Here is a 57,671-nt window from a genome sequence, read left to right on the forward strand (position 1 = left end):
CTCCAGCGAGCCGTCGGCGCGCCGGCGCGCCAGGTCCCCGCTGCGGAACATGCGCGAGCCGGGCGGTCCGAACGGGTCGGCCACGAATCGTTCGGCCGTCAGCTCCGGCCGTCCCCAGTACCCGGTGGCCAGGCCGGTGCCGCCGATGTACAGCTCGCAGGTGACGTTGGCCGGTACCGGGCGCAGCGCGTCGTCGAGAAGGGACAACCGGGTGCCGGCCGTCGTCTCCCCCAGCGGCAGCACGTCCGGCACGGCTTCACCGGCGGTGAGCTGGTGATGGGTGGCCGCGGTCGTCGTCTCCGTCGGGCCGTAGACGTGCCCGACCGTCAGGCGCGGGCAGTGCGCCAACGCTCGCCGCACCACCGAGCCCGGCACCACCTCGCCTCCGGTCCACACCACGCGCACGGCGGTGAGGCAGCGCGGGTTCTCCTCGACCACCATGCCGAACACGGCGGCCGTCAACCACAGGTGGCTGATCCGGTGTTCGGTGATCAGCCGCTCGAGCGTCGGCAGTTCGAGTTCTCCCGCGGGGGCGACGACGATGGTCCCGCCCGAGGCCAGCGGGAGCCACAGTTCGAGGGTGGACGCGTCGAAGGACACCGAGCTGTGGCACAGCACGGTGCCGGGCTCGCCGCCGAGCCAGCGGGGATCCTCGATCAGCGCCACGATGCTCCGGTGGCTGACCCCGATGCCCTTCGGGACTCCGGTCGATCCGGAGGTGTACATGACGTAGGCGGGCTGTTCCGCCTCGACGCGCACGTCCGGCGGATCGGCGGGTCCGGCGAGCCAGGACCTGTCCTCGTCGACGGCGAGGACAGGTGCGGCCAACCCGGCCGCGTCGGCGGCGCGATCGGTCAGCACGAGTGCGCATCCCGTCTCGGCCACCATGTACGCCCGGCGGGCAGGCGGGTTGCGCTCGTCGATGGGCACGTAGGTGCCGCCTGCCTTGAGGATGGCGAGCAGGGACACCACCAGCTCGGCGGATCGCCGCATGAGCACCGCGATCCGGGTGCCCGGCGTCACGCCGTAGGCCCGGACCAGGTGGTGGGCCAGCTGGTCGGCCCGCGTGTCGAGGTCCCCGTAGGACAGTTCGGCGTCGTCGGACACGACCGCGGTGGCGTGCGGGGTGGCGGTCGCGCGTGCCTCGACCAGTTCGTGCACACACGGCCGGACCGGCTCCTCGGCCGCCCGGTGCGGGTCGCGTAGCCACGCCCGGTCCGACCGGGTCAGCACGTCGATGTCGCGCAGTGGGCGGCCGGGGTCGGCGACCACGTCGCGCAGCAGCTGGACGAACCGGGCGGCCAGCTCTTCGACGGTGCCCCGGTCGAACAGGTCGACGGCGTACTCGATCGCGCCTTCCGTGCCCGACACCACCACGGAGAGGTCGAACTTGGCGGTGTCGCCGGCCATCGGCACGGCCGCCACCGCGACGCCGGGCAGGTCAGGCGTCGTCGCCTGGACGTTCTCCACTCCCAGCGTCACCTGGAACAAGGGGTGCCGGGCCAGCGAGCGCGGCGGGTTGAGCAGCTCGACCACGCGCTCGAAGGGCAGGTCCGGATGGCTGAACGCGGCGAGATCGACCTGGCGGACGCGAGCCAGCAGGTCCTGGAACGTCGGGTCACCCGCGGTGTCGACGCGAAGCACCAGCATGTTGACGAAGTAGCCGACCAGGTCGCGCAGCGCGTCGTCGGTGCGCCGGGCCACCGCGGTGCCGATCGGCACGTCGGTGCCGGCGCCCATGCGGGTGAGCAGTGCGACCAGCCCGGCGTGGAGGACCATGAACCGCGTCGTCCCGGTGTCCCGTGCCAACCGCGCCAGGCCGTCGGTCAGCTCCTGGCCCAGCGGGAACCGCACCACGTCGCCGCGATGGCTCGCCGCCGGCGGCCGCCGCCGGTCCGCGGGCAGGGGTGGTTCGTCGGGCAGTCCCGCGAGCGTCTCCCGCCAGTACCGCGCCTGGCGGCCGAGCACACTGTCCGGGTCGTCCTCGCTGCCGAGCACCTCTCGTTGCCACAGGCTGTAGTCCGCGTACTGCACCGGCAGCGGGGCCCATCGCGGCCGGCCGCCCGCCTTCCGCGCCGCGTAGGCCGCCGACAGGTCGCGGGTCAGGCAGCCCATGGACCACTCGTCTCCCGCGATGTGGTGCATCACCAGCGACAACACGTGCTCGCGCGGGCCGAGTTCGAACAGCTTCGCCCGCAGCGGCAGGTCGGCGCCGAGGCCGAACTCGCGCCTGGCTTCCTCGGTGAGCAACCGGTCCAGGACGCCTTCCTCAGCCTGCCGCACGACCAGCACGCCCGATACGTCGGTAATGGACTGATACGGCGCCCCGTCGTACTCGCCGATCATCGTCCGTAGACTTTCGTGCCGGCCGATGACGTCGTCGATCGCCGCACGCAACGCGTCCCGGTCCAGCTCGCCGGAGAGCCGCAGTGCCAGGGGGATGTGGTACGAGACGCTCGACTCGGCCAGCCGGTCGGTGACCCAGAGCCCGCGTTGGGCGAGCGACAGCGGCACCCGGCCGGGCCGCGTGTCACGGCGTGGCGACGGGGCGGCGGGCGGTGCGCCCGGGAGCCGCCGGGCCAGTGCCGTCACCGTGCGGGTCGCGAAGATGGTCCGCTGCTCGACGTCGACGCCGAACACCACGCGGATCCGCGCGGCCAGCCGGATGGCCAGCAGTGAGTGTCCGCCCATCGCGAAGAAGTCGTCGTCGACGCCGACGTCCGGACAGTCGAGGACCTCGGCGAACAGCTCGCGCAGCAGTTCCTCGTGCGGTGTCCGCGCGGTGGCGCCGGAGCCGGTCGGGCGCGGGTCGGGGAGCTTCGTCCGGTCGACCTTGCCGTTGGGGCGCAACGGGAGCTCCGTCAGCGGTACGATCGTCGCCGGCATGAGGTGGGCTGGCAGGTGCTCGGCCGCCCAGGCCGTGACGCGTGCGACGTCGACGGTGTCCGGCACCAGGTACGCCACCAGTTCCGGCTCGTCTCGCTGGTTCGTCCGCACCACCGCGACGGCCTGCGTCACCTCGGGGTGCCGGCTCAGCGTGGCCGCGACCTCGCCCGGCTCGACGCGGAACCCACGGATCTGTATCTGGTCGTCGACGCGGCCGAGGAATCGCAGTTGCCCGTCGCCGTCCCACCGGCCCAGATCGCCGGTGCGGTACATACGGGTGCCGGGCGGACCGAACGGGTCGGCGACGAACCGCTCCCCGGTCAGCCCCGGCTGGTCGAGGTAACCACGTGCCACGCCGTGACCGGCGATGTACACCTCGCCCGGCGTTCCCGACGGCACCGGCCGTAAGCCGCCGTCGAGCACGTACACCCTGGCGCCCGGCAGCGGCCGGCCGACCGGCGGTTCGGCGCCCGGCGCCAGCGGACCGCTCACGGTCGCGCAGACGGTGGTCTCCGTCGGGCCGTAAGCGTTCCACATCCGGTGTCCGGCCCAGCGAGCCGGCAGCTCCGGCGGGCAGGGTTCACCGCCGACGGTGAGCGTGACGCCCGGCGGCACCTCGTCCGGCGACATCACGGCGAGCGCGGTCGGCGGCAGCAACGCGTGGGTGACACCGGCTTCGTCCAGCAGCCGGGCCAGCGGCGGACCGGGGACCAGCCGGTCCTCGGGAGCCAGCACGAGGGTGGCGCCCGTCAGCAGCGCGACGGTCAGCTCGAGGACCGAGGCGTCGAAGCTCCACGACCCGAACTGCAGCCACCGGCGCCCGGGTCCCGCTCCGTCCAATGCGGTCAGACCGAAGACGCCGGCATGGGGGACGACCACTCCTTTCGGGCGGCCCGTGGAACCGGAGGTGTAGATGACGTAGGCGGCGTGCCGCGCGCTGAGCGGTTCGACGCGTTCGGCCTGTGTGAGGTTCTTGCCGGGGTAGTGGTCGAGCGGGCCCAGCTCGTCCAGCCGGGTGAGCAGCAGGCGCGGGCGCGCGTCGTCGAGCATGAGGTCGACCCGGGCGGCCGGATAGCGGGGGTCAACCGCCAGGTACGCGCCACCGGCCTTGAGCACCCCGAGTACCGCGACGACCAGGTCCGGCGACCGTGGCATCGCCAGCGCCACCAGGTGTTCGGGGCCGACGCCCTTGCCGACCAGTGCGCGGGCCACCTGGTTCGCCCGCTCGTTGAGGTCCGCATAGGACAGGTGGGTGTGCTCGTACGCCAGTGCCACGGCGTCGGGTGTGCGGCCGACCTGCCGCTCGAACGCGTCGGTCACCGTGCCGCCGGAGGCCGGCCGGTCGGTGCCCGCCCACTCCCGGAGGATCCGTCGCCGTTCGTCCGGCATGAGCACGTCGAGCCGGCGCACCGGGAGGTCGGCGCCGGTGGCCATGGTCGCGAGCAACCGGTGCAGCCGGGCCGTCAGCAGGCCGACGGCGTCCGCCGTGAACACGTCGCTGTGGTAGTTCCAGCGCAGCAGCAGGCACCGGCCGGGAACGGCCATCATGGACAGCGGATAGTGCGTGGCGTCGTGGAAACCGACGCGGGAGATCCCGGCGCCGCGCTCCTCGAACAAGCCGCCCGGCTGGTTCTCAAAAGCAGTCAGCACGTCGAACAGCTCACCGACGCCGGCCAGCCGCTGAATCTCGGCGAGGCCGAGATGGTGGTGCGGCAGCAGCCTCGCCTGTTCCTCCTGCGTCCGGACCAGCAGGTCGCCCACGGTCTCATCGGACCGGAGCCGGACACGGACCGGCACGGTGTTGATGAACAGGCCCACCATCCGTTCGACGCCGGGCAGCTCGGCCGGGCGCCCGGAGACCACGGCGCCGAACACCGCCTCCTCCCGCCCGGTGAGCCTGGCGAGCAGGATCGCGACGGCGCACTGAAGGACGGTGTTGAGGGTCGACCCGTGGTGCCGGGCCAGCTCGGTGAGCGCGGTGGTGAGGTCCTCGGGCAGCGAGTACACCGACCGGGCGTGCGATGAGGCGGTCGCACCGCGCGGTGCGAGCCGGGTCGGTCCGGCCAGTCCGGCCAACGCCGCCCGCCACGCGGCCTCGGCCGGTCTCCGTTCCTGCCGGTGCAGCCAGCCGAGGTACGTCCGGTACGGCGTGACCTCCGGCAGCGGCCGGGACGCGTACAGCTCGCGCATCTCGTCGAGCAACACACCCATCGACCACGCGTCCAGCAGGATGTGGTGCACGGTGAGCACGAAGCGGTGCCGCTCCGGGCCGAGGCGGATCAGCATGGCACGCATGAGCGGCGGCGATCCGAGGTCGAACCCGAGCGCGCGGTCCTCGACCAGGGCCTGTTCCAGCTCGGCCTCGGTCATCGCGGCCGCCCGCCACGGCAGGTCGGCCTCGCCCGATTCCACCTGTCGCGGACCGTCCGGGGTGAGGTGGAAACCCGCGCGGAGGTTGGGATGGCGGCGCACCGCGGCCGTCACGCACCGCCGCCAGGCTTCCTGGTCGAGCGGGCCGTCGAGGTCGAGGAGCAACTGCGTGAGGTACGCGTCGGCCGAGCGGCCGTCGTGGAGCGCCTGGAACAGCAGGCCCTCCTGCAGCGGTGACAGGGGCAGCGGCCGGTCCTCTGGCCAGTCCGGCGCCGCCTCGGCGTCGGGGACGCGCGTCGCCACCGCGGCCATGCCGGCCACCGTCCGGCACCGGAACACCTCGCCCGGGGGGAGAGCCAGCCCCGCGGCACGGGCGCGGCTGCCCAGCTGGATCGCCGTGATGCTGTCGCCGCCGGAAGCGAAGAAGTCGTCGTCGACCCCGACCTCGGGGAGGTCGAGCAGCTCGGCGACCAGGCCGCACAGCACCCGCTCGGTGGCGTCGGCGGGCACCCGCCGCGGGGCCGGCACTCGGGCCGCCGGATCCGGCAGCCCGCTCCGGTCGAGCTTTCCGTTGCCGGTCAACGGCAGTCGGTCGAGCGGGACCAGCGCGGCCGGCACCATGTGCTCGGGCAACCGCGCGGCCAGGTAGTCGCGGAGCATGCCGGGCTCGGGACCCGCTGCGGGGCCGGCACTCGGGCCGCTGGATCCGGCAGCCTGCTCCGGTCGGGTGTCAGGGACCGGCACGAAGTACCCGACGAGGCGGCGCCGGCCGCGCCGGTCCGGCCGCGCCACCACGACGCCCTGCGCGATCTCGGGATGGCCGGTCAGCGCGGCGGCGATCTCCGCGGGCTCGATCCGGAACCCGCGGATCTTCACCTGGTCGTCGGCCCGGCCGGCGAAGTGGAGCGTGCCGTCGGCATCCTGGCGTGCGAGGTCGCCCGTGCGGTACAGCCGCGAGCCCGGCGGGCCGTACGGATCGGCGACGAAGCGCTGCGCGGTGAGACCGGGGCTCCCCAGGTAGCCCCTGGCCAGGCCGGCGCCCCCGACGTACAGTTCGCCGGCGATACCGGCCGGCAGCGGCCGCAGCGCCGGGTCGAGCACGAGCACCCGCATGTCGTCGATGGGCTCGCCGATGTGGCTGCCGGTCTCCGGTCCGAGATCGGCGTGGGTGACGTGCACGGTCGTCTCGGTGATGCCGTACATGTTGACCAGCGCCGGCCGGTTTTCCTGATTCATCTGGAAAAAGCCGGCGAGGTGGCTGTCGTCGAGCCGCTCACCGCCGCAGATCACCAGCCGCAGGTCGGTGTCCTCGACGCGGGACAGTTGCGCGAACGCGGTGGGCGTCTGGTTGAGCACCGTGACGCGTTCCCGTTGGAGCAGGCGCGAGAGGTCGGCGGGTGACCTCGTCACCGCGTGGGGCACGACCACGAGCCGGCCGCCGTGCAGCAGCGCGCCCCACATCTCCCACACCGAGAAGTCGAACGCGTAGGAGTGGCACATCGCCCACACGTCCCGCGGGCCGGCGTCGAGCCATCGCCGGGTCGTGTCGAACAGCCGGACCACGTTGCGGTGGGACACCATGACGCCCTTGGGCGTGCCGGTGGAGCCGGACGTGTGGATCACGTACGCCGTGTTGTCCGGTCCCGCCCGGCACACCGGATCCGTACTGTCCGCGTCTGTACTGTCTGCGACGTGGTCCGAGGTGAGCACCAATACCGGCGCCGTGTCGGCGAGCAGGAACTCGACCCGCTCGGCCGGGTAGTCGGGGTCGACCGGCACGTAGGCTCCGCCGGCCTTGAGCACCGCGAGCAGCGCGACGATCAACTCCGCCGACCGAGGCATGGAGACCGCGACGAGTTTCTCCGGACCGACTCCCCCGTCGATGAGCCGGTGGGCGAGCCGGTTGGCCCGCGCGTTGAGCTCGCGGTAACTCAGCGAGCGGCCCTCGAAGGTCACCGCGGTCGCGCCCGGGGTCCGCCGAACCTGCTCGGTGAACAGCTCAGGCAGCGTGGCCACCGGCGCGGGCACCTCGGCGGCAGGTGGCGGCAGTGCCCGCTCCCCCAGCGGATCCACCCTGCCGACGGGAAGCGCGGGATCGGTCACGGCGAGTTCGCCGAGCAGCCGCAGGAAGCGGTCCCGGTGCGCGGCCAGTTCGTCCCGGCCGAAGTCGGCCGTGTCGGCGTCGAGGTTGACCGACAGCGTGTCGTGGTCCGGCCGGTCGTAGCAGACCATCGACAGGTGGTCGACCGGCCCGTGTGACAGGTTGCGCACGATCCCGGCGTGACCGGCGAAACGTGGGCCGTAGTCGAAGGACATGACGTTCACCAGCGGGCCGAACAGCGGCTCGCGTCCACCCGCGAGCCCGAGCTCCGCGCGGATGTCCTCGTAGCGGAAGCGCTGGTGCCGCGACACGTCCACGATCTCCGCGGTCACCTGGTGGACCAGCTCGCCCCACGTGCCGGCGGGGCGGACCGACAGACGCAACGGCAGCGTCGTGGACATCATGCCGGGCACCCGGCGGGCGACCGGGTCGCCACGGCCGGAGACGACCAGACCGAGTACGAGGTCGGTGGCGCCGGTCAGCCCGCTCACGTACAGCGCCGACGCCGCGACGGCGACGCCGGCCAGGCCGAGCAGCGTCCCCGTGGCCCGCAGTGCCGCGAGCCGATCGGGTGGCAGCAGACCGCCGGCCCTGATGAACTCGCCGGACGGCTCGGCCAGGTGCGGGGAGAGCCCTGCCGGGTGTGGCCGGTCGACCATCCTCGCGGACCAGTACGCGCGGTCCTGCTCGAACTCGGGTGCGGCCCGGTACGCCCGCTCCTCCTCGATCAAGGAGGCAAGCGACCCGACGGCGCCGTCCGGCACGGGCCCGCCGGCCACTGTGGCGGTGTAGACCGCCGCCACCCGGCGAACCAGGAACGCGAAGCTGAACCCGTCCGCGACGAGGTGATGCGCCCGGTAGTACCAGCGATAGCGGTCGTTCGCCAGCCGCAGCAACGCGTGGCCGAACAGCGGTCCGGACGCGAGATCGAAGGGCCGGAAGAGATCCGCACGCATCCAGTCCTCGGCGGCCGCCGCAGGGTCGGGATCCAGGCTCACATCGATCAGCGGGAACGGCCACGACATCGCGGGCACGACGTGCTGCCAGGCTCGCGTGCCGTCGAACGCGAAGCGCACCCGCAGACACTCCATCTCGTCGACGGTGCGCCGCAGGGCGTGCTCGAACGTGCCCAGGTCGACCGGGCCATGGATCTCGACGTACTCGCCGATGTGATAGCGCGTGGTGTCCGGGTGGAGCTGCTGCGCGAGCCACACTCCTTGCTGGGCTGCGGTAAGCGGTAGCCCGGTCATGGTCTCACCACGCCTGCCCGTGCCAGCCGCGCGGCGACGACCGGTCCGATGCGGTCGAGCGCCTGGGAGCCGGTCATCTCCTGGTGTCCGCACGGGATGTCGTGCACCGTCATCGCGGCCACGTACGGCGCCCAGCCGTCCGGGGTCGGGAAGCCCGCGTCCTTGCCTTCTGTCGCGTGGAAGAACAGCACGTCGCCGTCGAACCGGGACGGGGCGAAGCCGGCGGCGAGTTCGCCGTTGTGCGTCATGATCCGCCCGATCATGGCGACCTCGTGATCGTCGAGCGCGAAGGCGTGCTCCGCCAGCGCGGCTCGCAGGTCCCGTTCGTCGAGCGGCGGCTCCCGGTGGTCCGCGCCGGCGAGGTAGCTGTCGAGCATGGCCAGCAGGCCGACCTCCGCACCGTCCCGCCGGAGCTGCGTGGCGATCTCGTGTGCCACCACACCGCCGAAGGACCAGCCGAGCAGGTGATAAGGGCCGTGGGGCTGGACCATGCGGATGTGCCCGCGATAGTCGGCCGCCATCTCGGTCACCGTGCGCGGCATCGGCTGCCCAGGGTCGAGCCCGCGGGACTGCAACGCGTAGACCGGATGGCCGTCGGCCACATGACGTACCAGTCCTGAGTAGACCCAGCCGATCCCGCCGCCCGGGTGCACGCAGAACAGCGGCGGCCGGTCGCCCCGCGCCCGCAAGGGCAGCAGCACGGGGAACGCGCTGCCGCCGGCCCGGCCGGCGAGGGCGGCGGCGAGCTTTTCCGGTGTCGGCGCCGCGAACACGCCGGCGACCGTGACGCCGTCGTCGAGGCGGCGCCGGATCCGGCCGACCAACCGGGTGGCGAGCAGGGAATGACCGCCGAGCTCGAAGAAGTCGCCGTCCGCCGGCACCGATGGCAGGCCGAGCGCCTCGGCGAAGAGTCCGCACAGGACGTCGACCGGTGAGCCGTCACCGGGTACCACCGCGTCCGGCGCCGACAGCCGTTCGGTGGACGTGATCACGGTGGGGATCATGTGCCGCGGCAGGAGCTCCGACAGGTGCCGCCGCAGTTCGCCGGGGGTCGCGTCACCGGCGACGTGGGCGACCAGCCGCGGCCCGTTCTCCTCGTCCAGCACCACGGTGGCCCGTTCGACCGACTCGTGCCGCTCCAGCGCCGCCACGATCTCGCCGGGCTCGATCCGGAAACCCCGTAGCTGCACCTGGTCATCGGCACGGCCGAGGAAGACCAGGTCCCCGTCCGGTGTTCGCCGGACCAGGTCGCCTGTCCGGTACATACGCGCACCCGGTGGGCCGAACGGGTCGGCGACGAAGGTCGCCGCGGTCAGCCCCGGCCGGTTCAGGTAGCCTCGCGCCACCGCCTCCCCCGCGACGTACAGCTCGCCCTCGTCGGCCGGCAGCAGGTCCGGGCCGAGCACATGGGCCCGCACGCCGTCGATCGGCCGGCCGATGCTGGGCACCGACCCGTCCCGCACCCGCTTGAACAGGCTGTCCACCGTGCACTCGGTGGGACCGTAGAAGTTGTAGCTCTCGGTACCGGTGGCCGCGCGCAACGTGTGCCACAGTGACTCCGGCACGTCCTCGCCGGCCAGCACCAGCAGCCGCGGCCGGCCCTCGGCCGGCAACCCGGCCGCCAGCAGCTCGGCACAGTGCGACGGGGTGGTGTCCAGGTAGTCGATGTCGTTGGCGGACACATACTCGGCGAGTGCGTGGACGTCGCGTCGTACCTGATCGGGGACCAGGTGTGTCTCGTGGCCCGCGATCATCCACAGGAGGCCGTCCCACGAGCCGTCGAAGGACAGCGAGGCGGTGGTCGCCGCCTTCCGCCGTTCGCCGGTCGGGAACAGCGACTTCCGGCGGAACCGGAACAGGTTGGCCAGCGCCTGGTGCGGCACGACCACTCCCTTGGGTGTTCCGGTCGACCCGGACGTGTACATGACGTAGGCCGCATTCGCTGGCGAGAGTGGCGAGACGGGGTCGGTGGCCGGGCTCCGTTCGAGCGCGGCCATGGTGCCGGGGGCGTCGAGGACCAGCCTCGGTGTGCCGTCGCCGGGTGCGTCCCCGGTCGTGATCACCAGCTTCGGAGCGGCGTCGGACAGGATGGCGGCGATGCGGGCGGCTGGATCCTGTGGGTCAACGGGCACGTGGACGGCGCCTGCCTTGAGCGTGGCGAGCAACGCGGCGACGAAGTCCGGCGAGCGGGGCAGCGCGAGCGCGACCCGGTCCTCCGGTCCGATCCCCTGCCGGATCAGCAGGTGCGCCAACCGGTTAGCCCGCTCGTTCAGGTCCGCGTAGTCCACCGCGCGCCCGTCGCACACCAGCGCCGGTTCCCGTGGCGTGCGGGCGACCTGTTTCTCGAACACCTCGGTGATCCGCCGGACGTCCGGCTCGACGCGGCGATCGGGATCGGCCAGCAGTTCCCGCAGCAGCTCGACGAACGCGCCCGCCGCGGCGGCGATCGTGGGCCGGTAGAACAACTGGGTGCTGTACTCGATGACGGCCTCGATCTCCTCGTCACCGGGACGCTCCAGCATGGCGACGGCCAGGTCGCAGAGCGCGGTCCCTTCCGGCAGGCCGGGATAGCCCAGCTCGCCGCCGTACTCGAGGGAGATGCTGGGCGGCCCGTGCTCCAGTTCGTCGAGCGGCGGCAGGACCTGGTGGGTGTACATGACGTCGAACAGGGTGTTCCGGCTCGGATCCCGTGGCGGCGCCACCGCCTGCACCACCGCGTCGAACGGCAGGTCCTCGTTGGCCATGCCGTCCAGCACGACCTGGCGCACTCTGTGCACGAGCTCCCGGAAGCTCGGCCGCCCGGACAGGTCGGTCCGGAACAGGACGGTGTTGTTGAACAGGCCGAGCAGCCGCCACAGCTCGGGGCGGCCACGCCCGGACGTCGGCGTGGCCACCACGATGTCCTGCCGGCCCGACATGCGGGACAGCAGGACGTTGAGCGCGGCGAGCAGGACGACGAACGGGGTGGCCGATTCCGTGTGGCCCAACGCCCGCAACCGGCGCGCCACGTCGGCCGGGATCACGAACTCGTGGCGGTCGCCCAGGTAGTTCAGCCTGGCCGGCCGCGGCAGGTCGGTCGGGAGGTCGAGTGGCGGTGCGTCCCGCAGTGTCCGCTGCCAGAACGCCTCCTGGTCGCGCAGCTTGGCGCCGGCGACCAGTTCGCGCTGCCACCTGGCGTAGTCGTGGTACTGGATGGGCAGCGGCGGCAACCGGTGCGGCCGGCCCGCCACCCGCGCGGCGTACAGCTCGGTGAGCTCGTTCCGGATGATCGTGGGCGCGTGTCCGTCGTTGACCGCGTGGTGCATGGTGTTGACGACGAGGTGGTCCTCGGCGCCGAAGCGGATGACGAGCACCCGGTACAACGGGTCGGCGGCCAGGTCGAACGGCCGGGCGACGTGCGCGGCGACCATCCGCTCCGCCACCGCTGGGTCGTCCTCTTCGGACAGATCGGCGAACCGATAGAAGTCGCCGGCGTCGGGCCGGATCACCAGCCGGGGCTCGCCGCCGTCATCGACGAAGTTCGACCGCACCGTCTCGTGCCGGTCCGCGAGATCGGCCAGCGCACCGCGCCAGGATTCCGGGTCGAACGGGCCGCGTACCCGCATCCGCGACGACAGGTTGTACAACGTGGTGGCCGGTTCCAGCTGGTGGTGGAACCACATCCGCTCCTGGGCGAACGACAGCACCAACTCGTCGCCGGGAGTGACAGGCGGTAGCCGGTCGGCAGGTCGCGACGCCTCGCCACGCAGGCGTTCGATGTGTGCCACGAGCTCCGGCACGGTGCGCCACTCGTAGATGTCGATCAGCTTCAGCTCGACCCCGCACCGGCGGGACAACGCGTTGATCAGCTGCAGCCCGATGACCGAGTTGCCGCCCAGCTCGAAGAAGTCCGCGTCGGCGGGCACCTCATCGGCGCGCAGCAACTCGCCGAGAACCGAACGCACCCGCATGCTGATCGACATGTCCCCGTCGGGTGCCGCGGGTGTCCGCTCACGCGTCACCCAGCACCGGACGCCTGCCAGGGGATGACCGGGCAACGACATCCGCTCGGAACGTGGCCGGGTGCCCGCGCGCAGCACGGACCAGTCGACGTCCACCCCGAGCTCGTACAGCCGGCCGATCAGCGGGAGGAGGTCGTCCGGCGACCGGACAACCTCGCGGCGCAGGTCGGCACCCCGGTCCGGCAACGCGGCACCGATGTCGCCGGCCGCGCCGAGTTCCACCACGACGACCGGTCCGTCCGCCAGCAGGCGGTCGACCGCGCCGGCGAGCCTGACCGGGTCCGCGGGCCGGTCCTCGGGCCCGGCCGCGATCTCCTCGTCGGACAGCTCACCCTGGACCCAGCGGGCGAGGTGGCGGGATCGGCCGGAAGCCAGGAGACCGGCCACCGCGACAGCGGCGGTGAGCCGCCGGTACACCGCGAGTTGCCAGGCGACCGTGGCGCCGGCCGACGCCAGCTCGGCGGGCAGAGCCAGCTCGGCGGGCAGAGCCGGCACCTGGCCGGCGGAGATCGCGGCGTCACCCGGCATCGCCACGACCACCCGTGGCGACCGCGCCTCGACACCGCGCGGCACGTGCTCCTCCAGTGCCGCGGCCAGGTCGGCGGTCGAGTGCGCCAGCACGGAGATGCGGTGCCGGTGGTGGTCGCGACCCTCGTTGAGAGTGAACGCGACGTCGGCGAGCGGCGCGGCGCCCGCGCGCAACCGTCCGGCGATGCGCCGGCAGAGTCCGCCGAGCGCCGCGGCGGAACGGGCGGACACACCGACCAGCACCGGCCCGATACGCGTTGCAGGCGCCGGTTCCCGGGCCGGGGCCTGCTCGATGACACAGTGCGCGTTGAGACCGCCGAGGCTGAACGAGCTCACGCCGGCGCGGCGCGGCGAGCCGTCCTTCCGGGCGGGCCAGGGCCGGGACGAGGTGACCACCCGCAGCCCCGCGGCGTCGAGATCCACTCCGCGCGCGGGCCGCCGGAAGTGCAGGCTCGGGTAGAGCTCGCCGTGTTGGACGGCGAGAATCGCCTTCACCAGCCCGGTCACCCCGGCCGCGTTGTCCAGGTGGCCGACATTCGTCTTCACCGAGCCGATGGGCAGCGGGCGGCGATCGCCGTCGCGTGCCAGCGCGAGCCCCTCCACCTCCGCCGCGTCGCCCAGCCGGGTGCCCGAGCCGTGCGCCTCCACGTACCCGGCGGTTGAGAAGTCGAGGCCGGCGCCACGCCAGGCCAGTTCGATCACCTCGGCCTGGGCCCGCACGCTCGGGGTGCTGATCGTCGCCGCGTGGTGCCCGTTGTGCAGCACCGCGCTTCCCCTGATGACGGCGTGGATGTGCGCACCGTCCGCCACAGCCCGGTCCACGGTGGTCAGCAGGAGAACCGCGCCGCCCTCACCGCCGACGGCGCCGTCCGCCGCCTCGTCGAAGGCGCGGCAGCGGCCGGTGGTGGACATGATCTCCGGGAAACCGTCCAGCCGGTCACGCTCCGGTGGCACCGACCGGAGGTTGACGCCGCCTGCCAGCGCGTACTCCACGTCACCGGCGAGCAGTTCCCGCCGGGCGTGGTGCACCGCGACCAGCGAGCCGTTGCACCCGCTGTCGATGCCGTAGCACGGACCGGTCAGCCCGAGCCAGTGCGCGATCCTGGCGGGCAGGGCACCCGGCCAGGTCCCGGTCATGGCGAGGGTGGTGCGCTCGGGTACCAGTCGTTCGTAGTCGGGTGCGGGCATACTGAAGATCACCGCCGTACGCCGTTCCCGGAACCGGGAAGCGGCGTAGCCCGCGTCCTCGATCGCGTTCTTGGTCAGCTCCTGCGCGAGCCGGTGCTGCGGGTCGAGCAGTTCGGCCTCACGCCTGGACACCCCGAAGAACTCGTGGTCGAACAGGTCGATCTCATCGAGGTAGCCCATCGGCAGGTAGCGAGCGTCCTGACGCCCGGCTGCCTCGAGCCGCGCGGCCGGTGGCTCCCTGACCGAGTCCCGGCCGTCCAGCAGATTGGCCCGGAACTCCGCGACGTCCGCGGCGTGCGGATAGCGAACGCCCATCCCGATCACCGCGATGCCGGAATCCCCCACGATCGCCACCCTTTCGCCGGACGGTCATACCTCGAGCCGGACCGCGAACGCCACGCCGACGCCGCCCGTTCTTGTCGCGACCGCGTCCGCCTGCGCCTCGATGGTGTCGAGGTCGAAGAGCTCGCCGATCCGGAAGACTCCCGGCCACCGCGCGTCCAGCCGCTCGTAGAGATCCATCAACTTCATGGACGTGCCGCCCACCCGCCAGAAATTGTCGTGCGGCCCGAAATCGTGGTGCCGCAGGACCGCGCCCCACTCGGCAGCCACCTGCCGCTGTGCTTCCGTGCCTGGGATGGTGCCGGGCGACGTGGCCGGGATCATGGTGAGCAACGCCGACCTGTCGATTTTTCCGTTGTGTGTCAACGGGATCCGGTCGACCGGGACGAACAGGGCGGGCACCGCCTGTTCGATCAGGCGCTCGGCGCAGAACGCCCGGAGTCGTGCCCCTACCTGGCCGTCCTCGCCGGCGGGGACGACGAACGCGACCACGCCGTGGTCGGCCGTCGTGAGCACCGCCGCCTGCCGGACGGCGTCGTGGCCGCGCACGACGTGCTCGATCTCGGCCAGCTCGACCCGTACGCCGCGCACCTTGACCTGATCGTCGGTACGGCCATGGAACTCCAGCTCGCCGTCCGGGTTGACGGCGGCGAGGTCTCCCGTGCGGTACATCCGCGCACCGTGGCCGTGCGGGTCGGCCACGAACCGCTCCGCGGTGCTCACCGGCGCGCCGGCATAGCCGAGTCCGACGTAGCCGCCGCCGATGTACAGCTCGCCGATCCGCCCCGGCGGCACCGGCCGCAGCCGCTCGTCGAGCACCCGCGTCACCACGCCGGCGAACGCCCGCCCGATCGGCACCGTCCTTTTCGGACTGCCGAGCACCTGGTGCGCCGTGCAGACCATCGACGTCTCCGCCGGCCCGTACACGTTCATCAGGCGGGCGCCCGGAAGCGCTGTCCTGTGCTGCTCGACGAGTGCCGGCGTGACCACCTCACCACCGATAAAGGCCATGGCGAGGCTGTCCGGCAGCGGTTCCGCGCGGCCCAGCAGCTGGTCGTAGAACGACGGCACGGCGAACAGGTGCGTGATCCGGTGCTGGTTGGCCAGTGTGCTTACGGCGACCGGATCCCGCAGTTCCCGCGCGTCCGGCAGCACGACCGTGCCTCCCGAGACGAGCGTGGCGAAGAGCACCGTGAGCACCCCGTCGAAGGAGACCGACATCGCCGGCAGGAACACCGGCGCGGGACCGTACAGACCCACGTGGTCGGCGATCGCGACGTCCAGGTTCGACCTGCTGATCGCCACCGTCTTCGGCCGCCCGGTGGTGCCCGAGGTGAGCACCAGGTACGCGGGATGCCGTCCGTCCACCGTTCGCGAGGCGACTGCGCCGCCCGGGCCCCGCGCGGTGTAGTCGATCAGCGTCGGACCCTGGGCGGGCACGTCGGCGCCGGGAAGATGGACGATCGCGGCACAGTCCGTGCTGTCCAGCACCGCCCTGAGCCGCACCGCCGGGTGACCGGGCTCGACCACCACCCACGCCGCGCCGGCACGCAGCGTGGCGAGCATGCCCACGAGCGCGGCCATGCCCTGCGGCAGGTGGAGCGCGACCGTCCTGCCGGGTCCCGCGCCGACCATCCGGCCCGCGAGTTCCTCGGTGACGTCGGCGAGCCGCCGATAGGTCATCGACTCGCCCCCGGCGATCAGGGCTGTTCTGCCGGGTGTACGGCGCACCTGCCCGGCCAGCCGCCGCAGTATGTCCATTCAGGACACCCGCCGCAACAGAGTGGAGCTCCACGCGGCGACCGGGCTGCTGTTCATCACCAGCACGACGCCGTCACCAGGTATGTCCGGTGCGGCCTCGGCGAGGTTCGCGAGCACGTCGATCGATCCCAGGTGCCCGTACCGGGAGAGGTTGCGCCGGCAGGCGTCGTGGATCGACACGTCGAGTGCCTGCTCCCAGAAGGTGAACGCGCCGACGGCGAGGTTCTGCATCAGCGTCGCGACCGGCCGCACCCGGTGGTGGTCGAGCACCTCGCCGTTGAGCGCCGCGAACCGCTCACGGCTGTCGACCGCGAGCCGGAACGAGTACGTCGCCTCGTCGGCGCAGCGCTCCACCCACTTCCGCTGTGCCGGGTCGCGGTAGTCGATCCGGAACAGGTCGGCGTACTTCCCGTCGGTGCGCATGCGGTGATCGAGCAGTTCGAAGTCGCCGGGGCCGGACGTGCTCAGCAGCACGGCACCACCGCCGTCGCCGAGCACGGTCACAGGCGCCCGATACCGTGCCCGGGTCGCCGGCTTCGCACCCATGGCCAGCAGGACGTGCCGCCACCCCGGCCGGCTGCGCAGCAGGGCCGCTCCGACGGTGAGGGCGGCGGACACCGAAACGCACCCGAGCTCCCCGACCCCGAGGGTGAAGGCCCGGTCGGCGCCGAGCCGCTCCTGCAGCCGAGTCGCCTCCGACGACATCAGATACTGGGGTGCGCGACCCTGCACGAGAATCAGCCCGTCCAGATCCGACGGCACCAGGTCCGATCGCCGGAGCACCGCACGCGCCGCATGCTCCGCGAGATCCACTTCGGACAGTACGGCGGCATCGTGCACCTGGTGTATACCGAGTCCCAGCGCGTGCTCCCGGCGCTGCTCGGACAGCTCGGCAAGCTCGGAGAACTCCTCGATCCGGACCACCTGATCCGGGAACCAGGTCGCCACCGGCCCGACCAGGACTGCCGCGCTCGCGGTCATGCAACACCGTCCCCTCGTCACCAGAACTTGGTCGCGAAGATACGGTTCACATACTCACCAGCGAGGCACCCCGAGGTCCAGGTCGTTAACGCAGCCCGAAACCTCGCAGGTACGCGTTCGGCTCGGCAGAGGCCCGGCGTCAGCCCTTGACCGCGCCGGCGCTCAACCCCTGGATGAGAAAGCGCTGGACGTACGCGAAGAGCACGACGACGGGCGCGACGGCGATCAGGCCCCCGGCGGCGAGAGCGCCGAAGTCGCTGCCGAACTCGCCCAGCAGGTAGCTCAGCCCGACGGGCACGGTGAACCGGTCCTGCGAGCTGATGAACATGATGGCGAACAGGAAGTTGTTCCACGCGCTGATGAACGCGAAGGACCCGACGGCGACGATCCCGGGCTTCAGCAGCGGCAGGACTACAGCGCAGAACGCCCGGATCCGACCGCACCCGTCTACCTGAGCCGCCTCCTCCAAGGTGACCGGCACATTTCTGATGAAGCCCGCCATGAGGACGAGAGAGAGCGGCAGGTGGAAGACGGTGTCGGCGATGATCAGGCTCCACAGGCTGTTCGTCAGATAGAGCCCGTTGAAGATCTGGAAGAGCGGGATGAGCATCATGGCGCCCGGGATGAACTGCGTGCACAGCATGATGACCAGGAAGACGTTCTTGCCGCGGAAGGTGAGGCGGGCGAGCGCGTACCCGCCGAGCATGCCGATCACCGTCGACACGACGAGGCTGGCGACCGCGACGGCGATGCTGTTGCGGAAGTAGACGCCGAAGCCCGAGCCCTCCCAGACCCTGCTGAAGTTCTCCAGAGTGATGGGCCACGGCACGAGGGCCGTGGAACCCGGTGGCCGGAAGGCGAACAGCACCATCCAGTACAACGGGACGAGCGTGAAAAGCAGGAACAACGTCAGCGGCAACCACAGCATCAGGCGGTCACCCACCGAGCGCCGTGGCTTGCGGGCAGCGGGCCGCCGGGTCGGTGGTGCCGCAGGCGCCGGGGCCCGCCCGACGTCGTCGCGGGTGGCGAGGCTCACTTGCCCTCCTTGGAATCGCCGGAGCTGATGCGCAGGTAGACCATGGACGCGAAGGTCAGCAGCAGGAACGCCGTGACGGTGAGCGCGGAGCCGTAGCCGAAGTCCTGGTCGTGGATGGCGGTCTGGGCCACGTAGAGCGGCAGCGTGGTCGTCGAACCCGCCGGGCCGCCGGCGGTCATCGTGTACAGCAGGTCGACGTTGTTGAACTCCCACACCGCCCGCAGCAGCGTGGCGATGACCACGGCCCTGCGGATGTGCGGCCAGGTCACCGCCGAGAACCGGCGCAGCGGCCCGGCGCCGTCGACGTTCGCGGCCTCGTACAGGTCCAGCGGCACCGACTGCAGGTCGGCGAGGATGAGGATGGCGAAGAACGGGATGCCCTTCCACAGCTCGGCGAGGACCAGGGCCCAGAAGGTCGTACCGGGATCCGACAGCAGGGAGGTCCCGTACTCGCCGATGCCCATGGACGCCAGGTAGTGCCCGATCCCGGTGGTGGGGTTGTAGAGCAGGATCCAGATCGTCGTGGTGAGGATGCCCGACACCGCCCATGGGCTGAAGGCCAGGGCGCGGGCCAGCCCGCGGCCCACGAAGGTGCGGTTCAGCACCAGCGCCAGCGCCAGGCCGAACATGAACTGCAGCCCCACCTCCACGACCACCCACTGGGCGGTGAAGCGCAGGCTCCGCCAGAACTGCTCGTCGGCCAGCAGTGCCCGGTAGTTGTCCAGGCCGGCGAACCCGTCGTCGAGGGGCCGGGTGAGGTTGTGGTGGCGCAGGCTCTCCCAGAAGACGCTGAGCACGGGATAGAGCAGGAAGACCAGCACCAGCACGACGGCCGGCGCGATCAGCAGGTACGCGTGCCCGGCCCGGGACCCGCCCGGGCGGCGCGCCGCGGGCGGGCGGCCCACCGGTTCGGCGGTCGTGGAGCTCATCCGTGCTCCTTGTCGTACTTGCGCTTGGCCGTGGTCAGGGCCGTGGCCGCGGCGGTGAGGAAGTCACGCGGCGTCAGGCTGCCCTGCAGCACCTTCTGCCACTCCGGAAGCAGGTCGGTGACGGTGATGGAGGTGAATTCCGGCAGGTAGTAGGGCTGTTCCAAAGTCACGACGCCGGGCTTCGCGGCGGCGTCCAGCGCGGCCTTCATGGCGGCGTTCTCGGTCACCCACTTCTCTTTCGCGACCGTCTTGTTGCCCGGGAGGTAGCCGGACTTCTGGGCCCAGAAGCTGTTGCCCTCGGGCTCCATCGTGTAGGCGAGGAACTTCCAGGCCTCCTCCTGGTGCTCGCTCTTCTGGAACATCGCGAACCCGGTCGTCATCCAGCCGGTCAGCACCTGGTTGTCCGGCCCGGGGAAGGGCGCGACGGCGCCGACCTTCTCGGCTCCCAGGGCGGCGACGTGGTTGGGGTAGGAGCCGATGCTGTGGCTCAACATGGCCGCGCCGCCGTTGCCGAACTGGGCCACCATGGTCTTGAAGTCGGCGGTCAGGTCACTGCGCGCGGTCTGCTTGCCGAACAGGGCCACGTACTTCTCGCAGGCGGCAATGACCGCGGGGTCGTTCAGCGTGGAGGACCCGTCCTCGCGGAAGAACGTGCTCACGCCCGCGCGTGGATAGACCATCTGCACGAACTGGCTGAAGAAACCGTTGCCGCCGCGCAGCGTGTAGCCGAAACGGCCGGAGGAGGCGTCGGTGAGGCGGCTCGCGGCCGCGTCGAAGTCCGCCCAGGTGGCCGGCGGCTTCAGCCCGGCCTCCTGGAACCAGTCGGCGCGATAGTAGATCACGTCGGCGAGGCTGGTGGTGGGCGTCAGGTAGAGCTTGCCGTCGGGGGCGGCGGCCCGGGTGGACTTGAGCATCTGCTCGGAGATGTGCTGTTCGAGGCCGGCCTTCTTCAGGCGTTCGTCCAGGGGGGCGAGCGCGTTCTGGGCCACCAGGGCCGCGAGGTCGGACGCCTTCGGGGTGAGCAGGTCGGGTGTGGAACGCGTGGCGATCGCGGTGTTGATCTTCTGCATGTACTGGTCGGTGGGCAGGCCCAGGTAGTTGATGCGGATGCCGGGGTTCTTGGCCTCGAACATCGAGATCAGCTTCTTGAGGTTGGCCGTGCGCTCCGGGCGGGTGTCGGTGTCCCACAACTGCAGCGTGACGCTGCCGCCGCTGCCGCCGCCCGAGCCGCCGCAGGCGCTCACCGCGGACGCCAGGCCCATGGCGACGCCGGCCCCTGCCGCCGTCCGGATGAAGCCGCGCCGGGACAGGGCGTGCCGGCCGAGGACCTCGGCCGGGTGCTGCTGACGGGTCATGGGTCTTTCCTCTCGTTCACCAAGAACTACGCTCCGCTGTGCGGTTGCCATACGGTACATGAGATATGAGATTTAAGGTATGGTCGGTTCCATACAATGGGCCATGTGCCCTCCGATCCCACCTCGGCGGCCGGACGGAGCGCCGATTATGGTGATCGACGACAAGTGAAGGAGCGCGGGTGAGTGAGACAGTGTTGGGCGTGATCAAAGCGTCTTCCAGGACGGCCCTCGTCCTCGAAGCGCTGCGTCGCGGCATTCTGAGCGGCGAGCTGCCGGCCGGGCGGGCCCTCGTGGAGGTGGAGCTCGCCAGCCGTTTCGGTGTCTCCAAGACTCCGGTGCGCGAGGCACTGAAGACGCTCAGCGGCGCCGGCCTGGTCACCATCGGCGAATACACCGGGGTGACGGTCCGCAAGGTCGACGAGCGCCTCACCCGCAACGTGTTCGACGCCCGGTGCCTGATCGAGCCGGTCGCGGTGCGGCGAAGCGTCGAGGCGGGACTACGCGACGGCGGCCGGCTCGCCCGCGAGGCCCTGCGCAAGGCGGACGAGGCCACGGACGAGGTGACCCGCAGCCTCGCCAATCGCGACTTCCACCGCGCCCTCTACGCCGACTACGACAACGAGGTGCTGGTCGGCGTGCTCGACCAGCTGCGCGACCAGACGGCCCTCATCTCCGTCAACGTCTGGTCCCAGCGCCCCTCCTGGGAGGACGAGGCGGAAGAGCACCGGCAGATTCTCGAGGCGGCACTGAACGGGCAGGCCGACGAGGCGGCCCGGCTCGTGTTGCAGCACATCAGCGTGTTCCAGGAGCGAGCGCTCCAGCAGATCAAGGAGGCCGGCCGTGAGGTTCGGTGAGCTCTCCCGGGCCCTGCGCGACGTCGTCGCCATCCCGGTCACGCCCTACGCCGGCGGCGTCCCCGACCTCGCGCTGTACCGTTCGCTGCTGCGCCGCCTGGTCGACGCGGGCGTCAACGTGCTCACCCCGAACGGCAACACCGGCGAGTTCTACGCCCTGAGCGCCGAGGAGCGGCTTCAGCTGATCACGGCCTCGGCGGCGGCCGTGCGGGGAGAGGCGCACCTCATGGCCGGGATCGGCCTCGACGTCGCCACCGCCGTCGAGGAGGCCCGCCACGCGGCGGCGCACGGCATCCGGATGGTCATGGTGCACCAGCCGGTGCACCCGCACGTGTCGGCCCAGGGCTGGCTCGACTACCACAGGGAGATCGCCGACGCGGTGCCGGACCTGGCCCTGGTCCTCTACCTGCGCAACGCCTGGGTCGACGGCCGGCTGCTGACGCGGCTGGGCGACCTGTGCCCCAACGTGATCGCCCTGAAGTACGCCGTCACGGACGTGAACCGTTTCGCGCAGCTACGCGCGGAGACAGGCCCCGACCGGTTCGTCTGGATCGCCGGGCTGGCCGAACCGTACGCGCTGTCCTACGCCGCCCACGGGGCCGAGGGCTTCACCTCCGGGCTGGTCAACGTCAACCCCGCCTTCTCGCTCCGGCTCAGGGACGCCCTGCGCGAGGAGCGCTATCCGGCGGCGGAGCGGATGCTCCACGACATCGCGCGGTTCGAGCACCTGCGCGCGGTCGACGGCGGCGCCAACAACGTCAGCGTCGTCAAGGAGGCGATGCACCAGCTCGGCCTGTGCGACCGCGCGGTCCGGGCGCCGAGCACCGTCCTCGGCGAACGCGAACGGCAGGAGGTCTCACGGATCCTCACCGAGTGGGCGAAGGCCGACGACCTCGGACCCCTGCCCGCGGCGGCGTCATGAGGATCAGCGGCCTCCGCTCGTTCGTGCAGCGCGTCGGCGAGCGTCCCCGGGTGCTGGTGCGCGTCGACACAGACGAGGGCGTCAGCGGCTGGGGCGAGGCCTACAACCACGGCCCCGACCTGGCGCTCGGCCCCCTGCTCGACTACCTCGGCGGGCAGATCAGGGGTGCGGACCCACGGCGCGTGGAATACGTGTCCCAGCTCCTGCTCCGCAGCGCCAGGTTCCCGCAGGGGGCGCTCGGGCTGGCGGCGATCGCCGCCATCGACCACGCGCTGTGGGACATCACCGCCAAGGCGCTCGGCGTGCCGGTCTACCAGGTGCTCGGTGGCGCCGTACGGGATCGGGTGCGCGTCTACTGCGGGCTCTACTCCGCGCCCGACCCCGACGAGTGCCGCCGCCAGACCACCGAGCTGCACGAGCGCCACGGATTCACCGCCTTCAAGCTGAGCCCGTTCCGTACGGACCTGCACGCCAGACGCTGGGGCCTCGTCGTCGCCGAGGCGGCGGAATGGGCTCAGGAGGTCAGGCGGTGTTGCCCGGAGGACTTCGACTTCGCCTTCGACGCGCACGCCAAGATCTTCGAGCCCTACCAGGTGGTTCAGCTCGGCGACGCCCTGGCGCCGATGGACCCGCTCTTCCTGGAGGAGCCGATCCGCCCGGAGCACTTCGCCTCCTGGGGCTACCTGCGCCGGCAGTTGCGGGTGCCCCTGGCCACCGGGGAGAGCCTGTACTCTCCCCACGAGTTCCTGAACCTGCTCACCCACGGGGGCGCCGACCTCATCCAGCCGGACATCTGCGTGGTGGGCGGCATGTCCCAGATGCGGCGCATCGCGACCATCGCCGAGACCTTCAACACCATGGTGGCGCCCCACAACCCGATGGGGCCACTGGCCACCGCGCACAACGTGCACTTCGCCGCGGCCTGCAGCAACTTCTCGATCCTGGAGTACAAGCCGGAGACGACAAGGTGGTGCCCGGACCCGTACGTGCCGGTCGACGGGCACCTGGAGCTGCGGCCCGACCGGCCCGGCTGGGGGATCACCATCGACGAGGACGCCCTGGCGGAGGACGACTACGTGCACTGGGAACGCCGGGTTCCCCTCCGGCCGGACGGATCCCTCGCGTTCTGCTGACACCGCGGAGCCCCAGGCGGGTGCCGCCCCGGCGATTTCTTCGTAGGTGGCGCCCGCCTCGTGCAGGGCGCGGACCTCGCCGCCTTCCACCGCGCCGGCGAGCAGGGGACGAGGCTTCGTCGCGGTAAGGTTCTGGCGGACTTTCTTCAAGGTGGACGGCACGTGTGAGTAAGGCTGATGAGCTGATCGGCGCGGCGATGGAGGCCCTTGCCCGCGAGGATGAGGCAGCCTTCGACTCCGCCGCCGCCTTCCTGGCCGACCGGGACGACGCCGATCCCGTGCTGGTGGAGGTGGTGGCCCGGGCGATCTCGAGGTTGTGGCGGAACGGCTGGCAGCCCGCCGACGTGGTCAGGATCGCGGCCAGGCGGCTGACCGACTGGCACGGGCGGGCGGCGGCTGACCTCATCGCCTGGGAGATGCGGGCCTACCCACCGGCCACGGTGGATGAGCGCTGGCGCGACCAACTCGCCGGCCTGGAGGCCGCGGTGTGGTGGAAGGGCGGCTACCTGGCGGCGCGGCAGGCACGCGACGGGGCCGGCCGACTGGTGACCGTCTCCGGTGCGCTGGAGCTGCTGGGGCTGCTGACCGGGCTGCCGCGGCTGGAGTCGTTGAGCCCGCGGCCTGGGGTCGCTCGCGGTACGGTCCAGGCACGCTCGCACGCGGTCAGCGAGAAGACGTTCGCGCGGGTGCGGGCGCTGCTTGCCAAGGCGGAGTCGACGCCGTACGAGGCGGAGGCGGAGACGTTCACGTCGGCGGCGCAGAGCTTGATGGCGAAGTACAGCATCGACGCGGCGATGCTGGACGCACAGCCAGGCGGGGGTGCGGCCCCGGCGGGCATCCGGGTCGGCATCGACGCGCCGTACGAGCAGCCCAAGGCCGTGCTGCTCAACCTCATCGCCGAGGCCAACAGGTGCCGGGTGATCTGGTCGAAGGAGCTGGGGTTCGCCACCGTGCTGGGGTTCCGGGCGGACCTGTCCTGGGTGGAGGTGCTGTTCACCTCGCTGCTGGTGCAGGCGCAGACCGCGCTGGTGAACTCGGGCACCAAGAAGCACGGCACCGGCCGGTCGAGGAACAAGACGTTCCGCCAGTCGTTCCTGTCGGCGTTCGCCTCCAGGATCGGGGAGCGGCTCGCCGAGGCCACGGCGGATGCGGTCGCGCAGGAGAGCGCCAGCCGGGGCACCGACCTGGTGCCGGTGCTGGCGGCCCGCGAACAGGAGGTGGAGCAGGCGGTCGAGCGCATGTTCCCGAACCTGGTCTCGCACGCGATCCGCACGTCCTGGGACCGGGAGGGCTGGGCGGCGGGCCGTACCGCCGCCGATCAGGCCAGCCTCGGGACGCGAGACCGATAGCGCCTGTATTTCTAATGCCGGGGATATCTTCTCCCTAGCGGTAGCCATCCAAGGACGCGAGGATACGGATCCGACAAGACAAGGCTGACGTCGACCTGCACGCCTCGGAGCTGACGGTGGCGCAGCAGCGGGTGCACCCCGACGCCCAGGTCGTGGAGGGCCCGCCGAAGAGCGCCGCCAGCTGCCTGGCGGTGGCCCCGGACACGGCGCAGGAGACGGCCCGGCTGGTGCTGAGCGCCGCATCGGCGCTCGCGCGAGAGCTGAACGCGTGACTCAGCTTTGCCTCACATCTGCCCCACACCGCCGCAGGCAGCGATCACCGCGCGGGTTTGCGCAGGTGGAGAAGCGCCCTGCAGGATTCGAACCGGCGACCGTCGGATGAGAAGTCCGCCGCGCCGAACCCGCCGGTCAGCCGACCGTGCCAGGCGACAGCTGAGCCTCTATGGCGGTCACCGCGTGGGCGCGGTGCGCGGCCAGCACGGCCACCACTGCTTCGGCGTCGCGGCGGCGCAGGAGGTCGAGTGTGGCGCGGTGCTCCTCGATGACCCGCTGCCTGTTGGGCTCCTCGCCGTAGTACAGGGATCGGTAGGCGTCGGTGGAGTCCCACAGCGTCCGGATCAGCCGGACCAGTCGCGGCAGCGCCGACCACTCGAAGATCGTCATGTGGAAGCGGCGGTTGGCCTCGGCCATCTCCAGCACGTCGCCCGCCGCCGCGGCCCGCTCGACCTCGGCCTGCGCGCGTTCGGCCGCCGCCAGGCCGGCGTCGGTGAGGTGCTCGACCGCGCGGCGGACCGCCTCGGCCTCGAGCAGTTCGCGGATCAGGTAGACCTCGCGCAGGTCGTCGAGCGAGAGCCGCTGCACGCAGTAGCCGCGGTGCGCCTTGTACGTGACCAGCCCCTCGCCCTCCAGGGTCTTCAGCGCCTCGCGCAACGGGACCCGGCTGACGTCGAACTCCTCGGCCAGCGCCTCCTGCCTGATCGGGTCGCCTGGGCGCAGGCGGCCCGTGGTGATCGCCCGCCTGAGCTCCTCCAGGACGAACTGCTGGGCCGTGGGCGGCCTGCGGTGCCCTTCTACCGAGTGCCCGTCTACCGAGGTCATTGCCCCAATATCTCACGGACCCAGTCCGCGTCCTGCCCGAGCGAGGGGGGCGGGAGGCGGTACGCGGGCGGTGTCGCGCCGAGGCCGATGGGGTTGGCCACCTGATCGCCGGCCAGTGGCTCCAGCCCCAGGTCGGCGGCGAACGCGAACGCCGCGTCCAAGGTGTTGATCGGCCCGCACGGCACCCCGGCCGGGGTGAGCGCGGCGAACCACTCGTCGGCCGTACGCGCCGCCAGCGCCCGGTCGAGCTCGCCCACGAGCTCCTCCCGGCAGGCGACCCGGCCGGTGTTGGCGGCGTACCGGGGATCGTCGGCCAAGTCGGCCCGGCCCAGTACCTCGCACAGGGCGCGGAACTGCCGGTCGTTCCCGGCCGCGATGACGATCGGCCGGTCGGCGGCCTGGAACACCTCGTACGGCACGATGCTCGGATGCCGGTTCCCCATGGCCTTGGGCACCACCCCGGCGGCGGCGTACCCGGAGGCGTGGTTGGTCAGGGCCGACAGCAGCGACGACAGCAGCGAGACCGACACGCGCTGGCCCTGACCGGTGGCGTCGCGGTGGCGGAGCGCGGCCAGGACGCCGAGGCCCGCGTGCAGCCCGGTGATCACGTCGACGAGGGCCACGCCCGCCTTCGTGCCGGGGCCGTCCGGCTCGCCCGTCACACTCATCAGCCCGCCGACGGCCTGCGCGATCAGGTCGTACCCGGGCAGGTCCGCGCCGTTGCCCGCGCCGAACCCGGTGATCGAGCAGTAGACCAGCCCGGGGTTGGTGGCGCTCAAGGAGGAGTAGCCCAGGCCCAGCCGGTCCATGGTGCCGGGCTTGAAGTTCTCGACGAGCACGTCGGCGCGGGTGGCCAGCGCGCGGGCCACCTCCAGGTCGGCCGGGTCGCGCAGGTCGAGGGCGATCGAGCGCTTGTTGCGGTTGACGGCCAGGAAGTAGGTGGCCACTCCCCCGGCGTGCGGCGGCCCCCACGAGCGCGTGTCGTCGCCGGCGCCGGGGCGTTCCACCTTGACGACGTCGGCGCCGAGGTCGGCCAGCAGCATGGTCGCGTACGGGCCGGCCAGCACCCGGCTGAAGTCGGCGACCAGCAGCCCGGACAGCGCGCCGCTGCTGTGCTCGCCGGTTCGCTCGCTCCGCTCGTTCACGCCGGGGCACCGAGGTAGACGGTCACGGTCTGGGTGAAGAACTCGCGGGCCGCCCGCCCCTGCTCCCTGGGCCCGAACCCGCTGAGCTTGCGCCCGCCGAACGGCACCCAGGGGAACGTGCCCGCCGACTCGGAGTTGACGTGCAGCACGCCGACCTCCAGGTGTTCGACGGCTTGGAGGGCGGCGCCGAGGTCTCTGGTGAAGATCGCCGCCGACAGGCCGTGCTCGCTCCGGTTGGCCAGCCGCAGCGCCTCCTCGGGGCCCGAGGCCCGCACGGCGCCCACGACGGGGCCGAACAGCTCCCTGCTCCACACGTCCACGTCGGTGCCCGGCAGCGCGAGCACGGTCGGCGGCGTGAACCAGCCGGCCGCGAGGTCGCCCTCGGTGTACGGCCGGGCGCCCGCTAGCACGGTGGCGCCCTGCCCGAGCGCGTCGCGCACGCCCGCCGACACCCGGTCCCTGGCCGCGGCGCTGACCAGCGGGCCCATGTCCACCCCGGCGCCGAGCGGGTCGCCGACGACGAGTTCCGCCGCCTTGGCGGCCACCTTGCGCAGCAGTTCGTCGGCGACGGACTCCTCGACGACCAGCCGGGAGGTGGCCGTGCACTTCTGGCCGGTGGACCGGAAGGCGCCCGCGCACACCTGCTCGGCCGCGTGGTCCAGGTCGGCGTCGGCCAGGACGACGGCGGCGTTCTTGCCGCCCATCTCGGTCTGCACCGGCTTGGCCAGCTCGCCGCAGCGCGCGATGACGGCCCGGCCGACTTCGGTGGACCCGGTGAAGGAGACCACGTCCACGCCGGGGTGGCCGATGATCGCCGCGCCCGCGTCGGCCTCGCCGTACACGAGGTTGAGCACGCCCGCGGGCAGGCCCGCCTCGACGAGCGCGCCGGCCAGGCGGGCGGCGAGCAGCGGGACGAGTGAGGACGGCTTCCACACGACCGTGTTGCCGTAGGTGAGGGCGGGCGCCAGCTTCCAGGCGGGGATCGCGATCGGGAAGTTGAACGGGGTGATCACCCCGGCCACGCCGACCGGCTTGCGCATGACGAGCAGGTTCTCGCCGCGGCGCGGGGAGGCGTAGATCTCGCCGCTCTCCCGGTCGGCCTCGGCGGCGTAGTAACGCAGGATCCTGGCCGCGCCGCGTACCTCCGCCACGCCTTCGGGCAGGGTCTTGCCCTCTTCGCGGCTCAGCTCGCGGCCCCACTCCTCGGCGGCGGCGTCGATCAGGGCGGCGGCCGCGGCGAGCACGGCCGCGCGTTCGTGGTGCGGGGTGGCCCGCCAGCCGGGGGCGGCGTCACGGGCCGCCCGGATCGCCTGCTCCACCTGCTCGGACGAGGCGGCGTGGCCGCGGGCGACGACCTCTTCCGGCCGGGCGGGGTTGGTGTCGGTGAACTCCGCGCCGGATCCCTCGATCCAGCGGCCGTCTACGAGGTTCAGGATGTCCATGGTCAACGCACCTTAACTGTGCCATATTGGATAATCAATATTGGATCCAAAATACAAGGGAGCGTGGACATGCACCCCTCCGCCCTCTTCGCCATCGACGGTCTGCTCACCGACGAGGAGCGCGACATCCGCCAGGCCGTCCGCCAGGTGTGCGACCGGGAGATCCGGCCGTACGTCGCGGACTGGTTCGAGGCGGGCACGCTGCCCGCCCGCGAGCTGGCCCGCTCGCTCGGGTCCGTCGGCGTCCTCGGCATGCACCTCGACGGGTACGGCTGCGCTGGCCTGGGCGCCGTCGCCTACGGCCTGGCCTGCCTGGAGCTGGAGGGGGCGGACTCCGGCCTGCGCAGCCTGGTCTCGGTGCAGGGTTCGCTGGCCATGTACGCGATCTGGAAGTACGGCAGCGAGGAGCAGAAGCAGGAGTGGCTGCCCGCGATGGCGGCCGGTGAACGCATCGGCTGCTTCGGCCTCACCGAGCCCGACTTCGGCTCCGACCCGGCGGGCATGCGGACGACCGCCAAGCGCGACGGCTCCGACTGGGTGCTGAACGGCACCAAGATGTGGATCACCAACGGCTCGGTGTCCGACGTGGCCGTGGTCTGGGCGCGGGCCGAGGAGGGCATCCGCGGCTTCCTGGTGCCCGCGGGCACGCCCGGCTTCGCCGTACACGATCTGAAGCGGAAGGTCTCCCTGCGCGCGAGCGTGACGAGCGAGCTGGTGCTGGACGGCGTGCGGCTCCCGCAGGAGGCGATGCTGCCCGGCGCCCGCGGCCTGTCCGGGCCCCTCGGCTGCCTGAACGAGGCGCGGTTCGGCATCGTGTTCGGCGCGATGGGCGCGGCGCTCGACTGCCTGGAGACGGCGCTCGCCTACGCGGCCGAGCGGGAGATCTTCGCCCGGCCGCTCGCCTCCTTCCAGCTCACCCAGGAGAAGCTCGCCGACATGACGCTGGAGCTGGGCAAGGGGCTGCTGCTGGCGGTGCATCTCGGGCGGCTGAAGGAGCGGGGCGAGCTGACCCCCGAGCAGGTGAGCGTCGGCAAGCTGAACAACGTGCGCGAGGCGATCGACATCGCCAGGACGTGCCGCACGCTGCTCGGCGCGAGCGGCATCACCCTGGAGTACCCGGTGATCAGGCACGCGGTCAACCTGGAGTCCGTGCTGACCTACGAGGGCACCTCGGAGATCCACACGCTGGTGGTGGGCAAGGCGCTGACCGGGGTGCCCGCGTTCCACTGACGGGCTCAGAAGGTCTGCCAGGTCGCGTCGGTGACCTGGCAGAGCCTGCCCTGGTGCACCTGCATCTCGGCCGCGGCCACGTCCAGGCTGATCACCGCGAGCGTCTCCCAGCGCTGGTCGAGCGGCAGCGCGGGGTCGGCGTGCGCGCAGACCGGCGCCACCGGCCCGTGGCTGGTCATCGCCCGCGCCCTGGCCGTGGCGTCCGGGTCGCCCAGCTCGCCGGTCCGCTCCTCAAGGTGTTCGAGTCTGGCGTAGGTGCCCGGCCGCTCGGTGCCCAGCCGCTCCCCCGCGCTCAGCGCGCCGTCCAGGAAGTGGTTGGCGTGCAGCAGGACGCCGTTGGTGTCCGCCTCGACGACCGCGACGCCGTCCGGGCAGATCTCCAGCGACCTGGCCCCCTCCAGGGTGACCACGGTGATCACGGTGGACGCCGACGTCCTGGCCGACCTGGCTATCTCGGTGGCCTGCTCCAGGGTGGCCGCCTCGTCCAGGATCCGGCGGGCGACCACGTGCACGGGCACGCCGGGGTGCGCGTGGTCCGACTCGTGGCGCAGGATGTTGAAGTGCGCGCCCAGTCCCGCGCTGTTCACGCCGATCTTGGCCAGCACCCCGAACTCGGTGAAGGTCCGCACCTGGTGTCCCTCGCGCGGCTCGTACGCCCACAGCAGCGGCGCGTCGCGCAGGTGGTCGTGCCAGTCCCAGGTCTGCGTCGTGCGCGGCGGCAACCCGCCGCCGAGCACGACGGCGGTGGAGCACTCGCCCTCCCCGTCGTGGCGCAGCGCGGCCAGGATCTCGGTGCGCGCGTTGACCACGGCGACCTGCCAGGGCTCCAGTCCGCACCCCGCCGCGATGCCGCCGATCTCCTCGGCGAGCTCCGGCGCCCACGCGGCCGTGCTGTCGAGCGCCTGCTCGCCCAGCTCCCTGACCCGCCCGTCGTGCGCGCCGCTCACCTCGAACAGCCGCAGATAGCCGTCGAGATTGGCGTGTACGGCCTGACGCCACCGGGCGCCGAACTGCCTGCCGCGTCCGGCCGCGTCGAGGCAGGAGGAGGTATAGGAGGGAAACGTCATCTCGGGTCCACCTTGTCCATCAGTGCCGCGACGGCGGCGCCCGCGTCGCGGTGGACCCGGTGGCGCTGCTCGTCGTCCTTGTCCTGGCTCAGCTTGAACACGCTCTGCTCGGCCGTGACCCGTACGCGGAAGGCCGCCACGCCGGACACGATCCGGGCGAAGACCTCCTCCGAGGCCGGGCTGGGCCGCCAGCTCGGCATCCGCGCCGACTCCATCGCCGCCACCGTGCGCCGCACGACGTCCAAGGGGTCGGGGTGCGGCTCGATCAGGCCGGTCAGATGGACGGCCGCGTAGTCCCACGTCGGTACGGCGGGATCGACCGCGTAGCTCGTCGGCGAGACGTAGCCGTGCGCGGCGGAGAAGACCACGAGCGCCTCGGTCCGCCGCAGGTCCCAGGCGTGCCACTGCGGGTTGACCTTGGCCATGTGGCCGAGCAGCGTCGCGCCCACGAACGTGGGCTCGCCGCCGCTCTCGACGATGACGGGCACGTGGGTGGCCACGGGGACGCCGCCGGTCGCGGTGATCACCAGCGCGAACGGGTTCTCCCGCACCAGCCGCGCCACGTGCGCGGGACCTGGTGCGGCGAAACGGGGGAAGCTATACATTTCCCCCTACTCCACGCTGCTCAGGATGGCGTCCCAGGCGATCTCCGATGCCAGCGCGCCCAGTCCGGCCGGCTTGAGCCCGCCCAGCTCCACCTCGTCGGTGGTCAGCGCGAACAGCACGTCGCCGTCGTTCTGGGTGTGGAACGGCTGGATGCCCCGGTGCATCGAGCCGTGCACCTGGCGGCTGAGCTGGGTGAGCTCGACGTCGGCCAGCCGTACGTTCGTGACCAGGACCGTCAGCGTGGTGTTGCCCATGACGGCGGGGGTGTCCGAGGCGATCGCGTAGTCCACGCTCGGGTGGCGTCTGGCGTCCTCGTCGGCGTGGTAGTTGCCGCGCAGGATCGTCCCGTCGCGGCCGACGACCACGCCGACGGAGTTGACCACCGTCGCCACCAGGACCTTGACCGCCCCGAAGGTGCCGAAGGCGGCGCCCTGCCCGGCGAACTCGGCTCTGGCGAACTCGACCTTGCCCGCGCTGGCGCTGCGGCCGGCCCCGCACCTGCCCACGGGGAACTCGCCCTCGACGGCGGCGCGCAGCGCGGCGCGGCCCAGTTGCCCGTCGGGGTGGACGGCGTTGTCCCGCGTGGAGAAGTCGTAGATCACCGCGCCAGAGACGAGTTGCAGCTCATCCCACTTGGTGCGGTTGCTCCGGCGGGCCAGCAGTTCCTCGCTCACCCCGGCGATCGCCGACATCCCGTACACCGAGCCGCCCGTCAGGCAGATGGCGTGGTTGTAGTCGTAGCCGCCGCTCAAGCCGACCGCCCCGCCGCGGGCGTCCACGGCGGTCCGCGCGCCCGCGGGGACGTGCACGACGGTGCAGCCGGTGGGGCCCTCGCCGTACTCCGCGGTGCCGACGTACACGCCGGGCAGGTCGAACGCGACCGAGCCGCGTCCCGGGCTGGGCTGCGGGGTCAGCGTGAGGTCGGAGTTACCGGGCACGCCGGCGGCGAAGGCCGACACGGGAGCGAGGGTCACAGGGACTCCAGGAGTTGTCGCGAGTACGGATGTTCGGGTGCGGTGTAGAAGGTGACCGCGTCGGCGGTCTCGACGACCTCGCCGCCGCGCATGACGGCGATCCGGTCGGCCACGTAGCGGACGGCGCCGAGGTCGTGGGAGATGAACAGCGCGGCGAAGCCGTACTCCGCCTGCAGGTCCTTGAGCAGGTTGAGTATCTGCACCTGGACGGAGACGTCCAGGGCGCTGACGGCCTCGTCGAAGACGATGAAGCTCGGCCGGGTGATCAGCGCGCGGGCGATGGACACCCGCTGCCGCTGGCCGCCGGACAGTTCGTGCGGGTAGCGGTCGGCGAAGCCGGCCTCCAGGCCGACCTGTTCGAGCGCCTCGGGGACTCGCTCACCGGCGGCTTTCCCGAGTACGTTCAGCGGCTCGGCGACGCTCTGGCCGATGCGCATCCTCGGGTTCAGCGACCAGTGCGGGTGCTGGAGCACGGCCTGCATCCGCCCGGCCAGGTCCTTGCGCCGCCGGGGGAAGGGGCGGCCGTCGAACCTGACCGTGCCGGAGGTGGGCCGCTGCAACCCGAGCGCCACCCGGCTGGTGGTCGTCTTGCCCGAGCCCGACTCGCCCACCAGGCCGAGCGTCTCGCCCTCGGCGACGGAGAGTGAGACCCCGCGCATGGCGTCCAGCCGGGTACGGCGCAGCGGCGGGCCCGTGGTGAAGGACACCGTGACGTCGGTGAGATCGAGGATCACACGATCACCTCCAGCTCGGCGGCCCGGTGGCAGAGCACGTCCTGGGCGCCGACGCGGACCGGTTCGGGGCGCTCGGTGGTGCAGCGGTCCTCGGCGAAGGGGCAGCGGGGCGCGAACGCGCAGCCGGCCGAGGGGCCGGTCAGGACCGGGGGGCGGCCGGGCACCGGCTCCAGCCGTACCCCGGGGGTGGCCGTGGCGGGGGCCGATCTGGCCAGGGCGGCGGTGTAGGGGTGGACGGGGTTGCCGAGCACCTCGGCGGCGGGGCCGCTCTCCACGACGCGGCCGGCGTACATGACCGCCACGCGGTCACATCTGCGGGCGACGGCGGGCAGGTCGTGGCTGAGCCAGACGATGCTCGTGCCCGCCTCGCGGGCCAGCGAGAACACCACGTTCAGCACCTCCTCGCGTACCTGGCTGTCGAGCGAGGCGGTCGGCTCGTCGGCGACCAGCAGCTCGGGTGAGGCGGCCATGGCCAGCGCGATCGCCACCCGCTGGGCCATGCCGCCGGACAGCTGGTGGGGGTAGGCGGCCGCCACGCGCGGGTCGTCGAGCTTGACCCGCCCCAGGTGGAAGGCCACCTCCCCGTCGCGGCTCTGTTCTCGCAGGACGAGCTTGAGCTGGTTGCCGACCCGCATGGTCGGGTCGAGGGAGGCGATCGGGTCCTGGAAGACGAAGCCGAGCCGCTGCCGGCGCAGCCGCCGCAGCGCGGCGGGCGGCAGGTCCAGCACCGGCTCACCGGCCACGCGGACCGTGCCCGCGGAGACCACCGCCTGCCGGGGCAGCAGGCGGCCGATCGCCGCGCCGAGCGTGGACTTGCCGGACCCGCTCTCGCCCACGACCCCGACGGCCTCGCCCGCCGCCACCCGCAGGTCGGCGCCGTCGAGGGCGCGGGCCGTTCCGTAGTCGACCGCCAGGCCGTCCACTTCGAGCAGCGCGCTCATATCAGTGCCCTCGTCTCCCTCGGCTCGAACCGGTCGCGCAGCCCGTCGCCCAGCACGTTGATGGACAGGATGGCGAGCACCAGCACCACGCCGGGCCCGATGATCAGCCAGGGGGCCGCCATCATGTAGGTGCCGCCCTGGCGGATCAGCACCCCGAGCGACGCCTGCGGCGGCTGCACGCCGAAGCCGAGGAAGCTCAGACCGCCTTCGACCGAGATGCCGACCGACAACGCGTAGGTGCCCTGCACCGCGATGGTGCCGGCCACGTTCGGCAGGATGTGGCGGCCGAGGATCCGGGGCAGTCCCGCGCCGCTGATGGCCGCGGCGGTCACGTAGTCGCGTTCGGCCACGGCGACGGCGGCGGCTCGTACCAGCCGGATCATCAGCGGGATGGTGACCAGCACGATGCTGGCCACCGCCGCGAGCTGGCCGGGTCCGGCGACGGCCGCCACCAGGATCGCCAGGACGATGGCGGGGAAGGAGTAGAGCAGCTCCACCACCCGCATGACCAGCTCGTTCAGGTAGCCGCCGCGGTATCCGGCCAGGATGCCGAAGCCCGCGCTGAGCGCGGCGGTCACCAGGACGGCGGCCGAGGAGAGCAGCAGCGTGGTGCCGACGCCCTCCATGACGCGCGGCAGCATCGAGCGCCCCAGGTTGTCGGTGCCCAGCCACCAGCCCGGCCCCGGCGGCCGCAAGCGCGGCCCGACGATCGCGTCGGGGTCGCCGCCGGCGTGCACCAGCGAGCCGAGCGCGACCAGGACGAGCAGCAGCAGGCAGCCCAGCCCGGTCAGTGACAGCGGATCAAGCCGCCTCTCTTTGACCCGCGTCTGTCCGGGTCTGTTCACGCGCGCCTCCCGAGCCTCGGGTCGACCAGCCCGACGAGCAGGTCGATCAGGACGTTCATGACGATGAACACGGTGGCCGCCAGCAGCACACCCGCCTGTACGACCGCGTAGTCCCTGCGTCCGACCGCCTGGACGACGTACGAGCCGATGCCCGGCAGGTTGAACAGGTACTCCACGATCAGCGCCCCACCCAGGAGGTAGGCGGTGATCGTCGCGGTGAGCGTCAGCACGGGCCCCGCGGCGTTGCGCAGGATGTGGTGCCTGACGATGAACCACGGCGTCTCGCCCCGGGCGACGGCGGCCGTGACGTGCGGCTCGACCAGCACGTTCAGCACGGCGTCACGGGTCGTCCTGGCCGTCGCCGAGATGGCGAAGATCGACAGCACCGCGGCGGGCAGCAGGTAGCCGCTGGTCTGCAGGCCGTACCGGGAGACCACGAACACCACCAGGCTGCCCAGCGCGAACTCGGGGACGCTCACCCCCAGCCCGCTCAGCAGCCGCCCGGCGGCGCCGCCGCCGCCCGGGCGGGCGCGCAGCGCGGTCAGCACGCCGAGCGGCACCCCCACCAGGAGGGCGGCGCCGACGGCGAGCAGGGTGAGCTGGGCGGTCACCGGAAGCCGGGCCCACAGCTCGGCCGCGACCGGCTGCCTGCTGATCATCGAGGTGCCGAAGTCTCCGGTGCCGATCGCGGCCATCCAGTGCCCGTACTGCGCGAACACCGACTGGTCGAGCCCGTACCTGGCGGCCAGTTCGGCCTTCTGCTCGGGCGTGGCGAACGGGCCCAGGATCGTCTCGGCGAACCCGCCCGGCATCAGCCGGAGCGCGGCGAAGATCAGGACGGAGATGCCGAGGAGGGTGACGGCCGAGCTCAGCGCCCGGCCCGCCCACCACAGCAGGAGCCGCATCGTCAGCCCTTCTTGACCCGGGCGTCGGCGACCAGCCGCAGCAGGTTGCCGTAGCCCTCGGTGGCGTACAGGCTCGGGCTGACCGCGTCGGCGCGGTAGGCGACCGTGGCCGGGCGGGTGACCAGCGGGATCATCTGCGCGTCGGTGTCCACCTTGGCGCACACCTCGGCCAGCGCCTTGTCGCGCGCCGCGCCCGCCGGGGCCTCGGCCGCGGTGGCGATCAGCTGGTTGAGGTCCTTGTCGGCCTGCATGAAGCCTGCGTTGAAGCCGGCGACGTCGGGGTTCCACCAGGTGGTGACCATGCCGGGGTCGGCGTACCCGGCGAACCACGACAGGGCGGCGTCGAACGTCGCGGGCACCTTGCCGTACACCTTGCCCGCCCAGCTCGCCTCGTCCATCTGCTCGATCTTGACGGTGACGCCGGCCTGCTGGAGGTTCTGCTGGATCACCTGGGCGACGGCGGGGGCCGGCTCGGTGGAGTAGATGCTGAGCGTGAACGACAGGTTCGCGATGCCCGCCTGGGCCAGCAGTTCCTTGGCCTTCGCGGCGCCGCCCGCGGTGGCCGAGGGCAGCGCGGCCGGGTCGCAGGCGCCGGGCAGGCCGGCGGGCGTGACGCCGGTGGGCTTGCCCTGGCCGCCGAGCGCCACTTCGGCCATCTGCTTGCGGTCCAGGGCCATGTTCAGGGCCTGGCGGACCCGGGGGTCGGCGAACTTGGGGTTCTTGGAGTTGAGCATCAGGTAGTAGAAGTCGGTGGTGGCCTGGGTGGCGACCTTGACGTTCGCGGCTCCGGCCAGCATCGCGGCGGAGTCGACGTTGCCCAGCGCGGCCAGGGCGGAGCTGCCGTTCTGCACGGCGGCCACGCGGGCGGCCTCCTCGGGCGCGATCGTGACGGTCAGGCTGTCGGCGGCCGGCTTCCCCTTGTCCCAGTAATGATCGTTACGGGCGAAATTCCAGGACACGTCCTGGCGGTGCGCCTGCACCTTGAACGGCCCGGTGCCGAGCATCTCCTTGGCCGGGTCGAGCGTCTTGGCCTCGATCTCCTTCATCGGCAGGATCGCGGCGGGCACGTTGGCGAGCGCCGCGAGGAACGGCGTGTACGGCTTGCTCAGCGTGATCTTGACCGTGGCCGCGTCGACCTTGGCCACCTTCTCGACCGGGCCGAGCTGCCCCCGCCACACCGACTTGGCGGCCAGCAGCCGCTTCAGGCTGCCTACCACGTCGTCGGCGGTCATCTCCCTGCCGTTGGAGAAGGCGACACCCTTGCGCAGGTGGAACACGTACGTGGTCGGGGTGGGGTTGTCCCAGCTCTCGGCCAGGCGCGGCTGCGGGCTGAAGTCGGGCCCCACGGTGACCAGCGTCTCGTAGACCAGCGACATGAGCTGCCAGGAGGTGGCCACGTCGGCGAGCTGCGGGTCCAGCCCGGTCGCCGCGCCGCTGTCGATGTGCACCGCGACGTTGAGCGCGCCGCCCGCGGGCAGCTTGTCGTCGGCCACGGCCAGGTAGCCGGGGGCGGCCGTCGAGCCGGTCGCGGCGGTGCCCGGCGGGGCCGCCGCCGTCCCGCCACCGCAGGCGGCGGTGGCGGTGGTGGCCAACGCGAGTGCCGCGACGCTACCGGCCAGTCTGTATCGCATGACGCCTCATCTCTAGTGACAGGAGCCCTGGCTGCTCGGCGGGACGTCGAGCGTGGGGTTGCGGTCGAAGAACCCGGCGGGCTTCAGGGTGAATCCGCACGTGTCGACGGGCATGATCGGCCAGTCCTCGGTACGGGGGAAATGGGTCAGCCCGAACGTGTGCCACAGCACGATGTCCTGGCCGTCGATGTCGCGGTCCGCCGCCGTGTACGCGGGCAGACCGGCGCCACCTGGATGCTGGTTGACCAGGTCACCGGCCGGATACCGCTCCCGGGGATGGTACCTGGTGACCCAGAGATGGCTGGTGGCGAACTCCGCCCTGGCGCGGATCGAGGAGTCCTCGTGGGCGAGCAGGGTGGGCAGCCCCTCGGGGTACAGCGCGTAGCCGACGGGCTCGCCCAGCCGGTTGGTCACCGCCGGGTTGACCACGTGCCAGGTCCGGCCCGTGGCGAGGTCGGCGTCGCGCCGGCCCTCCGACTCGGTGCGCAGCCTGGTGACCTTGCGGCCGAAGGCGTTGCCGTACGGGTTGCCCTCGTCCATGGGCAGCCGTACGACCTCCACCTCCTCCACCGCGTTGGCCGGGCCGTCGACCATCATGTCCAGCCGCGCGGAGAACAGGTGCTGGTGGTACGGCGCGGCCAGCCCCGGCGCCACCTGAGAGCCGTACGGCGCGGCCCGCTCGTCGTAGGCCCCGGTGAACACGATGCCGGTGGCCTTGACCTCCAGCTCGATGGTGCCGTCCAGGTAGAGGTACCAGTAGAAGCCGTAGTCGTAGTTGCCGACGGTGACGAAGAAGGAGATGACCAGCCGCCGCTGCCTGCGGGTCTCGCGGGAGCCGTTGGCCGGGTCGGTGTGCTTCCACAGCACGCCGAAGTCCTCCTCGTGCATGCAGATCGCGTTCTGCAGCACCTGGGGCGAGCCGTCGCCGCCGGTGACGGTGACGTCGAAGTAGGTGATCTCGCCCAGGCAGTCGCAACCCAGTTCCAGTGAGTTGGCCAGCTTGCCGAGCTGGTATTCGCCGGTGTCGAAGTAGTTCTGCCAGAACCGGATCGGGCTCGGGTCCCCGTACGGCACCAGCATCTCGGCCACCGACGCCCGGTAGACGATCGGTCGGCCGTCGAAGCCGATCTGGTGCAGGACCAGGCCCTCGCGCATGTCGTAGCCGAGACGGACGGTCCACTTCTCCCAGGTGACGAGGTTGCCGTCGATGCCGAAGCTGGGGCCGTCCGGCTGGGTGATGTGGATGGGCCGCTGGGTGGTGCGGTGCCCGCGCTCCAGGTGGTAGTCGCCCGGCTCGGCGGGGATCGGCTGCGCGCCGGTGTCGACGATCTCGATCACCACGCCCTTGAGCAGGTCGACGAAGGCCACCAGGCCGTCGATGGGGTGCGCCCAGGGCAGGCTCTCCTCGGTGGGCCGCAGGTGGGCCAGGACCCGGGCGATCCGCCTGCCCTCCTCGCCCGGCAGGCCGTAGCTGCCCGCCGACAGCGCGGCGAGCCACACCAGAGCGGTGTCGTCCAGGCCGCGCCTGGCCAGCGCCTCGGCCCACCCGGCGTCGGCGCCGAGCACCCGCCTGACCAGCTCGTGCTCCTCGTCCAGCATGGGAACCTGGCCGTCGGTGACCGGGTCGATCGGCCGGCGCTCCGCCACCCGGCCCTCGGTGATCGAGACGACGACGTCCTGGGCCTGCTCGGTCGCCAGATCGAGCACGAGGGCGCGAGCCCGCCGGTCCGTGGGAGCATCGCCTAGCACGGCTTCCTTCGGGGGCTCCTCGATCCCGAGGTAGGCCACGCGGCCGGTGACGGCCAGCACGCCGTCATCCGCCATGATCCGCTTGACGTCCTCGATCTCCTGCGCGCTGAGCGGGTCGAGCGGATGAGACCGCTCCCCGACGCCGAGAACCCGCCGTCCAGCTGCCATCCGGCTTTCGCCCCTCTCGTCCTTGTGCCGGAACGTTCCGGCATGCGGGTCAACATACTTCCGCGTCAAGGCGAGGACAAGACCTTTGGGCAGGTCGATACATGGCGGAAACAGACAACGGTGGCGCTAGCATCGGGGCGTGCGCGCAGACGAGCCGGCCACTATCCTCACGGTCGCCAAGACGGCAGGGGTTTCCAAGACGACCGCGTCCGACGCGCTCAGGGGCTCCGGCAGGGTGTCGGAAGAGACCAGGGCCAGGGTGATGGAGGCGGCCGACGCGCTCGGCTACGTACCCAACGGGTCGGCCAGGCACCTGCGCCGCGCGAGCACCGGCACCATCGGCCTGCACGTGCCCGAGGTGCTCACCCGCTCGTCCTACTACATGTCGTTCGTGTTCGGGGTCGTGCAGGGGGCGGCCGACAACGACTACGACGTCACGCTGATCACCTCGGGCCGCCGCACCCCGCGCGTCGACGGCCTCGTCCTCGGCGACCCGCTCGGGGACGACCCGATCGTGGCCAAGCTCATGGACACCGGCCTGCCCACGGTCACCTGCGAACGCTTCACCGGCACCGGGCGGGCCGACGGCGTGGTGCGCTCCGAACACGCCGAGATGCTGGGCCGGCTCATGGACCACCTGCGGGCCTCCGGCGCGACCCGCCCCGCGCTCATCGTGGCCGGCGACGTGAGCGACTGGGCCGCCTCCGTGCACCGGGGCTTCCGCGACTGGTGCGCCCGCCACGGCGTGGATCCGCTGGTCCGCACGGTCCCCTTCGACTGCTCGGCGGGCGAGGTCCACCAGGCCGCCCGCGACCTGCTCGCGCTGGAGCCGCGCGTCGACGCGCTGGTCTGCGGTCCCGCCGGGTCGGCCACGGACCTGCTGCCGCTCCTGCGCGAGGAGGGCAGCGACCTGCTGCTCGCCTCCTGCGTCGACAGCCCCGCGATGGCACAGGCCGACCCGCCCATCACCGCCATCGACCTGCGGCCCAGGGAGGCGGGGGTACGGTGTGCGGAGCTGCTGTTCGACCTGCTGAGGGGGACGAGCCCGGTGGGGACGGAACGCATCCACCCCATCGAGCTCATCTTGCGCGCCTCCACCTCATGACGCGCTGTCGGCGTCGTGGACGACCAGGGCGAGCTGGACCCGATTGTCCAGGGCCGCCTTGGTGAGGATGCGGGAGATGTAGCCCTTCACGGTGCCGACGCTCATGTGCAGCTCGGCGGCGATGACCGCGTTGGGCTTGCCCTGGCCGACCGCCAGCGCCACCTCACGCTCCCGCTCGCTGAGCCGCGCCAGCACCGTACGGGCGTCGGTACGCCGTCTGCTCTCCTCCTCGGGCACCAGGTGCGCGATCAACCGCCGGGTGACGCTCGGCGACAGGATCGGCTCGCCGCCCACGACCCGGCGGATGGCATCGACGATCCCCTCCGGCGGGGTGTCCTTGAGCAGGAACCCGCTGGCCCCCGCCCGCAGCGCCCGGAAGACGTGCTCGTCGGCGTCGAACGTGGTGAGCACGACCACCTCGGGCGCCTCGGGCCGGTCGCGCAGCCGCCGGGTCGCCTCGATGCCGTCGAGCCCGGACATCCGGATGTCCATCAGCACCACGTCGGGCGCGTACCGGTCGACCGCCGCCCGCACCTCACCGCCATCGGCCACCGCCCCCACCACCAGGAGATCGGCGGCGCCTTTGAGCATCAGCGTCAGACCGGCCCGGACGAGCGCGTCATCATCGACGATCAGCACCCGGATCGGCTGCGGCGAGTCAATCACACCGGCCATGGTAGCCACGCCACCAGCCGGAACCCGCCGCCCTCCACGGGCCCGCACTCCAACCGCCCACCCGCCAGCACCGCCCGCTCCGCCAACCCTGCCAACCCCGCTCCCGCCCCCGTCAGCCCGAGATCGCCCCCGGACGCGAGTCCCCCGCTCCCACCGGCGCGCACCACACCTTCGGCAGGCCCGGCATCCTCCCCGACCTGCCCCACCGCACTGCCTGGCCCGGTGTCCGTTCCGGATGCCGTCTCGCCAGGCGACGGGTTGCGTACCTCGACCCTCAGCTCGGCGCCCGCCGTACCGGACAGGAGGACCGTGACCACCTGGCCGGGCGCGTGCTTGCGGGCGTTGGTGAGACCTTCCTGGACGATGCGGTAAGCGGCACGGCCGGTGGCGTCCGGCAGCTCCGCCAACCGCACCCCCTCGTCATGCAGCTCGATCCGCATCCCCGCCCGCCGGGACTCCGCCACGAGCGGCACAAGATCCGGCCGGCCGCGCGTCAACGAGCCGTCATCAGACGGCGGCGCGTCGCGGAGCACCGAGATGACCGCACGCAGCTCCTCCAGCGCCAGATGCGCGCTCGACCGGATCACCCCCGCGGCCTCCGCGACCTCGCCCGGCGCCGCGCCCGCGTTGAACTCCAGCGCCCCGGCATGCACCGCCAGCAGCGACAGCCGGTGCGCGAGCACATCGTGCATCTCCCGCGCGATGCCGACCCGCTCCGCCCGGCGCGCCTCTTCGGCACGGAGCCGCTGGTCGGCCTCGGCCCGCCGAGCCCGCTCGGCCAGCGACAGCACCAGCTCCCGCCGAGTGCGCGCCAGCATGCCCCAACCGGTCAGCGCCCCACCGAACAGCACGCCCACCAGCGCCCACACCGGATAGGGCGCCAGCCCCGGCGGCCGCCAGGCGAACCTGACCAGCGTCGCCACCACCCCCGCGACCCCCACGCCGATCGCGGCGGGCGGCCGCCGATACAGGGCCGCGATCAGCGTGGCGATCCCGGCCGCCACCGAGGCGGCCGCCGCGGGCACCGACAGCGCGATGACCGCCAGCCCCACGGTCACCGGCCACCTGCGGCACAACCACAACCCCGCACAGGCCAGCGCACCACCCGCCACGTCGGCCACCAGGTACCAGCCCGGCGTGCCACCCGTCAGATCTCCCCAGACGACCGCGACCGCCCCCGCGAGCGCGAGCACGAACCCACCCGCTCCGACCGCCCAGTCACGCCGCGACCGCAGCCAACCGGGCCGTACGTCCTCCACACCGGCCACGAACATGACCGCAGATGCTAGCCCGCCACCGACCCGTGCGTAAGCAACCAAAGTCACGACCGGCGACAACCGAAGTGGGCGATGGAGAGTGACCGAAGTGGCCACGGAGCGGTCTTCGGGGAGCAGCGGCGCTCGCCCGGCGCGCGGCACCGTGGCGGCATGACCACATCTGACTCCAGCGGACGCGGCCGGTGGGCCGCGCTGCTGCTCGCGGTGATCACCCCGATCGTCGCCGAACTCACCCTGGGCAACCCGCCTCTCAGCCAGATCTGGCTGCTGCTCCTGTGGGTGCCGATCTACGGCGCGGGCACCGTGCTGATCCGCGAGCTGGTACGGCGGCGCGGCGCCGGCTGGCCCTCGATCCTGCTGCTCGGGGTCGCGTACGGCATCGTCGAGGAGGGCCTGGTGCTGCAGGCGCTCAGCAGCCCCACCTTGTACGGCGTCGCCGGCTGGGCTCCCAGGGTGCTGGGGCTGAACAGCGCCTACGCCGAGCTCAACCTGCCCTACCACGCCGTGTTCAGTGTGGCGCTGCCGATCCTGCTGACCGATCTGATGTTCCCCAGGCTGCGCGACCGGCCGTACCTGAAGGGGACGGGGCTGGTGGTGGCCGGGGTGGTGTTCGTGCTGGGCGGGGCCTTGCTGCGGTGGAGCGTGGCGGGCTTCATCGACCCCGGCTACCAGGCGCCGGTAGCGGTGGTGGTGGGCTGCCTGGCGGCCGTGGCGCTGCTCACGACAGTGGCACTGCGCTTCGTTCCCAACGCGTCCACTCCGGCCGCCATTAGGGGCGCGGCGCCCGGTTCGTGGGCTGTGGGGGTTTTCGGGGGCGTCGTCGCGTTCGGCTATCTCGCGTTGCTGTTCCCCTTCGGCGGGGCCACGCAGCCCGCCTTCACCCGGGGCGGCTGGGTGGCGGTGCCGATGCTGGCCGCGGCGGTCCTCGCGGTGGTCGCGGGCCGGCTGGTACGCCGCTGGACGACGGGCGGCGGATGGACGGACCGGCACAGCCTCGCCCTGGCCGGCGGGGCGCTGGTGGCGCACACCGCTTTCGGGGTGCTGGCCAACGCCGAAACCCTCGCCGACCGGGCCGGACTGACCGCGCTCGGGCTGGTCATGATCGCTCTGCTGGCACTGCTCAGCCGCCGCATACCGGCGTAGCACTCCCGTACCGTGATCACGGTCGTCAATGGTCGGTACGAACGTGACGCTGCACGTGTGGGGCGGATGGAACCACGCGAGGGCGGCGGTTGCGACGGCCGCGTAACAAGGTCTTCTTAGGGTGCGATGCGTAAAGTGCCCGTCGTGTCCGGAGCGGCGCCCAGAAGGGGATCAGGTGACGGCGACCGACCCGCATATCGCCACCTCGGCCGTGAAAACGGTCTGTTCCTACTGCGGCGTAGGCTGTGGGATGGTGCTCGAGGTCGCTCAAGACGCCGCCGGGCGGCGCCGGGTCGTCAAGGCCTCCGGTGACAAGTCCCACCCCGCCAATTTCGGCCGTCTGTGCACCAAGGGCGCGACCAGCGCCGATCTGCTCGCCGCCCCCGGTCGGCTGGCCACTGCTCTGACGCGGGCGGATCGAGGTGCCGGACCCGCGCCCACCGATGTGGACGCCGCGATCACGGCGACCGCGCGGCGGCTACGCGAAATCCTGGACGAGCACGGCCCGGACGCGCTGGCCTTCTACGTGTCGGGCCAGATGACGCTGGAGGCGCAGTACCTGGCCAACAAACTGGCCAAGGGGTTCGTACGGACCAACCAGATCGAGTCCAACTCCCGGCTGTGCATGGCCAGCGCGGGTAGTGGGTACAAGCTGTCGCTGGGCTCGGACGGCCCGCCCGGTTCGTACGAGGACTTCGAGCACGCGGACGTCTTCTTCGTCATCGGCGCCAACATGGCCGACTGCCACCCGATCCTGTGGCTGCGGCTGACGCAGCGGGTGAAGGCGGGCGCCACGCTCATCGTGGTCGATCCCCGGCGTACCGCCACCGCCGCCAAAGCCGACCTCCACCTGCAGATCAAGGCGGGCACCGACCTTGCCCTGCTCAACGGCCTGCTCCATCTGCTGGTCGAGAACGGGCACGTCGACGAGGGCTTCATCGCGGAGTTCACCGAGGGCTGGGAGGCGATGCCGGCGTTCCTGCGGGACTACCCGCCCGCGAAGGTCGCCGAGATCACCGGCATTCCGGAGGCCGACATCCGCCGCGCCGCCCAGCTGATCGGCGAGGCGGGCGAGTGGATGAGCTGCTGGACGATGGGTCTGAACCAGAGCACACACGGCACCTGGAACACCAACGCGCTGTGCAACCTGCACCTGGCCACCGGCGCGATCTGCCGCCCGGGCAGCGGCCCGTTCTCCCTCACCGGCCAGCCCAACGCCATGGGCGGGCGCGAGATGGGCTACATGGGTCCGGGCCTGCCCGGGCAGCGCTCGGTGCTGGTGGAGGAGGACCGCCGCTTCGTCGAGAACCTGTGGGGAATCGCGCCGGGCACGCTGCGCACCGACGTCGGCAAGGGCACCATCGAGATGTTCTCCCGCATGGCCGACGGCGAGATCAAGGCGTGCTGGATCATCTGCACCAACCCGGTCGCGTCCGTCGCCAACCGCAAGAGCGTCATCCAGGGGCTGGAAGCCGCCGAGTTCGTCGTCACCCAGGACGCCTTCGCCGAGACCGAGACCAACGCCTACGCCGACGTGGTGCTCCCCGCCGCGCTGTGGGCCGAGGGCGAAGGAGTGATGATCAATTCAGAGCGCGACCTGACCCTGCTGCGACCGGCCGTGGACCCACCAGGCCAGGCACTGCCGGACTGGCAGATCATCGCTCGCGTCGCCTGTGAGATGGGCTTCGCCGACGCCTTCGGCTACGGCTGCGCCGAGGAGATCTTCGAGGAGATCAAGCGGGCCTGGAACCCGAAGACCGGCTACGACCTGCGCGGCGTGACCTACGACCGGCTGCGGGCCGCGCCGGTGCAGTGGCCCAGCGCGTCCGCCGATGGCGGCGACCGCAACCCGATCCGCTACCTCAACGACGGCGTCAGCCAGGATCTCGCCGAAAGCCCCGACGGCCTCCGGCCCTGGCTGTCCTTCCCGGCTGCGAGCGGCCGGGCGGTGTTCTTCCCGCGCCCGCACCTGCCGGCGGCGGAGCTGCCCGACGATGACTTCCCCTTCGTCCTGAACACCGGCCGGCTCCAGCACCAGTGGCACACCATGACCAAGACCGGCAAGGTCGCCAAGCTCAACAAGCTCAACCCCGGGCCCTTCGTGGAGATCCATCCGCGCGACGCCGGCGCTCTCGGCATCGGCGAGGGCGACGCGGTGCGGGTCGCCTCCCGGCGCGGGCAGGCAGTGCTGCCCGCCGTCGTCACCGATCGGGTGCGGCCCGGTGACTGCTTCGCACCATTCCACTGGAACGACCTGTTCGGCGAGTACCTCAGCATCAACGCCGTGACCAACGACGTGGTCGACCCCATCTCTTTCCAGCCTGAGTTCAAGGTGTGCGCGGTTTCCCTGACCCGGGGCGCGGCCACGCCCAGCGCCACAGGTGACGGCGACGACATGGCCGAGCGCCCCGCCACCACGACCGACCCGCCGCGGGCAGCGACCCCGCCGGGCGGCGCCGCCGTGGCGGAGCGGTGCCCTGACCGCGATCCACCTCGCCCGCATCTCTGGGACGCCGGTGGCCGGCACCCTGCTTGACCAGCACGGCCGGCACGCCCTCGGCCAGGCATATCCACTTCCGATCGACAGCAGTCTTCCTGGTCATGATCGCCGAGGACGACGGCGCCGGTCAGTGGTCGAAGGTGAGACCCGGCGCCTCGGAAAGGGTTTTCGCGTCCGAGGAGGAGCCGATCTCCAGCCGGAAGGTGCCCGGCTCGACGGCCCAGCGGCCCGCCGCGACGTCCCAGTGCTCGACGGCCCGCCGCCGGACGGTCACCGTCGCCGCGACCTCCTCGCCGGGCGCGGCGTCGACCGTGGCGAACCCGGCCAGCCAGCGCGGGGAACGCTCGATGGCGCTGTGGGGGCGGCTCGCGTACACCTGCACGACCTCGCGGCCGGGCCGGTCACCGGTGTTCCGCACCAGGACGGTAACCTCGGCCGTCGCCTCGTCCTGGCGAACCATCGCGGGACCGTACTCCCAGCTCGTGTAGCCGAGCCCATGACCGAAGGGGAAGAGGGCCTCGACCTCGCCGCGGTAGCCGATCGCCGGCCCCTCGTCATAGGCGAGCACGCCGTCGACCGGCTGGGTGGCGGCGTGGTCACCCTCCCGGAGCGGCCACGAGGTGGGCAGCCGCCCGCCGGGCTCCACCCGTCCGAGCAGCACGTCGGCCAGCGCGTTGCCGTACTCCTGCCCCGGGAACCAGGTGAGCAGGACCGCGGCGACCTCGTCGTGCCAGGGCAGCAGGACGGGGGCGCCGGAGTTGACCACGACGATGGTGCGCGGGTTCGCGGCGGCGACGCGGCGGACGAGCTCGTCCTGCCGCCCCGGCAGGGCCAGGCTCGTCCGGTCGAACCCCTCGCTCTCGACCTCCTCGTTGGTGCCCACGACCACCACGGCGACGTCGGCGTCGCGGGCCAGCGCGACGGCCCGCTCGATCTCCTCCTCGTCCGTGCCGTGCGGCGTCTCCAGGTTGAGCTGAAGCGTGGGGCCGGGCATCATGGCCTCCGCCCGGCCGAGATCATGTACCAGCCTGACCTCGACGCTCTCACCCGCCGCGAGCGGTACGGGGTGGGTCCGCTGCGGCGGCGTCAGCATGCCCTCGACGATGTCGGCGCCCGGCGGCAGCGTGAGCACGACGTCATAGACCTCCTGGCCGGCGACGATGAGCCGGTGACGGCCGAGCCCCGAGGAGCCGATCAGGTACGTACCCGCCTCCGTGGCCCTGATCATGGCGTGGACCTCGATCGCGGCGAGCCGCTCGCGCGGGACGGCCTCGGGGAAGGAGCCCATCACCCAGTTGAACGCGCCTCCGTCGCGCGGCTCAACGGCGAGCACGGATCCGGCGCTGTCGAGGTACCGCACCTCAGCGCAGTGACCCGACCCGTGGGTGCCGGCGGCCGATCCATCGGGCAGGGCGAGCCAGGGGGCCCGCGCGATCGGCGTGCGGGTGTGTGCGACGACCCCGATGGCGTGCGTCACCTCGACGCCGTCACCGACCGCGGCCCGCAGACCGTCCAGCGGCGAGACCGTGTACGGCGGGAACACGGTGGCGCTCCCACCCCCCAGAGTCCTGGCCACCTCCGCGTTGGGCCCCAGGACGGCGACCCGCCGCAACCCGGCGGGGTCGAGCGGCAGCACCCCGCCCTCGTTACGGACCAGCACGAACCCGGCCGCCGCGGCCGCACGCACCTCCGCCGCGACCCGCTCCTCCGTGTACGCCTCCCCGCTCCTTGGAGCCCCCGCGAAGCCACTGACCTGAGCGGAGTGGGGGGCTACGGGACTGCCGCCGGCGCCGGTGCCAGTGTCGGAGGCGGTGTCGGAGGCGGTGTCGGAGGCGGTGTCCAGGGCGCCGACGCGGGCGGCCAGGCGGAGGATTCGCCGCACCTTCTCGTCCACCTCCGCCTCCGGCACCGCGCCCGCCCGCACCGACGCCACCAGCGCCGCACCCCATGGACCCGACGGCCCGGGCATCACCAGGTCGAGCGCGGCGTTGGCGGCCGCCTCCGTGGAACTGGTGGCGAACCAGTCGGACATCACGACCCCGTCGAACCCCCACTCGTCCCGCAGGACGTCACGCAGCAGCGGGTTCTCGGTCATGGTCGCGCCGTTCACCCCGTTGTAGGCGGCCATCACCGCCCATACCTCGCCCTCCCCGACGATCGTCTCGAAGGGCGCCAAATAGAGCTCGCGGAGCGTCCGTTCGTCCACCCGGGCGTCGAGGCTCATCCGCTGGGTCTCGGAGTCGTTGGCGACGAAGTGCTTGACCGTCGCGCCCACTCCCCCGCTCTGCACGCCCCGCACGTACGCGACGCCGATCCTGGCGGTCAGCAGCGGGTCCTCGCTGAAGCACTCGAAGTGGCGCCCACCGTACGGTGACCTGTGCAGGTTGACCGTGGGGGCGAGCAGGACGTCCACGCCCTTGCGCCGCGCCTCGGCCGCCAGCAGGCGGCCGATCGCCTCGACGCGGGTCTCGTCCCAGGTGGCGGCGAGCGCGGTGGGCGAGGGCACGTTGGCGGAGGTGTCGCGCTCGTCCCAGATCTCGCCACGGACGCCGGCCGGCCCGTCGGAGACGACCAACCGGCGCAGGCCCACGGCCGGTTCGGGGTGGAGCGACCAGAAGTCGGCGCCGGTGAGCAGCCTCACCTTCTGCTCCAGGGAGAGCGTGGCGACAAGACTTTCCAGGTTCATGTGGGGGTCCCTGAGCTCGGAGGGCTACGCGGTTCTGTTACTGATACGTAGAAGTGAGACGTTTCCGCAAACGTAGTCGCAGCCCTCAGGCGAGCACAAGTGGCCATTGAAACGATTTACATCGCCGCCGCGGCGGCACTCAACCGGTCGCGATCAGCTGCTCGCGGCCGGGATCCCGGCCGGCAGTTCGCGGCGGGCGCGGAGTGGGGAGAGGAAAACGGGCAGGAAGGCGATCGCCAGAAACACCGCACCCACCCAGAGGGTGACGCGCACGGTGGTCAGCTCGCCGATCAGGCCCGCCACCGCGGCGCCGATCGCCAGCGCGCCGGTGAGCAGGAAGCGGAAGGTGGCATTCATGCGCCCGAGCAGGCCGTCGGGCGTCATGCCCTGACGCAGGCTGACACCGAGGACGTTGTCCATGCCCGTCTTGGTCATGGCCAGCAGCCAGCCGGCCCCGGCCAGCCACAGCCCTGGGCCGCGGTCGATGAGCGGTATCAGCAGCCCCGCCGGCGCCAGCAGCGGGCCGGCCAGGCCGAGCGTGCGGCCGTGGCCGAGACGCGCGGCGATCGGGCGCGCGCACCGGGCGCCGAGCAGCAGGCCGGCTCCGCCCGCCGCCCAGAACAGCCCGAGCGCACCCGGCGGCAGCCCCAGCTCGCTGACGAACAGGATGGGCAGCACGGTGTTGACGATCTGCGAGCCGAGGTTGGTCAGGGTCCCGGTGAGAGCCAGGGCGCGTAGTTCGGCGTTGCCGAGCACGTGCCGCAACCCTTCCGCGATCTGGGCGCCCAGCCGGGCGGGCGGTTCGGCGGCGGGCGCACCCGCGGTCCGGCGTATCGCACCCAGCCGGGTGGACCGTTCGGCGGCAGACGCGCCCGCGGTGCCGCGCATCGCACCCAGCCGGGCGGGCCGTTCAGCGGCAGGCACGCCCGCAGTGCCGCGTATCGCGCCCAACCGCAGGGCCGAGGCCAGGTAGCCGGCCGCCGCGCACGCCACTGCCACGGGCGCGGTGAGCAGTTGGACGAGCCCGCCGCCCGCGCCCCGCCCGGCCACGTTGCCGGCCGCGATCAGGGTCATGACAGCGGCATTGGCCTGTACGAGGCCGTCCCGGCCGACCAGTTGCGGCAGCACGCTCTGGGAGCCGACGTCGAAGAAGACCGTGGCGCAGCCGGTCAGCAGGACGACGGCGTAGAGCTGCCCGAACGTGAGGGCGTCCAGCCACCAGGCGATGGGGATGGACGCGAGCAGCCCGGCCCGGGCCAGGTCGGCCAGGATCAGCACGCGGCGGTGGCGCATCCTGTCCACCCACGCCCCCGCCGGTAGGCCGATGAGGAGGAAGGCGGCGGTGCTCAACGCGGCCAGTGCCCCCGCCTGACCGGGTCCCGCGTGGAGGGCGGTCACGGCGATGAGCGGGATGGCGACGTAGCCGATGTTGGTGGCGAGGTGGCTGAGCGCCGTCGCGGTGAACAGGATGCGGAAGTCGGGCGTCCGCCATGGGGAGCTCGTGATCACTTGACTGGTACGTCCTCTGCGACGGAGGGGCGTCTGCGCCGCTGAACCAGGCCCACACCGGCCAGGACGACCAGCATTCCGGTCAGGACGCGCAGGTCGAGTCGTTCGTCCAGGACGATCGTCCCCAGCGCGACGGAGACGATCGGCAGGAGGTAGCCGACCGTGGCGGCGTTGGTGGCGCCTTCGTCGGCGACGAGCCGGTAGCTGAGGTAGAAGGTGATCCCGGTGCTGAAGATGCCGAGCACGACGACGGCCAGCACAGCGGTCGAGTTGGGACGCGTCGCGGCTGTGCCGGTCGCGGTCAGAGCCGGAACACTCAGCCCGGTCGCGGTGATGAGCTGGGCCGCGGACAGGGCGAGCGGTTCGGTGCCCTGTCCGGTCAGTTTGCGACTCATGTACGCGAACGCGACGGCATAACTGGCCGACGCCCCGAGCAGGGCGAGCGCTCCCCAGCTCAGCAGGCCGCTCTCGTGCCAGGGCGCGAAGATCAGCAATGTGCCGGCGAAGCCGATCAGCAGCCCGGCCAGCCGCAGCCGGTGGAGCCCGCGCTCGGTGCCGATGATCAGGCCGATCAGCAGGGACCACAACGGGGTGGTCGCGTTCAGCACCCCGGCCACTCCCGAGTCGACGCTCTGCTCCCCGACGGCGTACAGGAAGAACGGCAGTGCGTTGCAGAAGAAGGCGGCCACGACGAGGCGTCCCCAGGTCGTGCGGTCCCGTGGCAGGCGCTGCCGGGCCAGGCTGGCCAGGCCGAGCAGGACGACCGCGCCGAGCGCGGCGCGGATGACGGTGATCTGCGCCGGGGTGAGCCCGTTGTCCAGCGCGAGTTTGATCCACAGAAAGGCCGATCCCCACAGCAGGGCGAGTACGGCCATCCGCGCCGACGATCCTCTGGTCACTGTCGTCCCCCCTTTCCACGAGGAAGGCTGCCTGAAGACCACCTGACAGGACAAGTGAAGATTTGTGGCCAACCTTTAAGCTGAGCTACATGCTTGACGTACGACGGATGCAACTCCTCCGCGAGGTCGTCACCAGCGGATCGGTCACCGCGGCGGCCGCCAACCTGGGCTACACGCCCTCCGCGGTCAGCCAGCAGATGGCCGCGCTGGAGAAGGAGGCGGGAGCGGTGCTGCTGGAGCGCGCCGGCCGCGGCATCCGGCCCACCGCGGCCGGCCGGCTGCTCAGCGAGCACGCGGCCGTCATCGGCCGGCAGCTGGCGGAGGCCGAGACGGCACTGGCCGACCTGCGCGCCGGGCGGACAGGACGGCTCACGGTCCGCTATTTCGCCACCGCGGGCGCGACCTTGATGGCGCCCGCCTTGGCCCGCTTCCGCCGCGAACACCCTGGCGTACAGGTCGATCTGCGGGTGACCGACCCCGACGACCCGCTGCGGGAGGTGGCGGGGGGCGAGGCCGACCTGGCCATCGTGGTCGCTCCCCGCGACCGTGTCCACGCGGGCATCCGCCTGGTCCACCTGCTCGACGACCCCTACCGCGCCGTCCTGCCCAAAGGACACCGGCTGGCGGGCAGGCAGATCATCGAGCTGGGCGAGTTGGCGGGCGAGTCGTGGGTGGGTAGCGAGTCGCCCGGGCCCTGCCTGGACGTACTGCTGGCCGGGTGCGCGGCGGCCGGCTTCGCCCCGCGGGTCGTCGTCGAAAGCGACGATTACCCCACGGCACAGGGGTTCGTCGCCGCCGGCCTGGGGGTCTGCCTGATCCCCAGGATGGGACTGGCCAACCGCCATTCCGGCGTAGTGGTTCGGCGGGTACGCGGGCCGCAGCCCGTACGGACGATCCAGGCGGCCATTCGGGAGACGTCGGCGACCCACCTCCCGCTCGCCAGACTCCTGGCCGCGTTCCAAGCCGCGGCAACCTGAAGGCAACGGCAGCTCCAGGGCGGGTAAAGAGACGCCAAAGCCATGCCCTAGCGTGATCGTCATGAAGGCGGCTCGGTATCTGTGCTGGCTGGCCTGGGCGCAGAAGGGCCGGGTCGCGCTGGGTGCGACGCTGGGCACCCTCTGGATGGTGGGCCTGACGCTCCCGCCGTACCTGCTGTCCAGGGCGATCGACGACGATCTGGCGCCCGGCTGGGTGCTGGCGCTGCTCGGCGCGGGCCTGGTCAACGCCTGGCTGGCGATGTTGCGGCACCGCACGATGACCAAGATCCGGATGGACGCCAACTTCCGCACCGTGCGCGCCCTGGTCGAGCAGATCAACAACCTGGGCGCCGACCTGCCCAAGCGCGCTTCGGCGGGCGACGTGGTGACGATCGGCATCGGCGACGTCATCAGCATCGCCGCCTCGCTGACGGTGACCGGCCCCGGCGTGGGCGCGGTGATCAGCTACGGCGTGGTGGCGGCGCTGCTGCTGCGGGTCTCCGTGGTGCTGGCCGTGGTGGTGCTGCTGGGCGTGCCGCTGCTGGCGATCCTGCTCGGCCCGCTGCTCGGGCGGCTGATGAAGGTGCAGAACGGCTACCGCGAGCACCAGGGCAGGCTGACCACCCGCCTGGTCGACCTGATCGAGGGGCTGCGGGTGCTCAACGCCTTCGGCGGCAAGGGCACCTACGCCGAGCGGTACCGCGCCGACTCGGCGAGCCTGCGCGAGCAGGGCTACCGGGTGGCGTCGCTGACGAGCTGGATCGGCGCGCTGGGCACCGGATTGCCCGCCCTGTTCCTGGCCGCCGTCACCTGGCTGGGCGCCCGGCTGGCCGCCGAGGGGGCGATCACGGTGGGCGAGCTGGTCGGGGTGTACGGGTACATCGCCGTGCTGGTGGTGCCGGTCTCCTTCTTCATCGAGGGCAGCTTCCAGATCAGCCACGGCCTGGTCGCCGCCCGCCAGGTCACCCGCTTCCTCGCGCTGCGCGCCGACGAGCGAACGCGCGCCGCGGAGCCCGCCGGGCCTGAGGTCGCGCCAGGGAGCCTGGTGGGGCTGGTGGGGCTGGTGGGGCTGGTGGGGCTGGTCAGCGCCCGGCCCGAGGAGAGCGTGGCGCTGCTCGAAGGGCTGGGCGGGTTCGACGGCACCTCCCTGATCGCCGACCACGACGCCGCCCTGTTCGCGGGCACGCTGCGCGAGGTCCTCCAGGGCCGGGGCGAGGCGGACGACGAGGCGATCCACCGGGCCGTGCACGTCGCCGCGGCGCAGGACGTGGTCGCGGGGCTGCGCCACGGGCTCGACTCGATGATCGAACCCGGCGGCCGCAACCTGTCGGGCGGCCAGCGTCAGCGCGTACGCCTGGCCCGGGCGCTGCTGGCCGAGCCCGAGGTACTGCTGGCCGTGGAGCCCACCTCCGCGCTGGACGCGCACACCGAGTCCCTCCTCGCGGGGCGGCTCCGTACGGCACGCGCCGGCCGTACGACGGTCGTGGCCACCGCCTCGCCGCTGCTGCTCGCCCAGGCCGACCAGGTGCTGTTCATCGAGGACGGGCGGGTGGCCGCCACCGGCACCCACGGCGAACTGATGGAATCCACCCCCGCCTACCGGTCGGTGCTCGTGTGAACCGCGACCTGCCCATCGCCGACCGGCGGCAGGTACGGCGGGCCGCCCTGCGCCTGGTCAGGCGCGACGTGCCGGGCTTCACCGCGACACTGCTGCTCAACAGCCTCGCGGCGGCGGCCGCCCTGGTCAGCCCGTGGTTGCTGGGCCGCATCATCGACTCCATCAGCGCCGGAGACACGGTCGACCTGCTCGCCGCGATCGCCGTGGGCGCGGCGCTGGCCCAGCTGGTCCTGTCCAGGTACGCCGAGAAGGTCGGCACCCGCTTCAGCGAGCGGGTCCAGGAACACATCCGCGCCGAACTCCTGGACCGCGTGCTGGCCCTGCCCGCCGCCACGGTCGAGCACATCCGCACCGGCGACCTGACCGCCCGCGGAACCACCGACGTGGCCGTCGTCGGCCGCACCCTGCGCGACGCCGCCCCCGCGATCCTCGTCTCCAGCCTGCAGGCGCTCTTCCTGATCGTCGCCGTCTTCCTGGTCGACCCGGTCCTGGGCGCCTGCGGCCTGCTCGCGCTCGCCGGCATCGTGGCCGCCTCCCGCTGGTACCTTCGCCACGCCCGCCCCGCCTACCTGGAGGAAGGCGCCGCCCGCTCGGAGCTGGCCGAGCACCTGACCGCCAACGCTGCGGGCGCCCGCACCATCGAGGCCCTGGGCCTACGGGCCAAGCGCACGCGGGCGGCGGAACGGGTGATCGAGCGCGGCCGGGCCGCCCAGCTGCGGACCCTCTTCCTGCGCAGCGTGCTCTGGCCCTCGGTGGAGGTCTCCTCGCTCCTGCCGCCCGTGCTGGTACTGCTGCTCGGCGGGGTGCTCCTGGACCGCGGCCAGGTCACGCTGGGCGCGGTCGTCACCTGCGTGCTCTACCTGCGCCGGCTCGACCAGCCGATCGAGACGATCCTGATCTGGCTGGAGCAGTTGCAGAGCAGCGGCGCCGCCTTCGCCAGGATCGAGGGCCTCGCGACACCGGCGCGGGAGGAGGTCGCCGCCGCGGCGCCGCGGGGCGACCGGATCGAGGCGTGCGGCGTGCACTTCGCCTACGAAGGCGGCGACGACGTGGTGTCCGGCGTCGATCTGACCGTGCGGCCCGGCGAGCGCCTGGCCGTCGTCGGCCCCTCGGGAGCCGGCAAGTCCACCCTGGGCAAGCTGCTGGCCGGCATCGACCGCCCCCGCCTGGGCACGGTCACCGTCGGCTCGGTGCCCGTCGCCGACCTCTCCCCCGCCCAACTCCGCGAGCACGTCGTCCTGGTCACCCAGGAACAGCACCTGTTCCTCGGCACCGTCCGCGACAACCTGCTGCTGGCGGATCCGACGGCCGGCGACGACCGCCTGGGCAAGGCGCTGGCGGCGGTCGGCGCCGACTGGGTCGACTCGCTCGACGACGAGCTGGGGTCCCAGTCGTCCGGCGCCACCCTCGGCCCGGACCGGGTCCAGCAGCTCGCCCTGGCCAGGGTCATCCTGGCCGACCCGCACACCGTCATCCTCGACGAGGCCACCGCCATGCTCGACCCCCGTACGGCCAGGCGCGCCGAACGCTCGCTCGCCGCCGTCCTGGAGGGGCGGACCGTCATCGCGATCGCCCACCGCCTGCACACGGCCCGCGACGCCGACCGGGTGGTGGTCATGGACGACGGCCGGGTGGTGGAGGTCGGCGCCCACGACGAGCTGGTCGCGGCGGGCGGGGTGTACGAGACGCTGTGGAGGTCGTGGCACGGCTCGCGGAGTGTCGGCGATTCTCACCGCGCTGACCGGTAAGGCCGTCAGACCTCGACGCCGGAGAAGCGGGCTCGAACTCAGGCGGATTCGCGGATCACCAAGCTCGCGGTCTCGGTCCGCGGAGACTGCGGCGACCCCGCGCCATCCGCCCGAAGGATCATCTCCGTCAGGTGCCCGGCCAAGGTCTGGGTGTGCTGGTTGACCGTGGTCAGGGGCGGCACCGCGAACGGCGCCAGCGGGATGTCGTCCACGCCGATCACCGCGAGGTCGCCGGGCGCGGTCAGGCCGGCCGTCCGCATCCCGGCCAGCAGCGCGAACGCGATCTCGTCGTTGTAGGCGCAGACGCCGTCGACGCCCGCGGCGTGCCAGGTCACCGCCACCTCGGCGGCCGTGGCCGCGTCGAGCGGGACCTCGCGTACGTCCGGCGGCTCCAGCCCCAGTTCGGCGCAGGCTTGGCGGACGCCGCCGAGCCGCAGGTCGTAGAACTCGCGTACGCGCGGGTCGTCCGGCGCCGCGTAGCCGATGCGACGGCGACCGGTGGCGGCCAGGTGCCCGGCCTGCAGGCGGCCGATCTCGTTCTGGGGGACGGTCAGGATGTTCTCCCCGCTGCCGTCGAGCCGGGCGCTGACGACCCGGATACCGGCGGCCCGCAGGCTCGCCTGGTCTTCCGCGGAGATGGGGGTGAACGAGACGATGGCCACCGGTTCGAGCTCGCCGGCCAGCGCCGTCACGGGCAGCCGGCGTTCGCGGCGGGTGATCGCGGTCAGGCCATGGCGTTCGAGCTCGTCGGTGAGGTGCTCGACGATCTGGGCCAGCGCGGTGCCGAGCGGTACGTCGGCCAGGACGACCAGCACGAGGTCGCTGCGCCCCCTGCGCAGGGTGCGCGCGGCGGCGGAAGGCGCGTAGTTGAGCTTGTCGACCGCCGCGAAGATCCGGCGCCGCGTAGCCTCGGAGATCTTCTGGTGCGGCACGTTGTTGAGCACGTAGCTGACCGTGGTCTGCGAGACCCCGGCCTCCCGGGCCACATCGATCGAGGTGATCCGGCGCTGCCTGGCTGCCATCTACCCCCCAGGCGTCCCGTACGGCTCCGGGGTGAATCGTAACAGTCGGGCGATGAGCCCAGAACGGGCTCCAGGGCTCGGCTAGCGGGGCACGAGCTTGAGCGTCGCGGCGCGCGCCTCGGGGTTGACGACGCTGCCGACGATGTTCGAGCTGTAGCGGCGGTACTTGCCGCGGTAGGCGTCGTCGAGCCGGCCGTCGACGTCGGGTTCGGCGTCGGCGAAGGTGACGTCCTTGTCGACGCCGCCGGCCGAGATGTGGCCTTCGTGGCGGGTCTGGGTGCCGCGGTACCAGGCGCCGTCGCGGCCGCGCATGGAGCGGACGTACAGGTTGTCGCCGTTGCGGACGACCCACATCGTCACCGGGTCGCGCAGGCTGCCGTCGCGTCTCACCGACGCGAGCTCCAGCTCCTCCGCGTTTCCGATCTTGGTGAGCTCGTCACTCGTCCAAGCGGACATCGGTTCATCTCCTTTGTCCGGTCATGGCCACCCGCGCGGGCGGGACGACCTCGGCCAGGGTCAGCGGTCGATCATCCGCATCTGCTGCTCGTTGTGGTGGTCGCCGGCTGCCGGGGGGAGATTACCCAGTTTACCGAGCTGCTCGCCGGTCAGCTCGACGCGGTCGGCGTGGCGGCCCATCAGGATGATCCGCTCGGCGCCGAGCCGCCTGGCGGCCAGCACCGCCGACAGGCCGACCACGCCGTCGCCGATCGGCGCCACCACCACATCGCCCCGCCTCAGCCCGGACACCCCCGCCCCGACGTCCTCCACGACGCCGAGGAACTCGTGCCCCATGCGCCGCCCCTGCTCCGAAACCGGCATCGCGCCGTACGGCCACAGGTCGCTGCCGCAGACGCACGAGCGCAGCACCCGCACCACCGCGTCGGACGGTTCCCGCGGCACCGGGTCGGGCACATCCGTCACGCGCACGTCGCCGTACATCAAGGTCGCTCGCACGAGGGCCTCCCCCTGGGTCCGTGTCGTCGTGGCGACC

Annotated in this window: 38 protein-coding genes and 1 pseudogene; 12 read left to right on the plus strand and 27 right to left on the minus strand. The window is 72.1% G+C overall.

Annotated elements, in window-relative coordinates; genetic code table 11:
- The 7 genes from KME78_RS42025 to KME78_RS42055 form a co-directional block, all read right to left on the minus strand.
- A partial coding sequence (locus tag KME78_RS42025; protein WP_219535110.1) for a non-ribosomal peptide synthetase occupies positions 1-8,607 on the minus strand: 8,607 nt, incomplete at its 3' end.
- Entirely contained in the window at positions 8,604-14,669 is a 6,066-nt protein-coding gene (locus tag KME78_RS42030) for a non-ribosomal peptide synthetase (RefSeq protein ID WP_219535111.1), read from the minus strand. The genes KME78_RS42025 and KME78_RS42030, both read right to left, overlap by 4 nt.
- A 24-nt stretch (positions 14,670-14,693) precedes the next feature.
- Complete coding sequence (locus tag KME78_RS42035) at positions 14,694-16,427, minus strand: non-ribosomal peptide synthetase (protein ID WP_219535112.1); 1,734 nt, start codon at positions 16,425-16,427, stop codon at positions 14,694-14,696.
- Positions 16,428-17,408 (minus strand): hypothetical protein, encoded by a 981-nt coding sequence (locus tag KME78_RS42040; protein ID WP_219535113.1) that lies wholly within the window; start codon positions 17,406-17,408, stop codon positions 16,428-16,430.
- A gap of 139 nt (positions 17,409-17,547) precedes the next feature.
- Positions 17,548-18,444 carry a carbohydrate ABC transporter permease gene (locus KME78_RS67515; protein WP_308127335.1) on the minus strand — a complete coding sequence of 299 codons (897 nt, stop codon included), beginning with the start codon at positions 18,442-18,444 and terminating at the stop codon, positions 17,548-17,550.
- Positions 18,441-19,373: a carbohydrate ABC transporter permease gene (locus tag KME78_RS42050; protein WP_219535114.1), complete on the minus strand. Its 933-nt coding sequence runs from the start codon at positions 19,371-19,373 to the stop codon at positions 18,441-18,443. Before KME78_RS42050 ends, KME78_RS67515 begins: the two co-directional genes overlap by 4 nt.
- Positions 19,370-20,728, minus strand: coding sequence for an ABC transporter substrate-binding protein (locus KME78_RS42055; protein WP_219535115.1), 1,359 nt, complete (start codon positions 20,726-20,728; stop codon positions 19,370-19,372). The genes KME78_RS42050 and KME78_RS42055 overlap by 4 nt, the downstream gene beginning before the upstream one ends.
- 179 nt (positions 20,729-20,907) lie before the next feature.
- Between KME78_RS42055 and KME78_RS42060 the strand changes: the two genes are divergently transcribed.
- The 5 genes from KME78_RS42060 to KME78_RS42080 all read left to right on the plus strand — a co-directional run bounded on the left by KME78_RS42060 (position 20,908) and on the right by KME78_RS42080 (position 25,258).
- The gene (locus tag KME78_RS42060) at positions 20,908-21,582 is read left to right on the plus strand and encodes a GntR family transcriptional regulator (protein ID WP_219535116.1); all 675 of its coding nucleotides are present in this window, start codon (positions 20,908-20,910) and stop codon (positions 21,580-21,582) included.
- The gene (locus KME78_RS42065) at positions 21,569-22,504 is read left to right on the plus strand and encodes a dihydrodipicolinate synthase family protein (RefSeq protein WP_219535117.1); all 936 of its coding nucleotides are present in this window, start codon (positions 21,569-21,571) and stop codon (positions 22,502-22,504) included. The genes KME78_RS42060 and KME78_RS42065 overlap by 14 nt, the downstream gene beginning before the upstream one ends.
- Positions 22,501-23,637: a mandelate racemase/muconate lactonizing enzyme family protein gene (locus KME78_RS42070; RefSeq protein ID WP_219535118.1), complete on the plus strand. Its 1,137-nt coding sequence runs from the start codon at positions 22,501-22,503 to the stop codon at positions 23,635-23,637. Before KME78_RS42065 ends, KME78_RS42070 begins: the two co-directional genes overlap by 4 nt.
- 164 nt (positions 23,638-23,801) lie before the next feature.
- Entirely contained in the window at positions 23,802-24,986 is a 1,185-nt protein-coding gene (locus tag KME78_RS42075; protein WP_219535119.1) for a DUF2786 domain-containing protein, read from the plus strand.
- A gap of 116 nt (positions 24,987-25,102) precedes the next feature.
- Positions 25,103-25,258 carry a hypothetical protein gene (locus KME78_RS42080; RefSeq protein WP_219535120.1) on the plus strand — a complete coding sequence of 52 codons (156 nt, stop codon included), beginning with the start codon at positions 25,103-25,105 and terminating at the stop codon, positions 25,256-25,258.
- 136 nt (positions 25,259-25,394) lie between these two features.
- Here the strand turns inward: KME78_RS42080 and KME78_RS42085 are convergent, their stop codons facing one another.
- Genes KME78_RS42085 through KME78_RS42095 form a run of 3 tightly spaced genes read right to left on the minus strand, consistent with a single transcriptional unit; the run spans position 25,395 to position 28,671 of the window.
- A complete protein-coding gene (locus KME78_RS42085) occupies positions 25,395-26,084 on the minus strand; it encodes a GntR family transcriptional regulator (RefSeq protein ID WP_219535121.1) in 690 nt (229 codons plus the stop codon).
- A complete protein-coding gene (locus tag KME78_RS42090; protein WP_219535122.1) occupies positions 26,081-27,229 on the minus strand; it encodes a CaiB/BaiF CoA transferase family protein in 1,149 nt (382 codons plus the stop codon). The genes KME78_RS42085 and KME78_RS42090 overlap by 4 nt, the downstream gene beginning before the upstream one ends.
- A complete protein-coding gene (locus tag KME78_RS42095) occupies positions 27,226-28,671 on the minus strand; it encodes an aldehyde dehydrogenase family protein (protein WP_219535123.1) in 1,446 nt (481 codons plus the stop codon). Before KME78_RS42095 ends, KME78_RS42090 begins: the two co-directional genes overlap by 4 nt.
- Before the next feature lie 69 nt (positions 28,672-28,740).
- Between KME78_RS42095 and KME78_RS42100 the strand changes: the two genes are divergently transcribed.
- Complete coding sequence (locus tag KME78_RS42100; RefSeq protein WP_219535124.1) at positions 28,741-29,901, plus strand: acyl-CoA dehydrogenase family protein; 1,161 nt, start codon at positions 28,741-28,743, stop codon at positions 29,899-29,901.
- 5 nt (positions 29,902-29,906) lie between these two features.
- On the opposite strand, the gene KME78_RS42105 is transcribed toward KME78_RS42100, so the two are convergent.
- From KME78_RS42105 to KME78_RS42145, 9 genes are read right to left on the minus strand one after another with little or no spacing between them, the layout of a single operon-like run.
- Positions 29,907-30,968, minus strand: coding sequence for a C45 family autoproteolytic acyltransferase/hydrolase (locus KME78_RS42105; RefSeq protein ID WP_219535125.1), 1,062 nt, complete (start codon positions 30,966-30,968; stop codon positions 29,907-29,909).
- A complete protein-coding gene (locus KME78_RS42110) occupies positions 30,965-31,573 on the minus strand; it encodes an FMN-binding negative transcriptional regulator (RefSeq protein WP_219535126.1) in 609 nt (202 codons plus the stop codon). Before KME78_RS42110 ends, KME78_RS42105 begins: the two co-directional genes overlap by 4 nt.
- 6 nt (positions 31,574-31,579) lie before the next feature.
- A complete protein-coding gene (locus KME78_RS42115) occupies positions 31,580-32,548 on the minus strand; it encodes a P1 family peptidase (protein WP_219535127.1) in 969 nt (322 codons plus the stop codon).
- Positions 32,545-33,282, minus strand: a complete 738-nt coding sequence (locus KME78_RS42120) for an ABC transporter ATP-binding protein (protein ID WP_308127336.1) — start codon at positions 33,280-33,282, stop codon at positions 32,545-32,547. Before KME78_RS42120 ends, KME78_RS42115 begins: the two co-directional genes overlap by 4 nt.
- Positions 33,279-34,223: an ABC transporter ATP-binding protein gene (locus KME78_RS42125; RefSeq protein ID WP_219535128.1), complete on the minus strand. Its 945-nt coding sequence runs from the start codon at positions 34,221-34,223 to the stop codon at positions 33,279-33,281. The genes KME78_RS42120 and KME78_RS42125 overlap by 4 nt, the downstream gene beginning before the upstream one ends.
- Positions 34,220-35,068, minus strand: a complete 849-nt coding sequence (locus tag KME78_RS65165) for an ABC transporter permease (RefSeq protein ID WP_219535129.1) — start codon at positions 35,066-35,068, stop codon at positions 34,220-34,222. Before KME78_RS65165 ends, KME78_RS42125 begins: the two co-directional genes overlap by 4 nt.
- Complete coding sequence (locus KME78_RS42135) at positions 35,065-35,973, minus strand: ABC transporter permease (protein WP_219535130.1); 909 nt, start codon at positions 35,971-35,973, stop codon at positions 35,065-35,067. The genes KME78_RS65165 and KME78_RS42135 overlap by 4 nt, the downstream gene beginning before the upstream one ends.
- 2 nt (positions 35,974-35,975) lie before the next feature.
- Positions 35,976-37,604 (minus strand): ABC transporter substrate-binding protein, encoded by a 1,629-nt coding sequence (locus KME78_RS42140; protein WP_219535131.1) that lies wholly within the window; start codon positions 37,602-37,604, stop codon positions 35,976-35,978.
- Positions 37,605-37,616: 12 nt separating this feature from the next.
- A complete protein-coding gene (locus KME78_RS42145; RefSeq protein WP_219535132.1) occupies positions 37,617-39,521 on the minus strand; it encodes a primary-amine oxidase in 1,905 nt (634 codons plus the stop codon).
- Positions 39,522-39,660: 139 nt separating this feature from the next.
- Here KME78_RS42145 and KME78_RS42150 point away from each other — a divergent pair, with 139 nt between their 5' ends.
- Positions 39,661-40,626: a LacI family DNA-binding transcriptional regulator gene (locus KME78_RS42150; protein ID WP_219535133.1), complete on the plus strand. Its 966-nt coding sequence runs from the start codon at positions 39,661-39,663 to the stop codon at positions 40,624-40,626.
- Here KME78_RS42150 and KME78_RS42155 read toward each other — a convergent pair.
- Both KME78_RS42155 and KME78_RS66605 read right to left on the minus strand, forming a co-directional pair.
- On the minus strand, positions 40,621-41,301 hold the full coding sequence (locus KME78_RS42155) for a response regulator (RefSeq protein WP_219535134.1): 681 nt from the start codon (positions 41,299-41,301) through the stop codon (positions 40,621-40,623). The two genes, KME78_RS42150 and KME78_RS42155, sit on opposite strands and share 6 nt — an antisense overlap.
- On the minus strand, positions 41,289-42,575 hold the full coding sequence (locus KME78_RS66605) for a sensor histidine kinase (protein WP_219535135.1): 1,287 nt from the start codon (positions 42,573-42,575) through the stop codon (positions 41,289-41,291). The genes KME78_RS42155 and KME78_RS66605 overlap by 13 nt, the downstream gene beginning before the upstream one ends.
- Before the next feature lie 153 nt (positions 42,576-42,728).
- On the opposite strand from KME78_RS66605, the gene KME78_RS42165 reads away from it, so the two are divergent.
- A complete protein-coding gene (locus KME78_RS42165) occupies positions 42,729-43,721 on the plus strand; it encodes an AF_0692 family protein (RefSeq protein WP_219535136.1) in 993 nt (330 codons plus the stop codon).
- A 211-nt stretch (positions 43,722-43,932) separates the two neighbouring features.
- Entirely contained in the window at positions 43,933-46,257 is a 2,325-nt protein-coding gene (locus KME78_RS67520; protein WP_308127346.1) for a molybdopterin oxidoreductase family protein, read from the plus strand.
- Between the two features lie 91 nt (positions 46,258-46,348).
- Here KME78_RS67520 and KME78_RS42175 read toward each other — a convergent pair whose 3' ends face one another.
- The 3 genes from KME78_RS42175 to KME78_RS42185 form a co-directional block, all read right to left on the minus strand.
- Entirely contained in the window at positions 46,349-48,907 is a 2,559-nt protein-coding gene (locus KME78_RS42175; RefSeq protein WP_219535137.1) for a beta-glucosidase family protein, read from the minus strand.
- A gap of 153 nt (positions 48,908-49,060) precedes the next feature.
- Entirely contained in the window at positions 49,061-50,416 is a 1,356-nt protein-coding gene (locus KME78_RS42180; protein WP_219535138.1) for an MFS transporter, read from the minus strand.
- Entirely contained in the window at positions 50,413-51,315 is a 903-nt protein-coding gene (locus tag KME78_RS42185) for a DMT family transporter (protein WP_308127337.1), read from the minus strand. Before KME78_RS42185 ends, KME78_RS42180 begins: the two co-directional genes overlap by 4 nt.
- An 89-nt stretch (positions 51,316-51,404) precedes the next feature.
- Here KME78_RS42185 and KME78_RS42190 point away from each other — a divergent pair, with 89 nt between their 5' ends.
- The 3 genes from KME78_RS42190 (at position 51,405) to KME78_RS42200 (ending at position 55,658) form a co-directional block, all read left to right on the plus strand.
- A complete protein-coding gene (locus KME78_RS42190) occupies positions 51,405-52,292 on the plus strand; it encodes a LysR family transcriptional regulator (RefSeq protein ID WP_219535139.1) in 888 nt (295 codons plus the stop codon).
- Between the two features lie 61 nt (positions 52,293-52,353).
- Positions 52,354-53,910, plus strand: a complete 1,557-nt coding sequence (locus KME78_RS42195) for an ABC transporter transmembrane domain-containing protein (protein ID WP_219535140.1) — start codon at positions 52,354-52,356, stop codon at positions 53,908-53,910.
- Positions 53,907-55,658, plus strand: coding sequence for an ABC transporter ATP-binding protein (locus KME78_RS42200; RefSeq protein ID WP_219535141.1), 1,752 nt, complete (start codon positions 53,907-53,909; stop codon positions 55,656-55,658). The genes KME78_RS42195 and KME78_RS42200 overlap by 4 nt, the downstream gene beginning before the upstream one ends.
- A 38-nt stretch (positions 55,659-55,696) precedes the next feature.
- Here KME78_RS42200 and KME78_RS42205 read toward each other — a convergent pair whose 3' ends face one another.
- From KME78_RS42205 to KME78_RS42215, 3 genes and pseudogenes are all read right to left on the minus strand, one after another.
- Positions 55,697-56,680, minus strand: coding sequence for a LacI family DNA-binding transcriptional regulator (locus KME78_RS42205; protein WP_219535142.1), 984 nt, complete (start codon positions 56,678-56,680; stop codon positions 55,697-55,699).
- A gap of 81 nt (positions 56,681-56,761) precedes the next feature.
- Complete coding sequence (locus tag KME78_RS42210; protein WP_219535143.1) at positions 56,762-57,136, minus strand: DUF2255 family protein; 375 nt, start codon at positions 57,134-57,136, stop codon at positions 56,762-56,764.
- A 132-nt stretch (positions 57,137-57,268) separates the two neighbouring features.
- Positions 57,269-57,619: pseudogene (locus KME78_RS42215) on the minus strand (alcohol dehydrogenase catalytic domain-containing protein); the annotation flags it as partial.
- Positions 57,620-57,671: the final 52 nt, after the last annotated feature.

Source organism: Nonomuraea guangzhouensis (assembly GCF_019396345.1).
In the GTDB taxonomy this organism is placed as follows: domain Bacteria; phylum Actinomycetota; class Actinomycetes; order Streptosporangiales; family Streptosporangiaceae; genus Nonomuraea; species Nonomuraea guangzhouensis.

What these genes read in the sequence shown, in the direction of transcription:
- KME78_RS42050 (WP_219535114.1), bottom strand. Translation starts at nt 19,373, where the DNA reads ATGAGCTCCACGACCGCCGAACCGGTGGGCCGCCCGCCCGCGGCGCGC.
- KME78_RS42205 (WP_219535142.1), bottom strand. Translation starts at nt 56,680, where the DNA reads ATGGCAGCCAGGCAGCGCCGGATCACCTCGATCGATGTGGCCCGGGAG.
- KME78_RS42210 (WP_219535143.1), bottom strand. Translation starts at nt 57,136, where the DNA reads ATGTCCGCTTGGACGAGTGACGAGCTCACCAAGATCGGAAACGCGGAG.
- KME78_RS66605 (WP_219535135.1), bottom strand. Translation starts at nt 42,575, where the DNA reads ATGTTCGTGGCCGGTGTGGAGGACGTACGGCCCGGTTGGCTGCGGTCG.
- KME78_RS42125 (WP_219535128.1), bottom strand. Translation starts at nt 34,223, where the DNA reads ATGAGCGCGCTGCTCGAAGTGGACGGCCTGGCGGTCGACTACGGAACG.
- KME78_RS42105 (WP_219535125.1), bottom strand. Translation starts at nt 30,968, where the DNA reads ATGACGTTTCCCTCCTATACCTCCTCCTGCCTCGACGCGGCCGGACGC.
- KME78_RS42035 (WP_219535112.1), bottom strand. Translation starts at nt 16,427, where the DNA reads ATGGACATACTGCGGCGGCTGGCCGGGCAGGTGCGCCGTACACCCGGC.
- KME78_RS42095 (WP_219535123.1), bottom strand. Translation starts at nt 28,671, where the DNA reads ATGGACATCCTGAACCTCGTAGACGGCCGCTGGATCGAGGGATCCGGC.
- KME78_RS42040 (WP_219535113.1), bottom strand. Translation starts at nt 17,408, where the DNA reads ATGACCGCGAGCGCGGCAGTCCTGGTCGGGCCGGTGGCGACCTGGTTC.
- KME78_RS42195 (WP_219535140.1), top strand. Translation starts at nt 52,354, where the DNA reads ATGAAGGCGGCTCGGTATCTGTGCTGGCTGGCCTGGGCGCAGAAGGGC.
- KME78_RS42190 (WP_219535139.1), top strand. Translation starts at nt 51,405, where the DNA reads ATGCTTGACGTACGACGGATGCAACTCCTCCGCGAGGTCGTCACCAGC.
- KME78_RS42055 (WP_219535115.1), bottom strand. Translation starts at nt 20,728, where the DNA reads ATGACCCGTCAGCAGCACCCGGCCGAGGTCCTCGGCCGGCACGCCCTG.
- KME78_RS42085 (WP_219535121.1), bottom strand. Translation starts at nt 26,084, where the DNA reads ATGACCTCGGTAGACGGGCACTCGGTAGAAGGGCACCGCAGGCCGCCC.
- KME78_RS42145 (WP_219535132.1), bottom strand. Translation starts at nt 39,521, where the DNA reads ATGGCAGCTGGACGGCGGGTTCTCGGCGTCGGGGAGCGGTCTCATCCG.
- KME78_RS42100 (WP_219535124.1), top strand. Translation starts at nt 28,741, where the DNA reads ATGCACCCCTCCGCCCTCTTCGCCATCGACGGTCTGCTCACCGACGAG.
- KME78_RS42135 (WP_219535130.1), bottom strand. Translation starts at nt 35,973, where the DNA reads ATGCGGCTCCTGCTGTGGTGGGCGGGCCGGGCGCTGAGCTCGGCCGTC.
- KME78_RS42070 (WP_219535118.1), top strand. Translation starts at nt 22,501, where the DNA reads ATGAGGATCAGCGGCCTCCGCTCGTTCGTGCAGCGCGTCGGCGAGCGT.
- KME78_RS42165 (WP_219535136.1), top strand. Translation starts at nt 42,729, where the DNA reads ATGACCACATCTGACTCCAGCGGACGCGGCCGGTGGGCCGCGCTGCTG.
- KME78_RS42110 (WP_219535126.1), bottom strand. Translation starts at nt 31,573, where the DNA reads ATGTATAGCTTCCCCCGTTTCGCCGCACCAGGTCCCGCGCACGTGGCG.
- KME78_RS42175 (WP_219535137.1), bottom strand. Translation starts at nt 48,907, where the DNA reads ATGAACCTGGAAAGTCTTGTCGCCACGCTCTCCCTGGAGCAGAAGGTG.
- KME78_RS42140 (WP_219535131.1), bottom strand. Translation starts at nt 37,604, where the DNA reads ATGCGATACAGACTGGCCGGTAGCGTCGCGGCACTCGCGTTGGCCACC.
- KME78_RS42155 (WP_219535134.1), bottom strand. Translation starts at nt 41,301, where the DNA reads ATGGCCGGTGTGATTGACTCGCCGCAGCCGATCCGGGTGCTGATCGTC.